Here is a 57,671-nt window from a genome sequence, read left to right as displayed (position 1 = left end):
CGGTGTGTCGGGCGCAATACAGGTGAAGTGCGCCCCCCATTCGCGCATCAACGCTTCATATTCAGCCGAAGAGCGAGGGCTTTGGTGGACCATCAACAGCGTTGGTCCCGCCCCGCAGCGGCGAAAATGCACGCGGCGGCCACTGATATCGACGAAGTGACGACTAATCTGCATTGCGCTTAAGTTGTCCGGACAAATCCTGCTGGACAAGTCCTAATCCTGTCCGCATCATCGACACAAGCAAATAAGGAGGCAAGCCTGCAATGTCCGATCCGATCGGCACCCGGATGATTGAGGACGGCCGGACCGCGCGCGCAATTTTCGATAGTGTCATGGCCAATCCTGCGCGCAAGAAATTCGGGTTCGGCAGCAAGCTGGCAATCGTCAATGTCGATTTCCAGCAGGCCTATACCCGGATCGACAAGTTCGCCACGGCATATGAAACCGACCCGCGCCAAATCGACTATGTGAACATCATCTCCGATCTCGCCCGGGCGCGGGGTATGCCCGTCATTTGGAGTCGGGTGGGGTATAAAGCCGATGCGGGCGATGCCGGCATCTGGGGCACGCGCACCGACACCCCCGATTCGCTGCAGAACATCAACTATGGCAGCGAGCGCCACGCCTATGACGATCGCTGCGTGATCCATCCTGACGATCTGCAATTCACCAAGCGCATGCCGAGCGCGTTCTTCGAAACGCCGCTCGCCAGCTATCTCGTCTGGCACAAGGTGGATACCGTGGTGGTTACCGGAGGGTCGACCAGCGGGTGCGTGCGCGCGACCGCCGTCGATGCGCTCAGTCACGGCTATCGCGCGATCGTGCCGATAGAGACCTGCGCCGACAAACATGAAAGCTATCACTTCGCGAACCTCACCGATCTTCAGCTGAAATATGCCGATGTTGAGCCCGTCCAGACCGTCATTGACTGGTTGGAAGCACGCTAATGCAGGAAGGTGCCGCTGATCCCGGTCTTTACGACTATGTCCGCTATCGGGGCCGCCCGAAAATTGTCTGGCCGGGCGGCAAGACTGTCGCCGTCTGGGTCGCGCCCAATCTGGAATATTACGAGATCGACCCACTGGCGCATCCGCAGCGCAAGGCCTGGGGCAAGCCGCATCCCGATGTTGTCGGCTATAGCCACCGCGACCATAGCAACCGCGTATCGCATTGGCGCATGGCAGAGGCGATGAGCCGCCATGGCTTCCCTGGTTCGGTCAGCCTGTCAGTGGCGCTTTGCCAGCATCACCCTGATGTGGTCGATGATGCGGCGCAGCGGGGCTGGGAGTTCTTCAGCCACGGCATCTACAATACACGCTATGCTTACGGCATGGACGAGGCGCAGGAACGCGCGATCATCGAAGATTCGATCCGCACTGTGCAGGCGGCTACCGGCCAGCGGATCAGGGGCTGGCTCGCGCCCGCGCTGACCCACACACCGCGCACGCTCGATCTGCTCGCCGATTATGGCCTCGATTACACTTGCGACCTGTATCATGACGATCAAGTCCAGGAGGTGAAGGTTGCCAAGGGGCGGCTCGCCTCGATTCCCTACAGCTTGGAGGTCAACGACCATTATGGCTTCTTCGTCTATAATATGAGCCCGCGCGACTATGCCGATACCCTGATCCGCCAGTTCGACCGGCTGGCCGCGGAAGGGGAGGCGTCCGGCACGGTGATGTGCATTCCCCTGCACGCATATTTGATTGGCCAGCCGCACCGCATCGGCGCGTTCGAAGGTGTGCTGGAGCACATCGCCGCCGATGGCCGGGCCTGGATTGCGCGCGCGGGGGAGATTGTCGATGCGTGGCGGGGGCAGCTGTGAAGGGCTATGTAATTCCTTCCCGGGACGGGGAGGGGGACCATGACGCGCAGCGGCATGGTGGAGGGGGCAGGCCGCAAGCGATATGCACGGGGATAGCCCCCTCCACCGCTTCGCAGTCCGCCTCCCCGCAAGCGGGGAGGATTTAGTGACGCTTGATCCCACCTATCTGGACTATCCCAAGCGCCGCCTTGGCTATGACCATGATCTCTTTCCATGGTCGGCGCTGCGGGACCGTTCGCCTGTCACCTGGCCCGACGGCAAATCGGTCGCGCTGTGGTTGTGCGTCAGCCTCGAATGGTTTCCCATCCTGCCCAGCGACACGCCCTTCCGCGCGCCGGGCCATATGCAGACCGCTTATCCCGATTACCGGCATTACACCGCGCGCGATTATGGCAATCGGGTGGGCGTGTACCGGCTGCTCGATGCGTTCGCGAAGGTGGGTGCAGTGGCCTCGTTTGCGACCAATGCGGCGATTGCCGATCGCTATCCCGACCTGATCGCCGATATCGTCGCGGGCGGGCATGAGATCATCGCGCATTCGACCGACATGAACGGCACCATCGCCAGCGGAGTGCCGATCGACGACGAGCGCGCCCTGATCGCCACATCGCTCGATACGCTGGAACGCGTCAGCGGCACGCGCCCGCGCGGTTGGCTGTCGATCGCACGCAGCCAGAGCTGGGACACGCCCGATCTGCTGCGCGAGGCCGGGCTAACCTATGCCTGCGATTGGGTGAATGACGAACTGCCCTATCGGTTCACCAACGGCCTGATCAACCTGCCGCTCAACCACGAACTGAGCGACCGTCAGATCATCACCGTTCAGCAGCAATCGGCGGACAGCTATGCCCAGCAGATGGGCGACGCGTGCGACTGGCTGACGGCGGAGGCGCGGACGCAGGGCGGGCGAATGCTGCCGCTGCACTTGACGCCCTATATCATGGCGCTGCCCTATCGGATCAGCGCGCTGGAGGATTTGCTCGTCAAACTGACGCAGCGCGCTGATGTGTGGACTGCAACTGGCAGCGCGATCGTCGATGCCTGGGCGGCGCAGCAATGATACAGGTCCGCAACCCGCGTACCGGGGAACTCGATTACGCAATCGACCCATTGGACGCCCTTCGCCTTGCTGCGCTGGCCACCGATTTGCGCGACCGACAAGCCCAATGGGCCAGCCGATCCACGACGGAACGAGCCGAGATGCTGCGCGCTCTGGGAGCAACAATCGCCCGCCATGCCGACGCAATTGGCACTGCGCTGACAATTGATACCGGTCGTCGTGCCATCTCACGGATCGAGGTGGAGGGAACGGCGCGGACCTTTGATCGCTGGGCCGGCCTTGCGCCCGATCTCATCGCCCGCTCCACTGGCGAGGCGCGTCCCAGCGCGACGCCGGGGGTCACTGTATCAACCCGGCTCGTGCCCTATCCATTGGTCGGCGTGATCAGCCCATGGAACTTCCCGCTTACGCTCGCGCTGATCGACGCCATCCCCGCGCTCGCGGCGGGATGCGCGGTGATCGTCAAGCCGTCCGAAGTCACGCCGCGCTTCATCCGTCCGCTGATGGCAGCGATTGCCGAGCTGCCGGAGGTGCCGCTGGTGGTGATCGAGGGCGACGGTGCGACTGGCGCCGCGCTGGTGAATGCGGTCGATTATGTCGCCTTTACCGGATCGGTCGCTACCGGGCGAAAGGTGGCGGCAGCAGCCGCGGCGGCGTTCATTCCGGCCAGCCTGGAACTGGGCGGCAAGGACCCAATGATCGTGCTGGCCAGTGCCGATCCGGCCTGGGCGGCGCAGGTGGCTCTCAGGGCGTCGATCGTCAATACCGGGCAGGCCTGTCAGTCGATCGAACGGGTTTATGTTGCGCGGCAGATCGCCGAGCCTTTTCTTTCCGCGCTGGTCGCGGGTGCCCAAGCGGTGCGGCTCAACGCCGAGTATATCGGCAGTGGCGAGATCGGCCCCTTCATCTTTGTAAGACAAGCCGAGATCGTCCAGGCGCAGATCGATGATGCGGTAGCCAAGGGCGCGACTGTGCTGGCGGGCGGCACCGTCGAGATCGTCGGCGGCGGGCATTATCTTCGCCCGACAGTGCTGATCGGCGTCACGCCGGACATGGCGATCATGGCCGAAGAAACCTTCGGCCCGGTCATTCCCGTCACGGTTTTTGATACTATCGATCAGGCCGTGGGGCTCGCCAATGGCGGCGTTTTCGGCCTGTCGGCGGCGGTCCTGGCGAGATCGCCTGAAGAGGCTGAGGCCGTCGCCATCCGCCTCAACGCGGGCGCTATCTCGATCAACGACGGCTCGCTCACCGCGATGGTGTGGGACGCTGAAAAATCGAGCTTCGGCGCCAGCGGGCTCGGCCCGTCGCGGATGGGCGACAGCGGCCTGCTGCGCTTCGTCCGCAAACAGGCGCTGCTTCGCCAGACCGGCACCGCGCTGCCGATTCAGGCCTATGCCGAGGATGCCCGCCGATGACGAGCTTTGCCGACGCCATGCCCAATATGCTGCGCCACGCCGGTGCATGGGAGGGCACCTACACCCATCTTGCGCGCGACGGATCGCTGATCGACCGCCACCGCACTTGGACCCTGTGCGAATTCCCGAGCGATGGGGCGTTCGCCTATATCCAGTCGAACAAGATGACCTGGGACGATGGCCGTGTGGTCGAGCGCTCCTTCGGCGGCGTGTTCCGCGACGGGATGCTCCACTGGGATACCGACCGTTTCATCGGCTATGGCTGGGAAACGCATAGTGGCTCGGTGATGCTGCGGCTCGACCGCAAGGATTCCCCCGGCGACCATTTCGTCGAGATCATCCATTTGTCCGACGACGGCAGCACGCGGGCGCGGACTTGGCAATGGTTCGAGCAGGGCGTGCCAACCCGGCGGACGCTGTGTGATGAGGTGCGGGTGGGGTGAGCGGGAATTTCGTCACCCCCGGGCTTGACCCGGGGTGCCGCTGCCTTTGGACAGCCGTTGAAAAGAAGAAGCGAGACCCCGGCGCGAGGACGGGGCGACGGAGAGCTGGGGCAATTGGGGGACCTACCGCGCCAATTCCACCAACTCATACCAGGTCGCCATATACCCGCCGACACCGCCCTGCACGAACACCGCGTCGTCATCCGCCGTCACCCACATGTCGTAGCGCGGGTGTTCCTTGCCGCCCATGCCGGTGTCGCTTGAATCGATGAAGGCGAAGTGGCGACAGGCGAAGGTGCCGGCGGCGACCGTCACCGTCTCCTCGCCGAAATATTCCAGGTCGATTGTCACCTCGGCGATCATCGGCGGCGTCGCGCCGCGGTGGTCGGGCGAGGGGAGGTAGCAGCGCAATGTGCGCCGGTGTGGGCCCTTGGACACGTCCATGCACCGCGTCATGTAGCCGTCACCGACGATCGGGTGCGTGCCGACCCCATCGATCGCGCCCATGAAATCGACGCGCTGCGACAGCCGCCCGATCGACGGCCCGGCGCTTTCGCATTCGATCACACCGCCGTCCGCGCGGTGCGTCAGGTTGAACCAGCCCGATCCCATGAAGGCATCCCCAACCGTCAGATGGACATGCAGGTTGCGCGGGTGGCCATCGGCGTCGATCGCATAGACGACATCGCGCAGCACGGTGGGCGCAGGTTCCTCGATCTCGCACTGCGCGCGCAGCGTCATCGCGCCATTGCTGTGATGTGTGAAGGCGAACCACTCGCGGCCACGTTCCTGATCCAGCATCTCGGGCTTTTTGGAGGTATAGCGAATGCGGCCACGAACCGTGCGATGCTGTATGGTCATCTTTTCCCCTCCCGCTTGCGGGAGGGGTTAGGGGTGGGCCAGATCTCGAAGACGGGGTTGACAGGCCAGGCCCACCCCCAGCCCCTCCCGCAAGCGGGAGGGGAAAAGTTGGTGCGCATCACAATTCCTTCAACTCGCGGCTGACCTGCTCCACCGGCTTCTCATCGACCGCCATCGCGTCCATCGCCTGCTGCACGCCGCGCATCACGCGGGCGATATAGGCCTTGGTCTCGACGCCGCGCTCATAGGCCGCGTCCTTGTCCGCGACGAAGCCTTCGATATCGGCGCGGCTGATCGTGCCCTTGGCCTCAAGCAGCCGCTCAACGGTGTCCTGCCGCTGTTTCAGCACTGACACCTCGGCGACCAGCGCCATGACGATCGAGAGGATACGGTCGAGAGCCGGGTCTTCGAAATAGTCGGGTCGCTTGCCCTTGGCGCGCTTGCCCGCCAGGCCGATCCAGTCGAGACCCTCGCTCATGCCGTTTTCCACGCGCCATAAGCGTGCCAATAGGCCGCGCGGCCATGATCCTCGCCCTCGCCGTCATTGGCCTTGGGGAAGATGCTCTCGTCGACCACCGCACGCACCCCGGTCTCGAACAGATCGTCCGTCGAGAACCCAGCCTCGACCATGATCGATTTCAGGTCGAGCGCGTGCATCGATGACCAGAAGGGCTCGTTATTGTTGAACGCATCCCAATCACGAATGAACTGTTCGTAGAGCGGCATCGCGTCCGAATATTGCGGCTGCTCCAGGTGGAACATCAGCCCGCCGGGGCTCAGCACGCGGTGCCCCTCGCGGATAATACGCGGCAGCGCAGTGCCGGAAAGCTCGTGCAGATACATCGTCGTCTGCACCCAGTCGAAATGCCCGTCGGGATAGGCGCCGAGGTCTTCCGCATTCATTTGAACGAAGTGGAGGTTGCGCGCGCCCAAAGCCTGCGCGCGGGCATGGCCATAGCGCAGCGAGGGTGCGGCGGTATCGATCGCGATGATCTCGGTCTCCGGAAAGGCGAGCGCGAGCGGCACGATATTGTGGCCGATCGTCGCGCCCATATCGAGGATGCGTTTGGGCGACCAGCCGGGCCGCTCGCGCTTGATCCAGTCGACCAGCGCCATGCCGCCGCCGTCCGACAATGCGCCGAGCCCGCCTGCCGTCGTCGCGAAGATCCCGCAGTCATAATTGGCGCCCGCCGAAACGTCGCCGGGGCGTTCCTCGCCATGATAGCTGCCGGGCATGCAGTGGATGTCGACCGCCTGCTGGTAGCGCGGCACCTGCACCGACGGATCGAGACGGAGCGTGTCGCGCCCCTCATTGAACTGGCGCGCCTTGGCGTCGAGTTCATCCAATTGGCGCAGCACCATTTGGCGGCCATTATGCTGGCGCATTTCCATCGAATTGCGTTTCAGCGCTGACCAGAAGCGATGCCACGGGTCCTTGTTCATCGCGCGGCGGATTTCGAAGCGATCCTCGGGCTCGCGGCCATGCTCCTTGACGAAGGCGGGCAGCACGCGCGTGTCATAAGCGCGCTTGTTGCCGGGGCCGAGCGTGGTCGCCATATATTTGTTGAAGTTCGCGAGGAAATCGAACCGCGCGGCCTCGTCATGGCTGGGCTCGGGGAACACTGCGTGGCGGGCGACCGCAGTATAAGGCGGGGCAACATCGATTTTGTCGGGTTGGGGCTTCATATCAGGCCATCCTTGGAGAGGCGTTCGATAACGGATTCATGCACCCGCAGGAAATGCTCGCGGTCCGGGATGGCGTGGTTGCCATCGGCATCAAGCAAGCCGTTGGCGGGCTGTACCTCGTGGCCTGCATAAATGGGGGCGAACAGTTCGAGCCGCTGCCGCGCGAGCTGGTTGGTCATGCCGGGCTTGCGGCGCTGGGCGCGCAGCGCGGCCAGGTCGATATCGGCGAAGGCGGTGAAGGTCTCGCCCGCATTGGATTCGCTCAGCACCTGGCCCTTGTAATCCACCACCATCGAATTGCCGTCGGCAGAGGCGAGCGGTAGCGCGGTGCCCTCAATCCCCGCTGTGTTGGCGCTGACGACATAAGCGATGTTCTCGAACGCGCGGGCGCGCTTCGCAATGGCTTTCGGCGTGGCGAGCGGGGAGCCGATTTCGGACGAGCTATGCACAAAGATCTCCGCGCCGCGCAGCGCATGGGCGCGAGCGATTTCGGGGTAGAGGATTTCTTCTGAGGCAATCGCCGAAAGATTGCCGATCTCGGACTTCGCCACCGGAAACACGCCATCGAGCCCATAGATATCGAGATATTTTGACCAGACATCATGCGGCGTTGGCGCAAACATCGAATTCAGGCGGCGATAGCGCACCACCACCTCGCCCGAGGGCGACAGGATCACGCTGGCCTGGAAATAGAGCCCGGGAAAATGCGGGTCACGCTCATAGGCATTGACCGCGAGGAACAGGTTCAGGCTCTGCGCGAGCTTGCCCAGCGCGGCATATTCCGGCCCGTCCATGTCAAGCGCTGCTTTCTCGGCAAAGTCGGGAACGGTGATGCGGCCGGGATAGCTGGTGAGCAGATATTCCGGCAGCACGGCGAGCCGTACTGGCGACCCACCATATTGCTGGATGAAGATGGTCGCAGACCGCAATTTGGGGCCGAGCGCTTCGATCATCGCCAGCATCTGCGCGGAAGCCTCGGCCCGATCAGCGCTGCGCTCGACCGACCGCGCGGTGAGCTGCATCGCCACGGCGGCATAGGGGGCAGGGGGCTTCACAATCCCAACACCCCCGGATTCATCCGCCCATCGGGATCAACCACGGCCTTGACCGCCTCCAGTATCGCCCAAGCCCCCGGATCGCTCCGCTCCTTCACCGGATAGGTGCGCCCGATTTGGAAATGAATGCCGTCCATCCGCCCGAAGATCGCGATGATCTCTGCCCGCAATTTCTCAACCAGCGCGCGGCCTTCCGCATTGGCGGGAAAGTCGCGCAGCTTGGCCAGGTGTGCCGCCTCGACGCTGTCCTTGTGCAGCGCTGCCTGCGCATCTGGCCAGTAGAACACCGGCTCGATCAGGAACCCCGTGGTCGCCACGGGCAGGAACATATAGCCCGCCCCGACGCCCAGCCGCTCCATTGCCACGGCATGCGCTTCGAACAGCGCGATCACCGCCTCGATCGTCGCCAGCGCCTTTGAATGGCGGACGATACCGTGCACCGGTACCCAGCGCTCGCCGCTGGGCCCCAGCATCGAATTGACCGGCGGGAAGGGATTGGCGCGCAACACCTTGGGGATCGTGTTCTCGACCTCGCGCCCGCCAGCTTGCGTGACAATTGCACGGATCGCCGCCATATCGGCGTCGGCGCTTGGCTGGTTGCGGCCTTCGGCAATCGTGTGGATCGAAAAGGTGGCGTCGTCGAGGAAGGAGCGTCCCGCCGCGACAACCTTCGCGCCCTCCTTCAACCCCTTCCAGAACCCGCCTTGCGCCTTCATCATCCCGACCAGCGCCTTGGCGTCGGCGCCCAGGCTGTCGCGCTTCATCCGCTGCGCCTGCAGGAAGGGATCGAAGCCGAAGCTTTCGGACGCGAAACCGGCGCGCGCAATCTCGCTCATCGCCGCCGTGAACTGCTCGGGCGTGTCGAAGGCGAAACTGCCATAAGCGAAATGGCTCGCTTCGCGGATCAGCGGCAGCGTGACATGCGCCTTGATCCCCAGCGCCCCGCAATCCGCCGCAAACAGCCCGGTAATGTCGGGCCCGAATGGGCGCAGCACGTCACTGCCGGTGCGCACGATGCTGCCATTCGCCAGCACGACATCGAAGCATAGCGCCGTCGCCGCGATCGATCCGCCCCGCGCGCCCCAGAACAGCCCGTTCTGGCTCATGCCGCCGCCGACACTCGCCCGGATGCCCGACAGCGTGCCCCAGAGCGGCGTGCGCAACCCCAATGGATGGAGCGTTTCATAGAGCTTGGCCCAGGAACAGCCGGCCTCCACCGTCACCGTCATGTCGGCCGGGTCGATCGTCAGGATGCGGTCCATCGCCGCCATATCGACCACCAGCGCCCCCGGCGCATCGGGCAGATAGCCCGAGGTATAGCTCATCCCGCCACCGCGCGGGACGATGGCGAGCCCGGCCTTGGCCGCAGCCTTCACCCCCGCCGCCAGCGTTTCGATATCGCGCGGGCGCAGGATCGCGATCGGGCGGTGGCCGATCGAGAACACATCCTGCCCGTAAAGCTCAAGCGATGCCGGATCGCTGAGCAGCGCGTCACCGCCAACCGCCGCCACGAGCGCGTCGAGCGTGGATATCTCAGCCAGCATGGCCATCCTCCGCGCCCAGTTGTGGATAGCGTCCGAGCGTCAGCAGAAGGGCGCCGCCAATCGCAAACATCGCGACCGCCGCCATCAGCATCAGATCATAGCTGCCCGTCCGATCGCGGACCACGCCATACAAGATCGGCGAAATCGCGCTGCCAATCCCGAATGGCATATAGAGCGCGCCATAGATCGCCCCGTAATTGGCCATCCCGAAATAGCGCGCCGCCAGGAAGGCGATCACGTCGCTCTCCGCCCCCGCCGCAAAGCCAAGCAGGAAACCGCCGGTCATGATGATGGACAGTCCAGCCGTATTCCCTAGCAGCAGATAAGCGGCGATCGCCGGCAGCAGCATCGCTGGAAAAGCAACGCCCGGCGCCCAGAAGCGGTCGAACAGCAAGCCCACCAGCACTCGCCCGGCGAGGATGCCGAGCGCCACCACACCGAGCACGCTGGCGGCATCCCCCGGCGTAAAGCCATGCAGCGCGACGATTTGCGCCATGTGGATGTGCGCCCCGCCATAAGCGAGCGCGATCAGCAGGATCGACAGGATCAGCACCCAGAAACGGTGGCCGCGCATCGCCTGGCGCAAGCTGAGCCCAATCAGCTGACCCTGGGCATCCGTCACACCCGCCGGACGCTCGTCAGCGCGCGGCTCGCGGAACCAGAGCAACGCGACGGGTAGCGCGATCAGCAGCGGGAACAGGGCGACGATCGGAAAGGCCAGCCGCCACCCGCCATAGCCAATCGCCGCGACCGCCACCTTGGGGACGATGATCGCGGCGAGCGAGGTGCCGATCAGCATGATGCCAAGCGCCAGCCCGCGATTCTTGGCGAACCACATGCTCACCGCGCGGCTCCAGGTAACCGGGGTCGATCCAATCCCGATCAGCCCCAGCACTGCCCAGAATGCCCACCAGCCGGGCAAGCTGCCGGGCACGAACCAAAAGGCGGCAAACACGATGATGAACCCGATCAGCGATCCGATCGCTACCGGGCGCACGCCGAACCGGTCGGCCATTGATCCATAAAGCGGCGCCAGCAGGGATGCGATGATGCCGAAGATCGTCACGCCGCCCGCGATCGCGGCGAAATCCCAGCCATATTCGGTGTGGATCGGCCCCATTACCAGCGGCAGGACGTTGAACGGCAACGGCGACGCCCCACAGGCGACGCCCAGCAACGATGCCGTCAGGACGCGCCAGCCCTTTTTGAATTCGCTCATGCGCCATGCTCCCGGCTGAGCTCAGCGAGCTCAAAGGTCGAGTCCATGTATCCGGACACGACGCCGCGAACATAGAGGAAATCGCCGTCAGCGCTCACCCACATGTCATAGGGCGGGTGGGCATTGGTCAGCCCGACAAAGGCGACATGGTGGCAATCAAAGGTTCCGGCCGGCACCGTGATGGTCTCGCGGCCAACATAGTCGAGCCCCGATCCGCTGGTCGTGATCATCGGCCCGGTCGCGCCCAGATGGTGCACCGAATGGAGCAGGTTGCGGCCGAAAAACTGCCGATGGCCGACGCCCTTGTGATAGGGGAAGGTCGACGCCAGCCAGCCATCGCCCTGCACCGCGTGGATGCCGAAGCCGCGGATCGGTCGCTCGATCGGTATCGATTGGCTGACCCTGCCTTCGTCGCGGGTCCAGCTTTCACAGGTCGCTTCGCTATCGGTGAAGCGGAACCAGCCTGTGCCCGTCACCGCACCTTCGCGCATGATGCGGACAAAGGCATCGTGCGGATGAAAATCGGGATGCACTGACAGCACAGAATCGCGCACCACATTCTGGTGGGCACCGTCGCCGCCGGTCAGCGTCATCTCGCAGTGCGCGGCCATTACCCGCAGGCCATCGGCACCGCGCGTGATCGACCAGTCTTCAAATCCCCACAGGGTGTTGGAGCCGGTCTTCCGATACTCGACCCGGCCACGCAGGCGGGGGATTGGCCGAAACGCGGTCATATAATGGCGCGATGATTGCGCTCGATCACGTTGATCAGCACATCGTCCGGGCCATAAAAGCTCATCTCGCGTGATCCTGGAACAAGGCTTGTTGGCGGGCACAAAATTTGCCATTGTGAGGCGTTTAGCCTGTCGACGAGCGGGTCCAGCGAAGGCATGTAAAACACGAGAACGCTCTCTCCGATGTTGACAGATCCGCGCTGTTTCCGAACGCGCGACAATTTGCCGCCGACGACCTGAAACAAGCCAATCATCCCGAATGGTGGACCTTCCACCTTTAATATGCGCGCGATGGTGGTGGCGCCCGCCGGAATGCCCAGCAATTGCCCAACTATCGGCCCGGTAAACTTGCCCGAATAAAATAGCTGATCGAGCCCCAAAAGGTCTCGGTAGAATGATGTCGCTACGTCAATGTCGCTGACGAACAGAGCGGTGCGGACAAGCCGGCTGATATCAAGCCCGCTAGCCGGTGCTTTGGCACCGGCAACGGATGCCGCCGCCAAGGCGGCACCCGTTATTCCGGTTAACACTTCGCGTCTGCCGATCGGGGACGTCAAAAGTTTACGCGCCCGCGAATGGTCCACATACGCGGGGGATTGAGATAGGTCGTATTCGACAAAGCCGATTGCGTGAATGCCTCATCAAAGCAATTGGTGCATTGCACGGACAATTGCCAAAGCTTGTTGGGCGCATTGAGGGCCAGTCCGGCATTCACCACCCATGCCGCTTGGCTAAAAGATCCCAACAGAAGCGCGCCGCTATTGGGGTTGGACGGGAAGGTGCCATTTGGCCCGGTAATTGATCCTGCGCGCAGGGACAGGTTGGCGGTCTGCACCTCCTGATCCGTATGATAACTGGCATTGACGGATGGGGTGAGCGAGTAACGGCCAATTGGGGCATCATAACTACCCCCGACGGCGATGGTAAAATCGGGCGTGCGTACCGGCGTTGCTATCGTGCCTTGCGCGGTGACGATGCCTACCCCGCATGCGGGGGCATTGTTGGCCGGTGTGCCCGCTGGTGCGGTATTTGGCGTTACCGGCACTTGACCGGCGGCTAACTGGCGTCGGCAATCGGCAAGCTGCCCCGCCACTGACTGCACGCCGAACTGGTCGAATGCCGGTGCGCGATTATTGATCGAATAATGATCATTTTGGTATCCGACATTGACGTACAGGTTCAGCCCGCGGGTCGGCACCAGCGTAAATTCCGCCTCAACGCCGGTATTTTTATAATCGGCGAAGTTTCTGGTGACAAAGCTCAGTACCCCGGTTGTCGGATTGATGATGCCCGCAGGGGTCTGAAGGTCGCTGACATCGGCGTGATAAACCGTGATGTTAGCCCTCAGTTTGCGGTTGAAAAATTCGGATTTGATGCCGCCCTCATAGCTCCAGATGGTTTCGGGCGTGAATGGAAGCACACCAGACGGCGCGGTGCCACGCGCATTCCATCCGCCGGATTTGAACCCGCGCGTCGCACTGGCGTATAGCAGGATGTCGTCATTAACCTTGTAGTTGATTGCAAAGCGCGGCGTCGTTTGCCCGGTTCGTAGGCGCAAGGGAATTGCAACGCGTGTTGGCACCGTGGTGCCATTTGCGGGGACGAAGAAATTGGGATCGAACAAGCAGCTCGCCGGTGGCGTTGCCACAGCGCACATTGCCCGCTGATCGATCAGGCTCAGCGTTTTGGTCTCGTCCGTATACCGGACGCCTGCGGTTAGCTTTAGCTTGTCGGTGATGTTCAGATCAGCCTGAACATAACCGGCAAATGCCTCGGTATTATTGTTGAGGACTCGGTCGCCAAGGAGCAATGATCCGCCGAAAACATCAGCAAAATCGGTGCGATTTTCCTCTTTGAGATAGTAGAAACCCGCGACGTAATCGATCCGATTGTCGCCAAGCTTTCCGTTCAGTTTCACTTCCTGGGTGAACTGATCAGACCGTGCATCGGTCAAGATGGTAAAGCCGCCGCGTGCAAAACCGCGAATTGGTGGGTTGGGCACGGCGACCGTCGGCCCCGAGCGCCCATCGAAGAAATCGATAGCAAATTGTTGAGTTTGGTTGACGAAGCCGGTGATCAGGGACAGCGTAGTATCGCGCGCAACGTCAAATTCCAGGTTTGATGTGACCAAATTGGTCGCCGATTTGTTGCCCAGCCCAAAATTGGCCTTACGACCGCGGACGCCCAAGCCAGCAAAATTCGCAGCACCGGGAACCTCGCTTAGGCCGGTCGCCGAAAACCGGCCATTGCAGTTGGCAGGATTTGACGGGTCGCAGTCAAAGTTCAGGATGTTCTCGCCATCGGCCTGAATGAAGGCATAGCTGGCATTCCAGCGTACGTTGGGCGACAGCTCCCCATAAAGGCCTACTCTTGCCCCGAACCCGTCATCGTCGTTTAGCCGTTGGCGGGTGATGTTGTTGATCGTGTAGCCGTCGTCATCTTGCCAATAGCCAGAAACCTTGACCTGAAACGAATCGTTAACGGGGAGATCGACCGACCCACGGAAAAGTTTCCGATTATAGGCACCGTACCCGCCTTCCAGATAGCCGCCAAATTCTTTGCCAGGCTTGCGCAAGATCACGTTGATCGCGCCGCCTGTCGTGTTCCGGCCAAATAGCGTGCCCTGAGGGCCGCGCAGTACCTCAACCCTTTCGACGTCAAACAGGGCGAGGTTGTTGGCGCTTTGACGCGAGAGGAAGACGTCATCGACATAGGTGCCCACTGGCGGATCAAATGTTGCCAGCGATTCGGTATTGCCAAGCCCGCGCAGATAATAAGCGTTGGCTGACCCCAGCCCGGTATTATTCTGCGCAATCAGATTTGGTACCAGTTGGCCTAGGTCGAGCGCGCTGGAAATGCCGGCCGTTCGCAGTTGGTCTGCGGAAAATGCCGAAATGGCAATCGGCACGTCCTGGATATTCTCACTTCTGCGCTGCGCGGTGACGACGATATCGGTAACGCCTATATCCCCGTCTGCGGCGGTTTCAGTGCTGGTCCCCGACGAATCACGGGATGTCTGGGCAATGGCCGGTGCGGCGACCAGGGTTGCCGAAATTGCGGTCGTTAGCGCAAACTTCCATTTCATCGTCTGGTTTCCCTTAAAAGCGTTGGTTGAGACGTCCCTGTGATCTGCTCGTTCGATTGTTATTTGTCCGGACAAATTTTCATGTATCAATCGGCATGTCAAGCCGGGTCGAATTGAAAGGATCGAACTGAAATGGAGGACATGGCGTATCGCAGCCTGGTCTATGCGCACCTGCTGCTGTTCGTTCTGTGGCTGGGCGGTGACGTGGGGGTGTTCGTGCTGGGCCAGCATTTCCGCAAACGGCAAAGTTATTCGCTCGACCAGCGACTCGCGCTGCTGAAGCTGTTGGTCGCGGTCGATATGGGGCCACGCACGGCCTGGGCGCTGATGGTACCCTTGTCGCTTAGCGTGGCGACAGCTGGCGGTTGGATTGCGCTGCCTACCTGGTTGGTCATCGCGGCATGGGGCGCGGGCCTGGCCTGGCTGTTGCTGGTGTGGGATTCGCACATCCATGATCAAACCCCGCGCGCCGCGCGCAATCGGCGGATCGAAGCGTGGATCAAATATGCCATCACCGGTTTCTATCTCTGGCTGGGCGCGGCCTCGCTGTTGACTGGCGCGCCGATCGCCATGCCATGGCTTGCGTGGAAGGCGCTGCTGTTCGGGTTGATCTTTATCGCGGCGATCCTGATCGATCTGGCGTTCAAGCCAGTTGGCCCGCAGCTTGGTCGGTTGATCGCCGAAGGATCGTCAGACGCGACCGAGATTCCCTTGCGCCGGACGATGGACCGTACCCGCATTTTCGTGCTCATGGTCTATGCGCTGCTGTTCATCACGGCCTGGCTTGGCGTCGTTAAGCCAAGTTAAGCAGCGGGCAAATCCACTTTACGACTTGACGTGACAAAGTTGTCCGGACAAATCTGATTCCATGACGGGGCGATCATCTATTGGCGCGGCCATGGGGCTGACAAGCCTGTTGTTTGTCCCCGGCTCAACACCCGCGCGCTTTGCCAAGGCGCTGGGGAGCGACGCTGATTTGATCTGCATCGATCTCGAAGATGCCGTGGCATCGGAGAGCAAAGCGGCGGCAAGGGCAGCGGCGATCGGCGCGATTGGCCCGCGCGTTGCCATCCGCATCAATGGCGTGACTACGGACGATGGCATGGTCGATCTGCACGCGCTGGCCGCCGCACCTGGCTTGCCCGACCTGGTGCTACTCCCCAAGGTGGAATCCGCCGACGAGATCGCGATTGCCCGTCGCCACCTGCCTGATGCCGCCTTCGTGCCCTTGATTGAGACCGCGCGCGGTCTCCGGTTGGCGCATCACATTGGTCAGGCGCCCGGCGTGGTTGCGATGATGTTCGGCGGGGGCGATCTGTCGGGCGAACTGGGTGTCGCGCTGGCTTGGGAGCCGCTGGCGGTGGCGCGCGGCTTGTTCATTCTCGCCTGTGCCGAGGCCGGCGTGCCCGCGATCGACGTGCCCTGGATCGTGCTGGACGATGCGACAGGGCTGGCGGACGAGGCACGGCGTGCGCATGCGATTGGCTTTCAGGCCAAGGCAGCGATCCACCCCGCCCAGCTGGAGGCGATCCACGCGGCGATGCGCCCATCGGCTGACTTGGTCGAGGAAGCGCGTGCAGCGCTGGCGGCCTATGAAGCCGCTGGCGCGCGCGCCATTCGCTATCAAGGCCGGATGCTGGAGGCGCCAATCATTCGCCGCTATGCCCGGATCATCAACATGGCCAAAGCGAGGGAGCTGACATAATGCGTGACGGCGTGACAGAGGTGGCCCCCGGTCGCTTCCGTGAGAATTACGGGCGGTCCTATGAGGATTTCGTCGTCGGCCACATCTATGAACATCGCCCGGGCCGGACGATCACTGATGCCGACAATGTCTGGTTCACGCTGCTGACGATGAACACCCATCCAGCGCATTTCGATTATGAATTCGCCAAGAAAACCGAGTTCGGCAAACCGCTGGTCGCGTCGCCGCTGACGGTCGCGATGATGGTGGGGATGAGCGTCTCGGACGTCAGCCAGAAGGCCGTCGCCAATCTTGGCTGGGACAATATCCGCCTGACCCACCCGCTTTTCCCCGGCGATACGCTCTATGCCGAAAGCGAAGTGCTGGAAAAACGTGAATCGAACTCGCGCCCCGAACAGGGCATCGTCACGGTGAAGACGATCGGCAAGAACCAGCACGGCGATATCGTCTGCACCTTCAGCCGCACAATGCTGATCTGGAAGCGGGGCTTTGGCCCCGTTGATGACTGAGGAACCAAATATGGCAAGCGCCCTGGACATGATCCGCCCCCCGATCGACATCGACGAGGAAGCCGCCCTGCTCGAAGCGATTGATCGCTGGATCGAGCGCGAGGTGCGCCCCGTCGTGATGAAATATGATCATGACGATATCTGGCCGGGCGAACTTGTCGATCAGATGGTCGAAATGGGCCTGTTCGGCGCGACGATTGGCAAGCAATATGGCGGGCTCGGCTTGCCGGCGGTCACCTATGCCAAGATCGTCGCGCAGATTTCGTCCTATTGGATGGCGATTACCGGCATCTTCAATTCGCACCTGATCATGGCGGTCGCGGTCGAAAAATTCGGGACCGAGGCGCAAAAGCAGCTTTGGCTCCCCAAATTCGCCAGCGGCGAAATTCGCGGCGGCCTGGCGCTGACCGAACCAAATGCCGGCACCGACCTGCAGGCGATCCGCACGACGGCAGTGCGCGACGGTGACGATTATGTGATCAACGGCACCAAGACCTGGATCTCGAATGGCATCAAGGGCAGCTGCTTCGCGCTGCTGGTGAAAACCGACCCAAAGGCGGACCCGCGCTACAAGGGGATGAGCCTGTTCATTGCGCCGAAGCAGGAAGGCTTCACCACTGGCAAGAAGTTTGAAAAGCTGGGCTATAAGTCGATTGATTCAGCCGAGCTGATCTTCGACAATTATCGCCTGCCTGCGGCCAACCTGATCGGCGAACGCGAGGGGCAGGGGTTTTTCCAGGCGACCGGCGGGCTTGAGCTTGGCCGCATTAACGTTGCGGCGCGCGGCGTAGGGCTCGCCGAGGGCGCGCTCAGGCTCGCCACCAACTATGCGCAGGTCCGCGAAACCATGGGCAAGCCGATCGCCGAGCACCAGGCGATCCAGCTCAAGATCGGCGAAATGGTCACCCGCGCCCGCGCCGCGCGCCTGCTCACCTTCGATGCGGCAGAAGCCTATGATCGCGGTGAACGCTGCGACATGGAGGCTGGTATGGCGAAGTTCTTTGCCTCCGAAGCAGCGGTTAAGAATGCCGAAGAAGGCATGCGCATCTTCGGTGGCTACGCTTATTCGAAAGAATATGAGATCGAGCGTTATTACCGCGATTCGATGCTGATGTGCATTGGTGAAGGCACCAACGAGATGCAGCGGATCATCATTTCCAAGCAATGGGTGAAGCGGAATCCCGCATGACCAATCCGTTGCGCCTTCCCCTGACCGGCTATCGTATCCTGTCAGCCGAGCAATATGGCGCCGGTCCTTATGGCACGATGTTCCTGGCGCAATTGGGGGCGGAGGTCATCAAGATCGAACCGCCCAAGCAGGGCGACACCGCGCGTGCCGTCGGCCCCCATTTTCTGCGCGAGGGGGAAAGCCTGTATTTCCAGAGCTTCAACCTCAACAAGAAGTCGGTGACCCTCGACCTGACGGCGCCAACGGGGCAAGCGGTGTTCCGGCGGCTCGCGCAAAATGCGCATGCCGTCGCCAACAACATGCGCGGCGACCTGCCCGACAAATTGGGGCTGACCTATGCCGCCTTGGCCGAAATCAACCCGGCGATCGTGTGCGCACATCTGTCCGCTTATGGCCGTGACAATGATCGCGCGAAATGGCCGGGCTATGATTATCTCATGCAGGCCGAGGCGGGCTTCCTAGCGCTGACCGGCGAGCCGGAAGGGCCCCCGGTGCGCTTCGGTCTGTCGATGGTCGATTTTATGACGGGCACGATGATGACGATCGGCCTGCTCGCCGCGCTGATTGAAGCGGCAAGGACCGGCACGGGGCGCGATGTCGATGTTGATCTGCTGTCTGCGGCCGTTCATCAGACCAGCTATCCGGCGGTCTGGTACATGAATGAGGGCGATGTCACGCCGCGTGCCCCGCGCTCTGCCCACCCGTCGGTCACGCCGAGCCAGATGTTTCGTACCGCCGATGGCTGGATTTTCGTGATGGCCCAGCTCCCCAAATTCTGGGCGATCCTGACAGGCAAGATCGACCGCCCTGACCTTGCCAGCGATCCCCGCTTTGCCACGCCTGCCGACCGGCTCGCCAATCGCGAAACGCTGACGACGGTGCTGGATGCGGTGTTCCAGCAACAATCGACGGCCCATTGGCTCGGCGTCTTGCAAGGCCATATGCCAGTATCGGCAGTCAATCCACTCGACGCCGCGCTCGACAATCCGTTTCTTCGCGAAACGGGGATGCTCGACACGGTCGCCCATCCCGACAGACCCGAATTGCGCGTGCTCGCCAATCCAATCCGGCTGGATGGCGAACGCTTGCCCAACCGGGCTGGGCCGCTGCTCGGGGCAGATACCGCGTCAGTGCTGGTCGAGGCGGGCTATAGCGTCGCCGAAATCGCCGATCTGAAAGCTAGCGGCGTCATCTGATGGCCAAGCTTACCGGGATCACCGTCGTCGATCTGACGCAGTTCCTGCCGGGGCCAATGATGACCATGATGCTGGCCGATCAGGGCGCGGAGGTTATCAAGGTCGAGCCGCTGGCGGGCGATCCGGCACGGTTGCAGGCGCCGTTCGAGGCTGGCCAATCGGTGTGGTTCCGAAATCTCAATCGCGGCAAACGCAGTATTGCGCTCGACCTGAAAGGTGACGAGGGCAAGGCCGCGTTGTGGGCGTTGATCGAGCGCGCCGATATTGTGGCAGAGGGCTTCCGCCCGGGCGTGATCGATCGGCTCGGTTTCGGCTATGCAGCGGTCGCGGCCCGCAACCCCCGCGCCGTTTATTGCTCAATCAGCGCCTTTGGTCAGACGGGGCCGCTCGCCCACCACCCCGCGCATGACATGGCCGTTCAGGCCCTGGCCGGCTTCCTCTCGGTCAATGACGGGGCCAATGGCACGCCGGTTGTTCCGGGTGTTCCTTCGGCAGATATGGCGGCGGGGCTGACGGCATTGTCGGCCGTGCTGATGGCGCTGATCGGTCGCGAAAAGACCGGGCGGGGCGACTATATCGACATCGCCATGTATGATGCGATGCTGCCCTGGTGCGCGCATATCGCTGGCGATGCCATCGCCGGGGGGGCGCCACCACGATCGTTGGCACAACGCTCGCTGGGGGGGGGCGGCGTTCTACAATGTCTATCGCACCGCAGACGGTCGCCACATTGCACTTGGCGGGCGCGAGATGAAATTCGTGGCCAATTTGCTGACCGCGCTGGGGCGTAGCGACCTGATCCTGATCGCCGAGGCCCCGGCAGGCGAGCAGGGCGTGCTTATCAGCTTCCTGAAAGAGACGTTCAATCAGCGGACGCGCGATGAATGGGTCGCGTGGTTTGCGGACAAGGACGTCGCCTTCGCGCCCGTCCTTGATTTTGCCGAGGCGCTTACTGCGCCGCAGATCGCCCATCGCGGCTTGCTGGTCGAGCATGACGGCGCGCACCAGATTGCGCCCGCGATCCGCTTTGCCGATGACGATTGGCAAGCGCGCTCCGCCCCCGAACTGGGCGCGCCCTGAGCGATGGCCTCAGCGCTCAACCTCGATATGCATGGCGTAAGCGAAGCGATCGCCGGGGTGGTGGCTGGCGGAAATCTCGATCACCCGACCATTGTCGTCGCGGTAGCAGCGCAAGATCCGCAAGCAAGGCGATCGCCGCGAAATGCCAAGCGCCTGGGCGATTTCCGCGCTGGCGGCCACCGCCTGAATATCCTGCGTCACCTGCGCGATCGTGATTTTGCCGAGCCGTTCGAGCTGCTTGAACAGCGTGGGTTCGCGAATGTCGATGGCATCGGCAATGTTGGCGAGCGCGGGATGGATATAGGCTTCAGTAAAGGCGATTGGCTTATCGACGCCACTGCCCGATCGCACGCCGTGAAACCGCGCCCATTTGCCCGTCGTCTCGCCATCAATCTGTTCGGCCAGCTTGCGCGGCAACGGAACGCTGCCGTCCCGCTTGAACGCCACCTTGGTATCGCGCGCATATTGCAGAATTTCGCCAACGTTCGACAAGGGCTGGTGGAGCGCACCGCCGCGCGCCGCCGCCGGCTGAATGACCGTGCCGGATCCACGTTTGCGCTGGATCAACCCTTCAGTCTGCAAGGTGCGCAGCGCCTCACGCACCGTAAAGCGGCTGACGCCATAGCGCGCGCAGAGCACGCTTTCGGTTGGGAACTGATCAGTCAACGGCAAGTCGCCGCCCAGAATTTGCCCGCGCAGGTCGTCGGCGAGTTCGAGGTAACGGGGCTTGCGCGGTTCAGCGCGGGGCTTGGTGACGGTTTGCACCGACAAGGTGTCTCTCCAGTTGTCCGGACCGAATGTCGTGGTTGAACATAGCCTAATCGGGCAGCTTGCACAGCATTTGCTGCGTCCGGTCAATACGGCCACGCGGGCAAAGGCCCGGCTGCATTTACTTGACTGGATGGGCTGTGTGGCGGGCGCGCGGCGGAGCGAGGTGGCAGTTGCGCTGGGCGGCGTTCAGGGCGGGGCGCTGGTCACATCGGCGTTCCTTGGTAATGTGCTGGAGATGGATGATGTCCACCGGGCGGCCTTGCTCCATCCCGGGCCCGTTATCTGGCCGGCGGCACTGGGCAGACCGTCCGCATCAATCGACGATATGCTCGCCGCTTCAGTGCGCGGCTATGAAGCAATGGTCGCGGTCGGCGCGAGCTTTGATGCGCAGCATTACGCGCAATATCACCCGACGGCGACCGCCGGGGTTATCGCTGCTGCCGCCTGCGAAGCGAGCAGCGCGTCGTCCGATCCTTTGATCATCGCCAACGCCATGGCGCTTGCCGCGTCGGTCAGTGGCGGGCTGTGGCAGACCCGGCACAGCACCAACATGGCCAAGCAATGGCATGTCGCCAACGCTGTCGAGACCGGGCGTTCGGCCGCCAGCTTTGCGCTCAGCGGCATCACCGGCCCGCTTGATATCCTCGAAGGCGTGCAGGGCCTTTACGCTGCGACTTGCCTGAACCCGATGCCGATGGTTTTCAACAACGGCTGGCGAATCGATGAGGTCAGCTTCAAGCCCTGGGGCGCCTGCCGCCATGCGCACCCGGCAATCGATGCCGCGCTGGCGTTGCGCGCGCGCGGCACCCTGGCCGGGCCGATCGATGTCGAGACCTATGCCGATGCGCTGACCTTTTGCGACCGGCCCGATCCGACGACGCCGCATCAGGCCAAATTCTCGCTCCAGCATGCCGTCGCTGTCGTCGCCGCGCGCGGTGTCCCGACCCTCGCCGATTTCGAGCCTGATACGATTGCCTTACTGGCGGACGCCCGGGCGCAGGTGAGGGTGCACGAGAATGCAGCGATCTCTGCGCGCTACCCGGCGCATTTCGGCGCAACGGTGCGTGCGGGCGGCGATGAGGAAGCGTTGATCGACACGCTCGGCGATCCGGAACGGCCGCTGTCGGGTGACGGCGTCATCGCCAAGGCACGCGCGCTCTTCGCCTGGGGGCAGCTGAGCCCAGAGCAAGCCGACCGTGGCGTGACGCTCGCCCTTGAGGGGGACGATCCCAGCGCCATTGTGCGCTGGCTGGACGATATTTTGTGAGCGCCACCGCGGCCCTGCTGGATTTCGTGCGCGCGCACCATGTGCTGCCCCCAGAGACGCGCGCCGATGCGGCCCGATTGCTTGCCGATACATTGGCGGTCGGCGCGGCGGGATCGACCGCACCGGGCGCAGCAGGCGTTCTGGCGGCAGCGATGGGCTGGGGGGCGGGCGAGGACGCCAGACTGATTGGATCTTCGGGACGACTCCCCGCTGCAAGTGCTGCCTTCGTCAATGCGTTTCGGATCCACTGCCTGGAATGGGATGCGGTGCATGAGCCCGCGGTTGTTCATGCCCTGTCTGTCGTCACTGCCGCGCTGGGCGCGAGTATTGATCGGATGGGCGGCTGCGATCCTGAAACGGCGCTGGCCGGACTGGCGGTCGGGGTCGATGTAGCGAGCGGGCTTGGTATCGCCGCGACTTCTCCCCTCAAATTCTTCCGCCCCGCCACTGCCGGGTGCATCGGTGCCGCGATGGCGGTCGCCCGGATCGAGGGAGTTGAGCCGCTGGAAGACGTGCTCGGTCTGGCCAATAGCTTTTGTGCCGGGACAATGCAGGCGCATGTCGAAGGGTCAATCGCCCTGCCGCTGCAGGTGGCCAATGCTGCTCGGTCAGCGATAATGGCCGTCGATCTGGCCAAGGCCGGACTGAGCGGCCCGCATGATGCACTGGAGGGGCCGTTCGGCTATTTCCGGTTGATCGATGACGGCCAATTGGTGACCTATACCCACCAGATTGGCGCGCGGTGGCTGATTTCAGAGGTGTCCACCAAGCCCTATCCTTCGGGCCGCGCCAGCCATGGCGCCCTGGGGGCGATTGCAGCGTCCGGGGTTGCGCCGGACGATATCGCCTGGATCGAGCTGTTCGCGCCACCGCTGATCAAGCGGCTTGTCGGGCGGCCCTTCACTAGCGAGATGACTCCAGCCTATGCGCGGCTGTGCTTGCCCTTGCTGTCGGCGCTGATGCTGACCGATGGTTGCATCGACCCCCGCCGTTTCATGGCCGCGACCTTTGCCGATCCGGCCATCGCCGATCTGGCCGGGCGGATCATCGTGAACGATGATGGTACGCCAGATCCCAATGCGCTGTCGCCACAGCGAATGGTGGTTACGCTGAAGGACGGCACGACGATTGAGCGCACAATCCCGGCGACACTGGGAAGCCCGGACGCGCCGCTGAGCGCAGAGCAGACCGCCGCCAAGCGCGATCTCGCTGCGTTGCTCGCGCCGGGTGCCGATCCCCGCCTATTCGATTCACCGATCGCCTGGTTCACGGAGCCTGCATGACCTTCCCGACGTATTTCGAAGCCTTTGACGCCCGACAGATGCTCGCCGATTACCCGATCGGCGACGCCTTCACTGCGCGCTATACGGGGATGAGCCGCGACGAACTCCGCAGCCTTCAGGAAGCGCAATTCACCCGGCTAATGACGCGCGGCTGGGAAATCCCCTTTTACCAGCGGCTCTGGGGCGCGAAAGGGATCGAGCCGGGCGACATCCGCAGTCTCGACGACATCACCAGGCTCCCCGTCTATGACAAGACCGACCTGATGGCCTCGGTCGCCGCCCAACCACCCTATGGCGATTTCGCCGGGCGTGGGGCGGATCCCGTTATCTTCCACACGACAAGCGGCACCACTGGTCGGCCGCAACCTTTGCTCTTCGGCCCCAAGGGTCGCGAGATCACCAACCTGCTCGTCGGGCGCATGTATCGCTGGCAAGGACTATCGCCGGCCGATGTCGTGCAGTCGGTCTATGGCCACGGCATGATCAATGGTGGCCATTATATCCGCGAGGCTGTTACCCATTTCACCAATTCGCTGTTCCTTTCGGCGGGCACGGGCATTGAGACGCGGAGCGCCAATCAGGTCCAGCTCATGGCCGATTTCGGCGTGACGGTGCTGGTTGGCTTTGTCGATTATATCCGCAAGCTTGCCGAGGTCGCGCGTGACACTGGTCTGCTCGATCAGATGCAGATCCGGATGATCTGTGGCCATCTCGGCACCGAGGATCGCGCCGCGACCGAAGCCGCGTGGGGAGGGGCCAAGGCGTTCGACTGGTACGGCGTCGGCGATACCGGCAGCATCGCCGGGGAGGGGCCCGAGCGCGACGGGCTCTATGTCTGGGAGGATGCGCAATATCTGGAGCTGCTTGATGTGGAGAGCGGCGCGCCGGTAGGCGTCGGCGAAACCGGCGATATGGTCGTCACCTGCCTGTTCAAGGACGACATCGCGCCGTGTATCCGCTTCAACACGCATGACATCACGCATGAGCTGACGGGCACCAACGCGACGGGTATGGCCTTTAAGCGGATCGCCGGGTTCAAGGGCCGCAGCGACAATATGGTCAAGCTGCGCGGCATTAATGTCTTCCCCCACGCGATCGGCTCTATCATCGAGAACCGCGCTGATCTGACCGGCGAATATGTCTGCCGCCTGGTCCGCGATCCCGCCACCCAGCGCGACGACATGCTTGTGATCCTCGAAAGCCGGGGCGGCAGCGACGCCGGCGAACTCGCCAGCCTGCTGCGCCAGGGGTTGGGGGTAGAAGTGGCAATCGCGCTTGAGGCACCCGGCGGCACCGCGACCCTCACCCAGATTGATGTCCGCCAGAAGCCGATCCGGCTGATCGACGAGCGCGGGCTGTGAGGGCGCTTCCCAAAATCCTCCCCGGCACGGGGAGGGGGACCGTCCGAAGGACGGTGGAAGGGGCGGGCCACCAGGCGAAGCCTCTGGGGCGGCCCCCCTCCGTCAGCGCTTCGCGCTGCCACCTCCCCGTGCCGGGGAGGAATTAGATGATCGACTTTGACGATCTGGCGGCCCGCAATGCGCCACTGGGTGCCTTTGTCGATTGGGACAGGGGCGCGACGGGCGGCGAGGGGGCGCTGGCGGGCATCACGATCGGCATCAAATCGAACATCGCCGTCAAAGGGCTCCCCTGGACCGGTGGCATGGGCACCCGGCGCGGCATCATTGCGACCCGCGACGCGGCAGTCGTGGCACAATTGCGCGCGGCCGGCGCGATCATCCTCGGCAGCCTCAACATGCACGAAGCCGCGCTTGGCGCGACCACCGACAACGTGTTTTACGGCCGCACGCATAATCCGCATCGTTATGGCTACACCCCCGGCGGTTCCTCGGGCGGCAGTGGTGTGGCGGTGGCTGCCGGCCTGTGCGACGTTGCGCTCGGCACCGATACGCTGGGATCGGTCCGCATCCCGGCGGCCTATTGCGGCGTGTGGGGGCTGAAGCCGACGCTTGGCGCGGTGAGCGATGACGGGCTCGTCCATCTCGGCACGGCCTTTGATTGCATCGGCCCGCTCGCACGCGACCTCGATTTACTGCAGCGGGTCTGGGCGGTGATGGCCCCCGGCCAGACCGACGAGAGACCCTTCACCCGCCTGCTGACATTGGCGGATATCGATCAAGTGCCGATCCAGCCCGCAGTTGACGCGGGTTATCAGCGCGTGCTGCACGCGATCGGCCTGCCCGCCGACCTCTTTCGGCTCGACGACCCGCTGTCCGCGATCCGCATGGCCGGGCTGATCGAGTCGGTGAACGAGCTGATCGGCGATCTCGGGGAGGCCCGCCACGGTCCGCTGGTGTCAGACGAGCTAAAGTTCGTGATGACAGCCGTCGGCGCGTTGCCGCCCGCGCCCGATGTCATCGCCCGCACCCGCGCCACCCTGGTTGCAGCACTCGGCGACGACGGTGTCCTCGTCATGCCCACCGCGCCGCAATCGGCCTTCCCGCATGGCGCGCGCGCGCCCGTTACCCAGGCGGATTTCACCAGCATTGCCAGCGTCGCCGGGCTGCCCGCGCTGGCCCTCCCGGCGGGTGTCGATGCCGATCATCTGCCGGTCAGCGTTCAGCTCGTCGGCCCAGCCGGCAGCGAAACACGTTTGATCGCGCTCGCTCGCTGGATCGAAGCGACGATCAACGGCTATGCCCCACCCCGATCCTAAAGGAGACGCGCGATGCGAATTATCTGCCTGTTCAACTTGAAGCCTGGTGTCGATTCGGCAAGCTATGAAACCTGGGCCCGCAATGGCGACATCCCCGCCGTCAACGCGCTGGGATCGGTGACCAGCTTCACGGTCCATAAGGCAACCGGCCTGTTCGGGTCGGACGCCAAGCCGCCTTATGATTATGTCGAAGTGATCGACATCACGGGCATAGACAGTTTTGTCGCCGATGTGACGACGCCCGAGTTCCAGGCGCTCGCCGCGCCTTTTCGCGATTTTGCCGATGACCCGATCTTCATCCTGACCGAGGATCTGTGATGCGTTTCGCCGGCAAGACCATCGTCATCACCGGATCGGGCCGCGACAAAGGGCTCGGCCAGGCGATCCTGCAACGCTTCGCCGATGAAGGCGCGAACTGCGTCGTCAGCGATTATGAGATTGGGGATGCCGCGCAGGCGGTGGCGAAGGAACTCAGCGATCGTGGCGCGCCCGTCGCGACCATCGCCTGCGACGTCTCGTCTGCCGCCCAATGCCAGGCGCTGGTGCAGAGTGCGGTCGATGCATTCGGCAGCATCGACATCTTCGTCAACAATGCCGGGATCGGTTTCATGATGAAGCCGTTTCTGGAGGTCGTGCCCGAAGATTGGGACAAGGTCATCGCGGTCAATCTGTCCGGCGCTTTCTACTGCACCCAGGCCGCCGCCAAGGCGATGGTGGCGCAAGGTAAAGGTGGCCGCATCATCAACATCGCGTCGCAAGCCGCCAAGACCGGCTTCCCCCATCTGCCCGCTTATGTGTCCTCCAAGCACGGCATGGTCGGCCTCACCCGCGCCAGTGCCGTCGAACTCGGCGCGCACGGCATCACCGTCAACGCGGTCTGCCCCAATCACGTCACCACCGGGCTTGGGGCCGAACAGAACGCCTATTTCTCCAAACTGCTCGGCTTTGAGAGCGTCGAGGCGTATCTGAAAAATATGGCCGCCAAGAACCCAATGGGCCGCCCCGGCCTCGCCAGTGACACGGCCGGCGCCTGCGCGTGGCTCGCCAGCGACGATGCCTTTTATGTGACCGGCGAGGCGATCAACGTTTCGGGCGGGGAGGAAATGCACTGATGCGCCCCATGCTGAACGAAGAACGCATAGACTGGCCCAACGACGCGAAAATCGCGCTCAGCATTGTCGTCAATGTCGAGGAAGGCAGTGAGATGACGGTCGCGCGCGGCGACCGGGGGATGGAGCCGGTCGATGAGCTCGGCATCCACATCAAGTCGCCGATCCGAAATTACGGCAATGAGAGCAATTACCTTTACGGCATCAAGGCGGGCGCGCCACGCATCGTCAAGCTGCTGCGCGAACACGATATCAAGGCGAGCTGGACCGTCGCCGCGCTCAGCCTCGAAAACCACCCGGAGATTGCCGCTGCCATCCGCGATCTCGGCCATGAACCCGTCAGCCACGGCTATCGCTGGGTCCATCAGTTCAAGATGGACGAAGCGGCTGAACGCGACTTCATCCGCAAGGCGGTGGCCTCGATCGAAGCGACCACGGGCACGCGGCCCTATGGCTGGCTGTCGCGCTATTTCCACACCGACAATACAAGGCGCCTGCTGATCGAGGAGGGGTTCGACTATCATATGGACGATTATTCGGGCGACATACCCTTCTGGGATCGCACCACCGTCCCCGGCAGGCCGATCGCCATTGTGCCCTATCAGCTTGACGACAACGACATGAAGATGTGGACTGATCCCGCCTATACCCCCGCCAACTGGCTCGATTATGCCAAAACGTGCTTCGATCAGCTCTATCGCGAGGGCATGGAGGGCAATCCCAAGATGATGTCGCTCGGCCTGCATCTACGCATCATCGGCCGGCCCGGCCGGATCTGGGCGTTCGAGGCCTTTCTGAAGCATGTCCGGGCGCATGACGGCGTCTGGGTCGCGACTCGACGCGAGATTGCACAGCATCTCGCCAAGGTTGATCGGGCATGAGCACCAACACCCAATCCTCCCCGGCACGGGGAGGGGGACCGCGGCGCGAAGCGACGGGGTGGAGGGGGCGGGCCGCAAGCACAATGCAGGTGGAGACCCCCCTCCACCGCTTCGCGGTCCCCCTCCCCGTACTGGGGAGGATTTGATGCTCCGCCTCGAAACCCAGGGCGCCGTCGCCCATCTGATCATCGACCGCGCGGCTAAGCGCAACGCGATCACGCAGGCGATGTGGGAGCAATTCCCGCCGCTCATCGCGCAGGCAATGACCGACGATGCGGTGCGCGTGATGATCCTGCGTGCGGCAGAGCCCGGCGCCTTTTCCGCCGGGGCCGATATTGCCGAATTCGGTACCGGCGCGACTGATCCTGCCTGGCGCGCCGCCAATCAGGCCGCCATCGCCCGTGCGCAGATCGAACTTACCCTCGCGCCCAAGCCCGTCATTGCCTTTATCGAGGGCGATTGCGTCGGCGGCGGCTGCGGGCTGGCGCTCGCCTGCGACCTGCGCGTCGCGACCGCCAACGCCAGGCTGGGGATCACCCCCGCCAAGCTCGGGCTGGTCTATTCGCTCCACGATACCAAGCTGCTGGTCGACGCCGTCGGCCCGTCACAGGCCAAGCGCATCCTGTTCACCGCCGGGCTGATCGATGCAGATGAGGCGCTGCGGATCGGCCTTATCGACATGCTCGGTGACGATCCGATCCCGCTCGCTGAGACGATCGCCGCCAACTCGCCGCACACCGCGCGCGAGGCCAAGGCGATGGTCCGCCGCATTCTCAACGGCCAGGCACATGATGATGCCACGACCAGCGCGCTGTTCGCCGATGCGTTTATCCAGCCCGATTTCGAAGAAGGGGTCAGCGCCTTCCTCGCCAAGCGAAAGCCGGTGTTTTGATGAGCGATTTCCTCACCCATGGCCGCATCATCGGCGGGCTAGCGACAGTGCCCGATCTCGCCGCCAGCCTGCGCGATTATCACGACCGGCTCGGGCTCTCGGTCGTCGAGCAAGGCGCGCTGTCTGCTGATCTCGCCGCGAGCTGGGGCTGCGCTGCCAATGCCGGCTCGCCCTTCGCCACGCTTGCGCCCGTGAGCGGCGCGCCCTGTTATCTGCGGTTGGTGCAGCAGCCGCTCGATCCAGGCTTCGTGCCGACCCGCACTTATGGCTGGGCTGCGTTTGAGATCACCGTGCAGGACGTATTCGGCTGGCCGGACAAGCTGGTGGGCAGCGGCTTCGATATCATCGGCCTGCCGAGGGAGATCCCCGGTCTCCCCTATTTCGTCGCGATGCAGATGCTGGGGCAGGGCCGTGAGATGATCTATCTCAACGAGGTGCGCGAGAACACGCCGACCTCTGATCTGCCGCCCGCCAAGTCGTCGGTCGATCATCTTTTCATCGTCATCCTAGCCGCGCCCGATCGCGCCGCGACCATGGCTTGGTATGCCGAGCATCTCGGGCTCGAGGAGGGCGGCGGCTATACGATTCCCTACACGATGATCAACAAGGCGTTCGGCCTGCCCGATACCCATATGACCTCGCTCAGCATGGCCCAAAAGGGGCGGCTACCGATCGTTGAGATCGATGATTATCCGAGCATCGCGACGGTGCGGGCGAAGGGGGAGGGGATGCTCCCGCCCGGCAATGCCTTGGTCACGCTTGCGGTGGATTCGCTGGATCGCCCGGGGCTTGATTTCATCACGCCACCGGTCGTTCGATCGAGTGCCTTTTATGCCAACCGCCGCACCGCGACGGTCATCGGCCCGGCCGGCGAATTGCTCGAACTGGTCGAGATCGGTTAGGGGATTAGCAGCGTCGATCCGTGCGTCTCGCGCCCCTCAAGATCGCGATGCGCCTGCGCTGCTTCCTCCAGCGGGTAGCGCTGGCCGATCGTCACCTTCACCTTGCCGCTGGCGATCATCTCCCACAGCCGCGCCGCACCCGCCGCGCGTTCTTCGGGCGTGGCGTAGTAATCGAACAGCGTGGGCCGGGTATTGTAGAGCGAGCCCTTGGTGGCGAGGATACCCAGCGCCACCCCCGTCACTGGCGCATCGGCATTGCCATAGCTGATGATGATCCCACGCCGCCCGGTCGAATCGAGCGAGGCGTTCCAGGTTGCTTGGCCGATGCCGTCATAGGTAACCCGCACGCCCGCGCCACCGGTGATGGCGCGCACCCGCGGCGCAATATCCTCATCGCGGTAGAGGATGATTTCCGCCGCCCCCGCCGCGCGGGCCAGTGCCGCTTTGTCTGCGCTGCCGACGGTGCCGATTACGTTTGCACCAAGCGCCTTGAGCCACTGGACCAGGATCAGCCCGACGCCGCCCGCCGCCGCATGGACGAGTACCCAGTCGCCCGGGTTCACCGTCGCGGCACGTTCAGCAAGGAACTCGGCAGTGCAGCCCTTCAGCAGCGCTGCGGCGGCGGTGTCGAAGTCGATCGTGTCGGGCAATTTAAACAGAGATGCGGCGGGCAGGTTGCGTTCGGTGGCATAGGCGCCGCGCTGCGGGCCGAAGGTCGCCACGCGGTCGCCCAGCGCGAAGCCAGTCACATCCTTGCCTATGGCGGTGATCACACCCGATGCCTCGAGCCCCAACCCACTCGGCAGCGCCAACGGATAGATACCGCGCCGGTGATAGGTGTCGATAAAGTTCAGCCCGACCGCGCGCGTTTCGAAACGCACTTCGCCCGGCCCCGGCGGCGGCAGATCGACATCAATCCACTCGATCACCTCGGGTCCACCCGTTCGGGCAAAAGTCGCTGCGCGTGCCATTAATCCGTCCTCGCCAGTTGTGCGCGATAGGCGCGCGCGATCAGCGGCAGCAGCAATAGCGGCACCAGCCCATAGAGCAACGGCACCGCCCCCACCGCCGCGCGCAGATTGGCCTCGCCAAACACGCGGGTGGAGAGCAGCCCGACCGTCGTCGGCCCCAGCCCAAGCCCGGCAATGCTGATCATCATGTAATAGAGCGACACGATCGTCGCGCGCGAAGCGCCCGGCGTGATGTCGAGCAAAGCGATGATCCCTGCCGCCGTTACCGTGCCAATGGCGACCGAACTGATCGCCAGCATCATGAAGGCGAGCGTCGGCGTCGGCATGAACAGCGGCACGGCGCTCGCCGGCAGCATCACCACAAAACCGATCATCAGCGCGCGGAACGCCGCATCGGGCGTGCCCGATTTACGCCACCGGTCGATGATCGCCCCTGCCGAATAGACCGTCGCCGGTCCGACGATCAGGATGATCAGCCCATTGATTAGCGCATAATCCTTCGCCTCCCAGCCATAGGTCCGGGCGAAGGCGGCGGGGTTGAAGCCTTGCGAATAGGCGATGATCGTCATTACGGCGACCAGGCTCGTCATCCCGCCAAACGCGCCGAAGCGCTTCGCGACCAGCGCGATCGTTGCCCCAAATCCGGCTGCCGCTTTATTTCCCGGTCCGCGCCGCCGCGGTGGTTCGGGTAGCAGCAAAAAGCCGATCGCAATCAGCAACCCTGGCAGGCCGACGGCCATGAAGGCGAATTGCCACGGTCGAAGCGCGCCGAGGAGGGGCAGGGTGATGCCTTCGGAAACCTTGGCCCAGCCCAATACCGCCGCGCCGATCAGCGAGGCGATGCCCGCACCCAAGGAGAGCGCGGCGGAATAGACCCCAATGGGCGTGCCGCGTTTTTCGGGCGGGAAGCTGTCGCTGATCATCGACATGGCGGAAGGACTAAGCGTCGCCTCGCCCACGCCCACGCTCATCCGCGCCACGAACAGCCCGCCAAAGCCGCGCGCTAATCCAGATGCGGCTGTGGCGAGGCTCCACAAGGTGATCCCCGCCGCCACGATCCAGGTCCGCCGTACCCGATCCGCCAGCCAGCCGAGCGGTACGCCGATTGTCGCGTAGAACAGCGCAAAAGCCGGGCCGAGGAGGTAGCCGATCTTCTCGTCGCTGAAGTGCAGGTCGGCCTTGATCGGTTCAATCAGCAGGCCAAGGATATAACGATCGACGAATGAAAAGACATAAGCCAGCGTCAACAGCGTGACCATTGTCCAGGCGGTACGCGTGCTGGGGTAGGAGGCCTCGGTCATGCTGTGCCCAAAATCTTGTAGATGACGATCAGGTTATCGTCGAAATCGACGATGCCAATCTCGCGGCCGATCCGGCCGTCCTTGGTTTTCAGCACTTCTTCGTCATAGACCGTCAACCCCAGCGCGCGGGCGCCCGCCATCACCGCATCGGGATTGTCGATTTCGAGCACGATTGCCGAACGGCGCGGATGCGGTAACGGGGCGATGTCGACGCCCTTCACCTCGGTCAGTGCCATCACGCGTTCCTGCGTCGCGGTCGAGAGCACGCAAAAGCGCATCGCCGCCTCACGCGGAACATCGAACACCGCATAGGAATAGCTGTCCGGGTTGGGCGGCAGCGTGAAGGTCACATCGAACCCCAGCACGCTCTGATAAAAGGTCAGCGCCCGCTCTAGATCGGCCACGACATGGTTGCCACGCTGGAACCGCACGCCGCTCACGAAACCCGCTCACTCACTTCGAAGAAATAGCCATCGAGATCGAAAAAGCTCGCCCCGACCATCGCCTGTTCCTTGCCGTCGAAACCGATGACGGTCCAGTCGCGCGGTTCGCAGTGGATGCGGCTGCCACCCTCTCGCGCGCGCTCAGTGGTCGCGCGGCAATTGCGTGCTGCCGCCACGAAGATCGGCGCGCCAAACGCGATTTGCGTCGGCAGCTCGGCGGGCGTTGCCATCGGCGGGTCGGTCCATTGCAGCAGGCCGATCATGCCGATCAAGTCGTCCGCGCATTTAAGGATGATCAGCCTGGTCTGGTCGCCCTTTTTGCCCGCCGCCAGTTGCGTGCCGGAAAGCGTGAAAGGCGTGTCCATCACGCGCGTCATGCCGAAAACGGCCTCGTACCAGCGCGCCGCCGCTTCGGCATCGCGGACCACCAGCGTTGTGCGTTTGATGATGTCAGGGCCGGTCATTGAATCAGCCATTGATCTTGGCAGCCTCGATCAGCAGCACTTGGCAATCGGCAATGCCCTCGCGCAGCTTTTTCACCTCGGCATAATCGGGAGAGTTCCAAAAGGCTTCCGCCGAAGCCTTGTCGCGCCACTCCGAAATCACCATCGACGCGCCTCCCTCAAAAACTTGGGCGCCGAAATCACCCTCGAGCAAGGTCGCGCCGGGTCCACGCAACACATATTTGCCGCCAAATTGCTCCACCAGCTTGGCGGCCGCCATGCCATAACCGTTGATGAAGGCGTCGCGGTCGGCGATCTTGGCGGTCACGATCATGTAAGCAGGCATGGGCAGCTTCCTTTAGCAACGGACCATTTCGGCCAGCGCGCCTTGTCGGCGAGATATCTCGAGCGATAGGCCTCGTACACCGGCATCACCAATTCGCTATGGACGAAGGGCTGGCGGTGCGGTGCGCGGAAATCCTTGATCGGGATGCGGTGCGTCACTCGCGGCCCCAATGGCGCGGTGGCGATGCCGGACGCCAGCCCAGCCCCTGCCGCCAGCACCATTCGCCGCGAAACCCGATTGGCATCCTCCATACCGCCCCCTCTTCTAAGTGTGTCGCTCACGCAACACATCTCGACTCGTTAGCGTCCGCTAATAATTTGTCTGGACAAATTATGCGGCAAATGAAAGTCTCGCTTCAGAAATTTGTTCGGGGGGGAGTCAATCATGCGACTGATCTTACGTGCCGGCCTGTTGGCGGCGACAATGTTGAGCCCGGCTGCAGCTTTTGCGCAGGCGGCGCCAGCAGAGGAGGAGCAGGCAGCAAATGCACCGCAGGAAATCATCGTTACCGCGCGCAAGACTTCAGAAAAGCTCCAGGATGTGCCGGTCGCCATCACGGCTTTTACCGCCGATGACATCAAAGCAGCCAAGATTGAGCGGCTGGCCGATCTCGCCAAGCTGACGCCCGGCCTGAATTTTACGCCTTTGTTTGGCGCGCAGAACCAGTTGCCGATCATCCGTGGTGCCGCCCAAACCCTTGGCCAGCTCAACGTCGGTGTGTTTCTTGATGGCATTTTTCTGTCAGGCAAGGCTGGCGTCGATCTTGAACTCAACGATCTTGAGCGGATCGAAGTGGTCAAGGGGCCACAATCGGCGCTCTATGGCCGCAACACCTTTGCGGGGGCGATCAACTATGTAACGAAGCGGCCGTCTGCAGTGTTAACGGCCAATGCCGAATTTACCGGCGGTAACAATGGCTTGGTGAAGGGTATTGCAAGCGTCAGCGGCCCGATCAGCGACACGCTGCGTTTCCGTGTTGGTGGCTTTTTTCGCCAGTTCGATGGCTTTTATCGGAGCTCTATTGACGGCGGCAAGGTCGATTTCGCACAGAATTACGGCGCTATCGGCACGCTCGAATGGGCGCCCGATGAGGCGTTTCTCGCTACTTTGCGCTTTACCTATTCAAAGGAAAATAACGGCCAGCCGCCGTCAAGCATCATCCGCACCAACGGGGGGATCGGCCAGCCTGCCGGTGCACCGGCATCGCAGCGGCGGAACCTGTTCTTCTTCGGTGAGGTTCCCGGGATTGCGCGCAATGGCGTAACCGTCAACACGCGCAGCGTGCCGGGTCTGCCCGGCGGCAGCTATGGGGATCGCGAAGAATCGATCCGCGGCAGCCTCGATCTTCAATATGATTTCGGGCCGGTCACGCTGACGTCGATCACGGCCTATGCCAAGCGCAACGCCGAATTCACCTTCGATGGCGACAATACGATCTGTGATCGAACGGGTGGCTGCCCCACCTTTGGCTTCCCGTTCGTCCCCAATCTGCCGATTGGATCAAGCGCTTTCAGCCTGTCGAGCAATGACGGATATTTTCGTGACATCAGCCAGGAAGTTCGGCTGAGCTCATCGGGCAAGCAGACGATCGACTGGCTGGTTGGCTTTTATTATTATGATAATATCAATGTCGGTGTTGAACGTGGCCTGAGCCCCTCCACGACGACAGGCCCAACCGCCTATTCGGCGTTTAATCCCAATTATTCCTTTCCGCGCATCCGATTGACGACGAAGAGTTATTCGGGCTTCGGTTCGGTCAATTGGCACGCGACCGACAAGTTCACGATCACGGGTGAAATTCGCTATGAAAGCGAAACCCAGACCTTCGCGCAGTGCCCGACCTTTTTTGCCAACCCTTCGGCGACCCCGCCGGCGGGAACGGTGGGCTGCGGTGCGGTGCCATCACCGATCGTTACGTCACCGACAAGCCCCTTTACCGGTGCCTTGACGGTATTCCCCAGCCCAGCCGGCACCGCGGCTGCGACGGCGTTCACGGCGACGCAGCAGACCTTCAGTTTTGCGACCCCGCGCGCGATTTTCAGCTATAAGGTTGATCCCTCCGCTCTTGTCTATGCCAGCTATGCCCGGGGCGCGAAGACGGGTGGGTTCAACACCGGTTTGAACGTCTTTCCCGACCAGCGCACTTTTCAGCCCGAAACGACCAACAATTATGAAATTGGCCTGAAATCGCGGTTGTTTGACAACCGGTTGCTGTTCAACGTTGCCGGCTATTATACCGATTGGCAAAATCAGCAGGCGGTGTGCCAAAATCCTGTAACCGCGGGCGGCAATAGCACCAATCGATCCTATTCCTGCAACGTTGCAGCAGCGAATATTTACGGCGTCGAAGTTGAAACCTCCTACCGCTTTAACGATGTCTTATCGGTCTTTGGAAACTATGCTTGGACGCGTGCCCGTTATAGTCGTTTCATCGACGATTCGGGGGCGCAGAATTTGGCGCTGGCGGGTCTGCCAGCGATCAATTTCGACGGCAAATCCTTGCCCTATGTGCCTGACCACAAGTTCCTGATCAGCCCACGCGTCGATGTGCCGACCAAAGGGCCGATCAAGCTGCAGGCACGTGCCGACTTTGTTTACCAGTCAAAGAGCTTTGTCCGTGCCGACAATCTACAGAATTTCGGCGATCGCGCGACCGTTGATTTCCGCGTGACGGCGACCAACGGCGCATGGCGGCTGCAATTCTTTGTCGACAATGCCTTTGATGATGCTTCGCCCTTGGCCGGTGTCCGCTTCTTTGACACCACTAATTTCTTCGTCTCGGCACCGCTGGTCCAAGGCGCAAACCGTCGGCAAATCGGTGTGTCGCTCGGCTATAATTTCTAATCGGCTACCCGCTAGGGCCAACAAAAAGCCCCGCCGGATTCCGGCGGGGCTTTTTTGTGCACGATGTAATCGGCGGCGTTATTTCGCTGGCGCTGCTTTTCTGGCCGCATCAAGCCGCTTCTTGAACACCGTCCAGGTCGTCTCATTCGGGCGGGCATCATCGGTTGGCGGCGGCGCGACATAGGCCGGGTAGCGCGCGGCAATCTCGTCGCGGATGACGGCGGGTAGCTCGGCATAGCTTTTCAGCTTCGCCCCCATCGCGTTGAAAACGATGTTACCGTGCCGACCGCGCATCTTCATCCACGGCATCCAATCCGAAATCCGCACCCAGGAAACGGAAGGATAGGCGGTTGGATATTTCGTATCGAGCAATTCGTCGGCGCGCGCGGCGAAATCGAAAATCTCCATCGCGTGATATTTGTTGCCGACAAAATCCTGGTAGTCGCCGCCAAGCGGGTTTTCATAAAATAGCGGCACTTCAAGCGGCATCTGCACCCATTGGCCCATACGCTGCATGTTAAGGGCATAGGGCTTGCCCTCTGCGCTCATGGGAAAGCTGGGGCGGCCATTCACCGGGTCATTGGCGATGTGCATCACCTCAACCTTTTCTCCGGTCCACGGATTATCCCATTGGCGCACGATCTGGCCGGTCTTGGGATCAGTAAAGAACATCACCTCACGGCTGACCTGGCGAAAACCGGTGCCGCGCTTGGGATCGGTAATCGCGATGCATTGGCGGATATTCATGCCTTCACCGCCGAACAACAGCTTGTCGGGCTCGCCTTCGACCCGCGAATAAATTCGTCCAGACCAATAATAGACTGCTGGTTCACTGTCCTTAACACCGCATTGGGTGCGCTTCATGATCTCGACCGCATCGGTCGGGTTGGCGGGATCAAGCTGTCTGGCGTTGGCTAACGGGCTTACGGCTATAGCGATAATGGCTGCCGCCACTGACATCTTGATTGTCATCATATTCTCCCGCTCCTGTGCTTCGGGTCACTCGTACCGGAAAAAAGCACCAAAGAAAATATGTCCGGACAAATCTGGCCGTGAAGGAGCGCCCGCCTCGATCGCGCGCGGGGAAATGCGGGACTGCGGACTTTTATAAACTGTAATGTCCGGGAGTGGTCGTCGCCCCCAGACCGGAAACCCCCGGTCGCAGCCTGACTAAACAGGGCTGTGACCGGGGCTTACCATCCGTTGATCAGGCGATATCGAACCGATCGAGGTTCATCACCTTGGCCCATGCCGCGACAAAGGCATTGACGAACGCCTTGTCGGCATCACTCGACCCATAGACTTCGGCAACGGCGCGAAGCACCGAGTTCGATCCGAAGATCAGGTCAACGCGGGTGCCCGTCCATTTGACTGCGCCAGTCGCCCGGTCACGCCCTTCGAACAGCTCATTGCTGTCGCCGACTGGTGCCCAGACGGTGTTGATGTCGAGCAGGTTGACGAAGAAGTCATTCGACAGCGTGCCTGGGCGATGCGTCAGCACGCCATGTGCTGCCCCACCGACATTGGCACCCAAAGCGCGCAGACCGCCAATCAGCACCGTCATTTCAGGCGCGGTGAGGCTGAGCAACTGAGCACGATCGATCAGCAATTGTTCTGACGACAACGGATGGCCGTCGCGCAGATAGTTGCGGAAGCCGTCTGCGGTTGGCTCGAGTGGTGCAAAGCTGTGCGCGTCGGTCTGTTCCTGCGTGGCATCGGTACGACCCGGCGTGAATGGCACGGTCACATCATGACCTGCTTTTTTCGCCGCATCTTCAATTGCGGCACCACCGCCGAGCACGATGAGATCTGCCAGCGACACCTTCTTGCCGCCCGCCGCAGCGCCGTTAAATGCTGCCTGGATCGCCTCCAGCTTGACCAGCACATTTGCCAGCTCGGCGGGCTCGTTGACGTCCCAGTCCTTTTGTGGAGCCAGGCGGATACGCGCACCATTGGCGCCACCGCGCATATCGCTGCCCCGGAAAGTCGAGGCCGAAGCCCAGGCTGTCCGCACCAACTGTGCAGGCGTCACGCCGGACGCGAGCAGCGTTGCTTTCAGGCTGGCGATATCTGCGGCATCAATCAGCGCGTGATCAACGGCCGGTACGGGATCTTGCCAGATCAGCTCTTCGGCGGGCACCAGCTTGCCGAGATACCGGTTAATCGGGCCCATGTCGCGATGCGTCAGCTTGTACCACGCCCGGGCGAAGGCATCGGCGAATTCGGCTGGATTCTGGTGGAACCGGCGTGAGATTTTCTCATAAGCTGGGTCCATCCGCATCGCCATGTCGGCAGTGGTCATCATCGGGGCATGGCGGCGCGCGGGATCATGCGCATCGGGCACGGTGCCCTGCGCTTCCGGGTTCTTCGGCGTCCATTGCTGGGCACCGGCCGGGCTCTTGGTGAGTTCCCATTCATTGCCGAACAGCGTATCGAAATAGCTGTTGTCCCAGGCGATTGGCGTCGCCGTCCAAGCGCCTTCGATGCCGCTGGTGATCGTGTCGACGCCCTTGCCGCTGCCCATGCTGTTCTTCCAGCCCAGGCCCATTTCCTCGATCGACGCGCCTTCCGGCTCGGGGCCGACAAACTGGCCTGGATCGCCAGCGCCATGCGCTTTGCCGAAGGTGTGACCGCCAGCGACCAGCGCGACGGTTTCTTCGTCGTTCATGGCCATCCGCGCAAAGGTTTCGCGAATGTCACGACCCGAACCAACCGGATCGGGGTTGCCGTTCGGGCCTTCGGGATTGACGTAGATCAGGCCCATCTGCACCGCGCCGAGCGGATTGGCGAGCTCGCGATCCCCGCTATAGCGCTGATCTTCGAGCCATTTACCTTCGGGGCCCCAGTAAATATCCTCTTCTGGCTCCCACACATCAGCGCGGCCACCGGCAAAGCCGAACGACTTCAGGCCCATCGAATCAAGCGCGACATTGCCGGCCAGAATCATCAGATCGGCCCAGCTCAGCTTGCGACCATATTTCTGCTTGATCGGCCACAGCAGGCGGCGCGCTTTGTCGAGATTGCCATTGTCCGGCCAGCTATTGAGCGGCGCAAAACGCTGCGTGCCAGACCCCGCGCCACCGCGGCCGTCCGCGATGCGGTAGGTGCCGGCGCTGTGCCAGGCCATGCGGATGAAGAACGGGCCGTAATGACCGTAATCAGCGGGCCACCAAGGCTGTGAATCGGTCATCAGCGCGTGCAGATCAGCGACGACGGCGTCGAGATCGAGCGTCTTGAATTCCTCCGCATAGTTAAAGTCCTCACCCATCGGGTCGGACTTGGCTGAATGCTGGTGGAGCATGCCCAGATGGAGCTGATTCGGCCACCAATCGCGATTTGTCATGCCTGAGCGTTTTGCGCCGTCATGGCCGCTGTGCATCACCGGGCACTTGGTTTCGTCGTTCATATGCTCTCCATTTTTTATTGGGCAGGGGCGAAACTTTACGTTCTGGAACGGCCATACCCCGGACCGTAAACAGAGCGAAACGATCAGTTCTTATATCAGTGATCGATTTTACTCGTCACATGATACACCACTTCATTCGTCTTCGCTGGCCAAAGCCCGGGCATCTAGGCCTAGCGCAGGCAAATCTGCTGCGGCAGCCGCAAGTTCCGCATTGGCCACAATCTGGCGATAGGCCGCATCAAGCTTGCGCACGCCCGCATCGGCCGCTGATTCTTCGCGAACATTGACCAGGAAAAAGTCGCTGGCGCCCAAAGTGAAGCGGCGGCTTTCTGCCTCGGCCATGGTGGTTGCACGGTCATGCTCTGCCTCGGCCAGTGTCCGCAGCCGTTCAGTGGCTTTGACATCAATGGCCAATCCATCGATCGCGACGATGATTTGCTCTTCAGTTTGTTGCCGCCGCCGACGAATCGAGTCGATTTCAGCTGTCGTCTGGTCGATCCGGCCCTGGGCGGCGCGGCGTTGCAGCGGCAGCGTGAAGCTCAGCCCCACTTTTGTTTCGGTGCCGGCGCGCGACCGCCCGCCTTCGCCAAGCGGGCCGATATCCTGGGCAACTTCCGCCTTCAGATCCAGCCGGGGCTGCAAAGCGTTGCGATCAAGTTCGAGTCGATTGGTCGCCTGAGCCATCCGCAGATCGATCTGGCGCAGGTCTGGGCGTGCATTCAGCATGGCCCGCGGATCGCCATTCGATCGTGGGATGGCCGGAAAACTTGTCGGCAAGCGCGCCGTTGGCGGCACCATCGGCGCGCCATCGGCGTCGCGCAGAAAGAAGGAAAGCGCGTTGGCAGCCTGCGCTAAATCCTGCTCTGCGCGGGCGACCAATGTTTCCCGGCGCAGGATATTCTGCTCATTTTCCGTCAAGATGATCGCTGGCCGTGCGCCGAGCTGAACCTGGCGCACGAGACCCGCTTGGCGCGCCTGGGCAAGTTTCAGCAGATCCCGGTACACCGCCAGCCTAAGACCCGATGCAACCCACAGATTATAGGCACCGATCGCGCGGCGCTGCACGCCGATTGCCGTCAGCAACCGGTCTGCCTCTGCGATGTCGACATCAATGCGGGCGTTGCCACGCGCAAAGCGGCGATCATCGATCAGTCGATCGCGCATCAGCGACAGGACCGCGCCAATCTTGAGCTCACCGAAATTATTGGTGAAGCGCTCGTCCTCATAGATCGGGAAGCGACCGCTTGAGATCCGGTAGCCGCCATAGAGGCTGCCGCCCCAGTTTTCGATCGGGCGGGTAATCGTCCCGCCCGCGATTTGGCCATCGTAAAAGCCCGTCAGCCGGGATTCGGCCTCTGCCTTGACGACGGTATCGAACGCGCCCTCTGCGCTCAGCACCTTGCCCTCGGCCTGGCGGACCTTGGCGATTGCCTCCAATATCTGCGGCGCGTGGCGGCGCGAAGAGCGCAGCACCTCGGCAAGCGACAGCGGCGCATCCTTTGCCGGGGCCGGGCGCGATACAACCGGTTCGACCGGGCGCGTGAGGTTCTGGGCCGTCGTAGCGCCTGGGAGAGCGGTTGTTACGACGACCCAGGCAGCCACAACGATGCAACTACGCATTTGGTTTCTTTTCCTTCGGCGGAATTGGTGCCGCCTTGGGATCAGCGGGCGGCTGGAACTGCAGCGGGAAGTCATTGAGTTGACGCCAAAGCTCAAAACCGGCTGGCACGGTATCCATCAGCACCCAGCCACGCACCTTGGCCCCAAGCCGGACATAGGGTTCGCGCGGCCATGGTGCGCGATCGGGCGCCGGTTCGACGAGAAGGCGAAACAGGCCATTGTCAGACGCCGAGAGGTCAATCGCCCGCACCCGTCCGTCGAACATGCCCTGCGCGACAGAGGGCCAGCCGCTGAACTGGATCGCGGGCCAACCTTCGAACGCAAGTCGTACGCGGCGACCCGGCGAGATCAACGGCACATCGCGACCATCGACATAGAGTTCGACGATACGCACCGAATCTTCGGGCGCAAAAGTGGCGAGGACATCGCCCTGCTTGACCATGGTGGCGCTGTCGCCGGCATTGATCCGCATGATCCGGCCATCCCGGGGGGCGCGGACGATCTGCGCCGATTGACGGCTGAGATCGACATCGACCTTGTTGATTGCCGCCCGGCTCTGCGCAATCTTGGCGCGGTAGTCGGCGACTTTGATCTGCGCCGATTCATAGTCCCGTCGCGCGGCCAGCCCTTCGCGGAACAGCGATCCCGTGCGGTTGACGTCGAGCATCGCCGTTTGCGCGGCGAGCTCAGCGGCCTGGATCTCGGCAAGCTTCTGCGCACGCTCGGCGCGGAGCCGATCAAGCAGCAGCGGATCGTTGTCGACAATCTGGGCGATGGGATCGCCGCGCTTGACGATGCTGCCATCGGTAACGTCCCAGCGCAGAATGCGTCCGGCGACCAGCGCGGTCACATTCTGCACCCGGTCGCGGGGATCGAGCGCGGTTACGCTGCCGGTGCCGGGAGCCGTCTGGACCCAGGGGATATAGACCAGGCCGACGATCGAGGCGATCATGGCCACAGCCAGCATGATCGCGACCGCCCGCAAGACAGCCGGCGTCTTGAGCCTGCCCAGCGTCTTGAACCGGCTGAGCTGTTCAACGTGCGTTTGCATTGGCTTCCTCAAGTTTGTCGGCATGGCGAAGCGCGTTGAAGATCGCGCGATCGTTTTCAATCCATTGCCGGTCCCGGCCAAGCCAGAGATGGCCATCAAGCCGGGGCGGGTTATTGCGATTGGTGAAATAGATCACCGTTGTCGGCAGCGTGCCGAGTGCATCGAACAGCCGACTGAGTTCGTCCGCGGGCACCATATCGAACAGCGGCGACATGACGAGAATTTTCGGGCGCGAAAGCAACGCCCCGGCGAGCTTAAGCCGCATCATTTCAGGCAGCGAAAGCGGCCAGCCGGTTGACGCGAGCACAGTATCGAGCCCCAGCGGCAGTTTGCCAATCCGACGATCAATGCCGACCAGTTTCAGCGCGTTCATCATCGAACTGGGCTCATCATCGGGCGAACATAGCTCAAGATAGTCGCGGATCGAGCACTCCACGATCGTCGGGCGATCAAGCACGATCACGTCGCTGCGCAGGCGATAGGGATCAAGCGCGTTGATGTCGGCACCACCCAGAGTGACAAAGCCCTTTTCCGGCGTGCGGTGGCGTTTCAGCAGCAGCGCAAAGGCACGCTGCGTATCGGGATCGGCGGCGGCGACCAGCCGGGCGCGATACGGGATGGTGCAATTGATAGTGACATCGTCGATCTGAACGCTGGCAAAGGCCAAATCACCCGCCGCATCATGTGGTTCCGTGACCCGGCCAGGCAATTCCTGCGGAATATCATAGAGCAGCCCGAGTTCTTCGACCGCGGTCACCAGATCATAAAAGACGTCGAGATAGGGGCCAAGCTGCGCAACGCCGTAAAAGATGCTGGACAGGATCAGCTCGGCAGCGACCAACTGGCCGATCGACAACTGCCCCTGAATGACCAGCCATCCGCCAAGCGCGAGCAAGCCGGCGCTGGCCACGGCATAGAGCACCAGATAGGCCACATTCTGGCTGAAGCTGTAATTGAAATGGCGGCGATAGGCGGCGATGTACCGCGCCGTCATCGCTTCAGATTTGTCGATCGCATAATCGATATGGCGGCCCGATTTGTAAAAGCCGTTCGATGCGCCAACGCTCTCCAGCCAGTGCGCGGTATCATATTTGGCATGGCTTAACGTGACGGCTGACGTCATCGCCCCACGGGACCAGATCCGCCAAATGCCCCAGGCGATCAGAATGAAAAGCAGGTTAAAGCCCAGGAAAAACGGGTGGTAGAATGACGTGACGACGAAGCCCACCGCCGATTGCAGCAGGATGGTGAACAGCCCGATCAGCAGCGACGGCACCGATTTTTGCAGGTTCATCACTTCGAAATAGCGATTGAACAGATCGCCTTTGCGATCGTCGCTGAAAAAGGGGTTGCGCGAATGCACCGCGCGGAGCGTGATCTCGGCGACCAGCTGCGCGAAGATGCGCTGGCGGAACACCTCCATCAAATGCACGCGAAAGGCGCTGAGCAGCGCTGACAGCATCAGCAGCGCAAACAAGATGCCGGACAGGGTGAAAAGGGGCGCGGCCAGCGCCGTGTTGGCGACGCTGTTGATCAGCATCTGCACCGAAATCGGCGTGGCAAGCGACAACAGGCTGATGCCGATCCCATAGACGATCGCCAGCGTGAAAAAGGCGCTGTCGGGCCCCAATATCGGGGCCGCCCAGCGAATGACATCGCGCATTCTGACGCTTTTTGGGGCCTCGCCCGCCATGTTCTGCTCCCGAATTGCAACGCGTGTGTGTGGGGGGGTCTAAATACAGCGGCGTTCGATAGGATCAACGCAGCAAAACAATTCAAATCAATTCTAATTTCCTATCGGTTGGATCGATCGCTCAACCTCGCTAACGATTGCTGCCAGCCGTTGATAGGCCGGCGCTCGCCCTGCACTGCGCCGCCAGGCCAGGGCGACCTCCCGGTAAATCGCGCGACCGCGGATCGGGCGGACACGGACATCGTCCTCATCACGAATTTCTGACCGGATATAGAGCGAGGGCAGCAGGGCCAGTCCCATCCCCATGCCGGCCATTTGACGGATCGCGTCAAGGCTGGTCCCTTCATAATCGCGCATGACCTCCGCGCCGACAGCGGTGCTGAGCGCGAGGATCTGTTCGGACATCTTATATTGCGGGGAAAGCGTCAGCAGCCCACGTCCGGCTAGGGCCGCCGGATCGATCGCGGGCTCTGCGGCGAGTGAATCGTCAGCAGCCATGGCGATCAGCAGTTCTTCGCGAAACAGCCGTTGGACGGTGAATTCATGGCCGACAACCGGCAATTGCAGCAGCACGGCATCATGGGTGCCGCCAGCAAGGTCGCGGAGCAGCTCGTCGGGCGATCCTTCGCGGACATGCAGCCGCAAATCGCGGTGATCGCGGTGCAGCCGTGCCACGACATGCGGCATCAGATATGGCCCAAGCGTTGGCGACACGCCAAGCCGGATCGTGCCACGCAGCCCTTCCGGGTCGTCGAGCGCGCTATCTTCAAGCGCCTGAACATCATTCAGCAGATGCTGTGCGCGTTCAACAATGTCGCGACCGCGCGGGGTCAGCGTTGCGACGGTGGTGCCGCGTTCGACCAGCCTGATGCCAAGGCGCTGCTCAAGCAGGGCAATCTGCGCGGAGAGAGAGGGCTGGGTTACGCCGACCCGTTCTGCCGCGCGCCGGAAATGCCCTGTGGCGGCAAGCGCGACCAGATAATGAAGCTGGCGGAGCGTAATTTTGGGAGCGGCCATGCTGGACTGTCTAGCGCGCCGGGGGGGACAGTCCAATCATGCAGAGCGATTGGCTGCCGGTTGCTTTGCAGCGCTGCGTAAGCGTGGCCGTTTGGGTGCAGCGCCGCGTAATAAAACATCCTGATCGTTTTCCGATTTGCTATTTTCGATCAAATTGGCTTTCAATTCCCCGGTATGCCGCCTTCGGGAACCGAATCACTGATGAATGAGCTTGCTTCAACGTTTTCCGTGCCCGTTCCCGCTGCCTCCAGTAATCCGGTACGGTCGGGCGATGATTGGCGCGCGATGCGCGGTGCCTGTCTGGCCGATCCTGGTGCCTTTCACGGCGCGATTGCCGCCAGCGCGATGCACTGGTTTGTCGATCATCTCGGCAGCGCGGGGGCTTGGCTGGCGCGCGGCGAGGATGGCCGCTGGTCGGGCTGGGATGCGGCAACTGCGGCTGCGGTTACTGCCGATTTGCCGGCCGATTTCGCGCCCTGGACCAAGGCATTCGATGCCAGCGAGCCGCCGCATTGGCGCTGGTTCGTCGGCGGGCGGACCAATGCCTGTTTCAGCGAAGTCGACCGCCATGTCCTGAGCGGGCATGGCGATGAGGCGGCGCTGATCTTTGAAGGCGATCGCTGGGACATGTCCGCAGGCGGCGGGCGCGGGGCGCCGGTCGATTGCTTCACCGTGTCGCGCAAGAAATTGCTGCTTGAGACGGCGAAGTGCGCGCTGGCGCTGCAGGCGCTGGGGCTGAAGGCGGGGGACCGCATCGCGCTCAACATGCCGAGCATTGTGCCGCAGATTTACTGGACCGAAGCGGCCAAGCGGCTGGGCATTGTCTATACCGCCGTGTTTGGCGGGTTCAGCGACAAGACGCTGTCGGACCGGATTTGCGATGCGGGCGCGCGGGTGATCGTCACGTCGGATGGCAGCTATCGCAACGCGCAGGTCGCGGCATTCAAGAACGCCTATACCGATCCGGCGCTTGATAATTATGTGCCGGTGACAACGGCGCTGGCGATTTTGTCGGATATCGATCTCGAACTGCCCGAGGCGGATAGCGCGACAATCCTCGCTACGGTCAAGGAAACGCTGGCGGGCGAAGTCTCGGTTGAACGGTCGGACATCATGCGCGGGGTTGGCCGTGCGCTGATCACCTTGGGCAGCGAGGGCCGGATCAGCGCCGCCGATGCCGCGCGCGTGCGGATCGCCATCGCATCGAGCCTCGTTACGTTGCCGCCGCGCGTGGAAACGGTGATTGTGGTGCGCCACACGGCGCAACCCGACATCATCTGGCGCGAGGAACGCGACCGCTGGAGCCATGAGCTGACCGATGCGGCGCTGGAAACCTTGCTCGCCAAGGCGCGCGAGGCTGGCTTCGCGGTAACGTCGCAGGATGAACTGCTGGCATTGCCGGACGCGGATTTCGTACCGGCGATCTGGGCATCGTCTAAGCCGCTGCCGGTCGATGCCGATTATCCGATGTTCTTCATCTACACCTCGGGGTCGACGGGCAAACCCAAGGGTATCGTCCACGCACACGGCTATGCGGCGGGCGTCGCGCATACGATGAAAGTGTCGTTCGATGCGCGGCCGGGCGATACGCTGTTCGTCGTCGCCGATCCGGGTTGGATTACCGGCCAAAGCTATCTGATCTGCGCACCGCTAATGACGCGGGTGACGAGCGTGGTGTCGGAAGGATCGCCGGTCTTCCCGCATGCCGGGCGCTTTGCGTCGATGATCGAGCGGCACGGGGTCACGATCTTCAAGGCGGGGGTGACCTTCCTGAAATCGGTAATGTCCGATCCGTCGAACCTCGCTGATCTTGAGCGCTATGACATGGGGGTCTTGCGCGTCGCGACCTTTTGCGCCGAGCCGACTTCGCCATCGGTGCAGGCCTTCGGGATGCAGCATGTCGTGCCGCAGTACATCAACAGTTACTGGGCGACCGAGCATGGCGGCATTGCCTGGACGCATTTCTACGGCAATCAGGATTTCCCGCTAAAGCCCGACGCGCATGCCTATCCATTGCCCTGGATTATCGGTGATGTCTGGGTTGAGGATGCCGATGCGACCGCAAGCGCAACGCCATTCGCGCGTGACGGCGCCGATGGCGTGCCCTGGCGGCAGGCCGAAATGGGCGAAAAGGGCGAGATCGTCATCGCCGCGCCCTACCCCTATCTGGCGCGCACCATCTGGGGCGATGTCGATAATTTCCGCGTCGAGAATGGTAGCGTTCAAGGCGATTGGCGCGGTGATTCCGGGCGCTGGATTGATGGTTATTGGAAGCGCTGGCGCGGGGTGTGGGCCTATACCCAGGGCGATTTCGCGATCGCGCATGAGGATGGTTCCTTCTCGCTGCATGGGCGCAGCGACGACGTCATCAACGTATCGGGCCACCGGATGGGGACCGAAGAGATTGAGGGCGCAGTGCTCCGCGACAAGGCGCTCGATCCGGATTCGCCGGTCGGCAATGTGCTGGTCGTCGGCGCGCCGCACCGCGAGAAGGGGCTGACGCCGCTTGCCTTTGTCGTGCCGGTCGCGGGACGCAAGTTGACGATCGACGACAAGCGTCGGCTGTTCGAGCTGGTCCGCAGCGAAAAGGGTGCGGTCGCGGTGCCGGCCGACTTTATCGAAGTCTCGCAATTCCCGGAGACGCGCAGCGGCAAATATATGCGCCGGATGGTGCGGGCGCTGGTCGAGGGCGGTGATGTCGGCGACGTGACGACGCTGCGCAACCCGGAGTCGCTCACCGAGCTCAAGACCGCGATCGACGACTGGCAGCGCAAACAGCGTCTGTCGGAGGAGCAATCGCTGTTCGAGCGGAATCGCTATTTCCTTGTCCAGTACAACAATGTCGCGCCGGGCAAGCGGGTGGCGACCGTCACCGTCACCAACCCGCCGGTCAATGCGCTCAATGAACGCGCGATCGACGAGCTGGTGGTCGTGGTCGATCAACTGTCGCGCAAGGATGATGTCATCGCGGTGGTGTTCACCGGGCAGGGCACGGCCTCGTTCGTGGCCGGGGCCGACATCCGCCAGATGCTCGAGGAAATCCATTCGTTCGAAGAAGCGATGGTGCTGCCCAACAATGCACAGCTCGCCTTCCGCAAGATCGAGACGATGGGCAAGCCGTGCATCGCCGCGGTGCAAGGCGTGGCGCTTGGCGGCGGCATGGAATTCGCCCTCGCCTGCCACTACCGGATTGCCGAGCCGACCGCGCGCTTTGGCCAGCCAGAGATCCGCTTGCGGTTGCTGCCGGGCTATGGCGGGACGCAGCGTTTGCCGCGCTTGCTCGCTGACCGGAATGGCGCGACGGGCGTGCGCGATGCGCTTGATCTGATCCTGGGGGGACGCAGCATCGACGCAGCGACCGCGGCGGATATTGGCCTAGTCGATACGTTAGTCGATGGATCGCGCGACGCGCTGGCTGAGGCGCATGCGGCAATACGCGCTTTTGTGAAGGATGGCGCGAATAGCCCGTTGGGTGCGGCATATGCCGCGCGACAAGCGGCTACCAAGGCATGGGAAGAGACATCGTCGGTCGATCTTGATGCGGTGCTGGCGGATGATTTCCTGCAGCGTATCCAGCGGCAGCTCGACTGGGCCGGGCGTGGCACGGCGGGTAAGCGCGCACTCGAAGCAGTGCGGACCGGCCTTGAACAAGGCATGAGCGCGGGGATGGCGCGCGAGGCGGCACTGTTCGCTGAAGCCATTATCGACCCCGAAGGCGGCAAGACCGGCATCCGCCAGTTCATGGACAAGGTGAGCCCGCCGCTCCCCGTCCGCCGCGACGGCGTGTGGTTGGATGAAGAGCACGAACCGCGCGGCAAAGCGCTTGAATCGGAAGGGCAGTTGCTCCCCGTCGGCGCGCCCTTCTACCCTGGCGTCACCCGCATCCCCGAATGGCAATATGCGTTCGGCATTGCCCGTGATGCAGAGACAGGCGCACCACGTTTCGGCCCGCCCGCCAGCCATGAGCGCGAGCTGATCGTCAAGGTGCCAGAGCCCGCGCCCAACGAAGCGTTGCTCTACATGCTGACCAGTGAGGTCAACTTCAACGATATCTGGGCGTTGACCGGCATTCCTGTGTCGCCGTTCGATAGCCATGAAGAGGACGTCCAGATTACCGGCTCCGGCGGCATCGCCCTGGTCGCGGCGCTTGGCAGCGAGACGCGGGCCGAGGGGCGCGTGAAGGTCGGCGATCTGGTCACCGTCTATTCGGGCACCAACGATCTGCTCAGCCCCCAAGTCGGCAATGATCCGATGTATGCGGATTTCTCGATCCAGGGGTACGAGACCGAAACGGGCAGCCACGCGCAGTTCCTGACCGTGCAGGCACCACAGATGCACGGCATTCCGCCCGATCTGACGCTGGAGCAGGCGGGGAGCTATGTGCTCAACCTCGGCACGATCTCGCGCTGCCTGTTCACGACCCTGCAGATTGCGCCGGGGCGAACCTTGTTTGTCGAGGGTGCAGCGACGGGCACGGGTCTCGACGCGTTGCGCAGTTCGGTGCGGACCGGGTTGCAGGTGACCGGGCTGGTATCGTCGCCCGAACGCGCCGCTTTCATTACCGGGCAGCAAGGCGCGGTCGGCGCGATTGATCGCAAGGACCCGCGCTTTGCTGATCTTTTCACGATCGTGCCTGAAGAGGCAGAAGCAGCCCGCGCCTGGGAGGCAGCCGGCGCACCGCTGATCGCCGAATATGAGGCGCTGAACGGCGGCAAGCTTGCCGATTATGTTGTCAGCCATGCCGGTGAGACGGCGTTTCCGCGCAGCTTTCAGCTGCTGGCGGCAGGCGGCACGCTGGCGTTCTACGGCGCGTCGTCGGGCTATCACTTCAGCTTCATGGGCAAGCCCGGCACGGCCAGTCCCGAAGAAATGCTACGCAAGGCAGCGCTTCGCGGCGGCGAGGCAGTGCTGATCTATTACGGCCCGCGCTCGAAGGAATTGCTCGACGAAACAGGCCTTGAGATGATCGAGGCGGCGCGGCGCTTCAATGCGCGCAGCGTCGTTGCGACCACGACCGATGGACAGCGCGAGTTTCTACAGTCGCTGGGGCTTGAGGACGCGATCGAGGGGATCGTCAGCCTCGAATCGATCCGGCGGAAGGAGGGCGCCAACTTCCTATGGCCCGACACGATGCCGCAACTGCCCGATTCCAAGGTGGATATCGAGGTGTTCAAGGCGGCCGTGCGCGATTATCAGGACCGGGTGATGAAGCCGTTCGGCTCGGCGATTGGCAAGATTTTGCGTTCGCCCGACAATCCGCGCGGCAGCCCCGATCTGATCATCGAGCGCGCCGGGCAGGATACGCTCGGCGTCTCGACCTCGCTGGTGAAGCCCTTCACTGGCCGGGTGATCTTTGCCGAAGATATGGCCGGGCAGCGCTTCACTTTCTATGCGCCGCAAGTGTGGACGCGGCAGCGCCAGATATTGATGCCGACCGCGTCGATCCTGGGCACTCATCTGTGCAACGCTTTCGAGGTTGCCCGAATGAACGACATGATTGCGGCGGGCTTGCTGGAAGTGACCGAGCCGCAAGTGGTGCCGTGGGACGGGCTGCCAGAGGCGCATCAGGCAATGTGGGACAACCGCCATTCGGGCGCGACCTATGTGGTGAACCACGCGCTGCCCGAGATGGGCCTGCGCAGCCGCGATGCGTTGCTAGAGGCTTGGGCGGCGGGGGAAGCGCTACCGCCCGATCTTTAGCGGCGTAGCGCCGATTGGCGGGAATGGCGTACCCTGTTGCCGTTCTCTAATAATCAACGATATGATCAGGTTCGCCCTCCCCAGGCTCTGAACACGTCAATAAGCGGCAAATGAATGACCCGCGCGATTACTGGGAGCTGAAATGGCCAAGGCGAAGACCGTATCGACTGCAGCGACTACAACCCCAACCGCCAGCGGCAGGCTGGTGGGCAAGATCGCTGTCGTCACCGGCGCGGCGGGCAATTTGGGTGGCTATATCGTCCGCCATTACCTCGCCGAGGGCGCAACCGTGGTGATGACGGGCCGCACGCCCGCACGCACTGACGCCGCCGCCGAGGCGATCCGCGCGGAGACCGGTGTCGATGCGACGCGGCTGGCGACGGTGGCGCTCGACGGCGGCGATCCGGAATCGGTGCGCGCTGGCATTGCTGATGTGGTGAAGCGCTTTGGCCGGATCGATATCCTCGTCAACAATGCGGGCTCTGCCGGGCCAAAGCAACCGCTTGAACAGTTGCCGATCGACGCCAAGGAACTGGCCGCGCTGCAAAAGGCCGGGTCGACCGATGGCGAGACGGTGGGCGACGCAATCCGCAACATTTTTGGTGTCGCCTGGAACGTGTCGCGCGCTGCCGCTTCGGCAATGGGGGAGGGCGGATCGATCATCAACGTTTCGACGATCTTCTCGCGCACGCCTTATTATGCGCGCACGGCCTATGTCGTGCCAAAGGCAGCGATGAATGCATTTTCGCGCGAATTGTCGCTTGAGCTGGGGCCGCGTGGGATTCGCGTGAACCTCGTCTTCCCCGGCCCAATCGAAAGCGAGCGGATTCGTACCGTGTTCGCGACGATGGATTCAATGCGTGGCGATGAGGCGGGGACTACCGCCAACCAGTTTTTCGACATGATGTCGCTTGAACGCTCGACCGGTGGCAAGGCGAAGGCCAAAACCTTCCCGACACCAGCCGACATCGCCACCACCTGCGTTTTCCTTGGGAGCGACGAGTCCGCCGCCTATAATGGCCATGATTTCGAAGTGACGCACGGCATGACCGTCCGCAAGGAAGAGCGCGCGACCTATTTGTCGCGCCCGACGATGCGGTCGATGGACGGATCGGGGCTCGCGGTGCTGATCGCGGCGGGCGATGGCTGGCAGGAAGCGCTGGAGATCGCCAATATCCAGATTGCCTGCGGCGCGCGGGTGCTGCTGGGGCTGGCGCGGCAGGCGGACGTGGCGATTGCGCAGGCGCGCGCCAAGGCGGAAGGCGCCGACGACCGGCTGACGATCATCCGCTTCAACCGGACCGAGCCCGCCGCGATGGAAGCAGCACTTGATGCCTATACCAAGGAGCACGCGCCGATCACCGGCGCGATCTTCATGCCGGTGCTGGGGCCGGGCGAGTTGGTCGGGGATCTCGTCGATGCGACCGATGAAGATGTCGAGCGCTTCATGGATGCCGAAATGGCGGGGAGCATCGCGCTGGCGCGCACGCTCAGCCGGTACTGGAAGCGCAACGACAATTTGTTGCAAGAACCGCGCTTCGTGTTTTTGACCAATCCAGCCGATGGCAAGGGTGACGTCTATGCACAGATGCTGCGCGCGGCGACCGAGCAACTGATCCGCATCTGGCGCGATGAGTCTGACATCGACGTGGCGCATGGCCGACGGCGGCAGGCGGAATGGGGTAACCAGATCGTCCGCTTCGGCAATGCCGAGGCCGAGAATACCCGCTTCACCGCGGGGCACGCGGCGCGCATTTTGCTGAAAGAGAGCAAGATCCGCGAGATCACGCTCTATGTGCCCGGCAATATCGGCGAGGCGACCGGATCGCGCAAGGCGATGCCGGGGTTCAGCGAGAACATCACTGGGCTGCATCTGGGCAAGGTGGCGCTGATCACCGGTGGCTCTGCCGGGATTGGCGGGCAGGTCGCGCGGTTGCTGGCGCTGGCAGGCGCGAAGGTGATGATGGTCTCGCGGCGGGAGAGCGAACTCGCCGTGGCGCGCGCGCGGATCGTCAGTGAGCTTGAGGATATCGGCTTTGCCGGGGTCGAGCGGCGCGTGCAGACGCTCGCCAATGTCGATGTCAGCGATTTCGACTCTTTGAAGGGCGCGGTCGATGCGACGCTGAAAGCCTTTGGCCGGATTGATTATCTGATCAACAATGCCGGCGTCGCGGGGGCCGAGGACATGGTCGTCGACATGAGTGTCGATGCCTGGAACTACACGCTCGATGCGAACCTGATCTCCAATTACTTCCTGATGCATCATGTCGTGCCGCTGATGAAACGCCAAGGCTCGGGCTATGTCCTCAACGTTTCGTCCTATTTCGGTGGCGAGAAATATCTCGCGGTCGCTTATCCCAACCGCGCCGATTACGCCGTGTCTAAATCGGGGCAGCGCGCGATGGTCGAGGCGATGTCACGCTATCTGGGGCCCGAAGTGCAGTTCAATGCGATCGCGCCTGGCCCAGTCGATGGCGACCGGCTGGCCGGCACCGGCGGCAAGCCTGGCCTGTTCGACCGGCGCGGCAAGCTCATTCTGGAGAATAAGCGCCTCAACGCGATCCATGCGGCATCGGTGAAGGCGCTGCGACGCGGAGTGCGGGTCGAGGCGCTGCTGACGCGGCTGGCGCGCAACGACACGGTGCGGATGTCGCATGATACCAACAACCCGCGCGAAATTCGCGACCTGGCGCTCGCCTGTGCACGCGAAGGCGATGGAATCTGCACCTGGGACCAGTATCTGATGACGCCGCTGATCGCCGCTGCGCTGGTCTCGCGGTTGCGCAAGGGCGGCTATTTCCTCGATGCGCCGGGTTGGGCGGATCGGCCGGATACGCCAGAGTCTAACGCTGGCTGGCTGCTGCGCTCGCCGCCTGAGGGCGCGCCGTTCCTGCCCGCTGACAAGATCGCGATCGAGGCGAAGAAAGTCGGGGGCGGGGTGCTCTCCAAGCTCCATCTCGGCAAGATGCCGACCGAAACCGATGTGGCGCAGGCAACGGTGTTCTTCCTCGCCGACCGCGCGGTTTCGGGCGAGACCTTCATGCCCTCGGGCGGCCTTTCGGTTGAGCGATCGACCACCGAGCGCGAGTTGTTCGGCAGCCCCAAGCAGGAGCGGCTTGACCAGATGCGCGGCAAGACGGTGTGGATCATCGGCGAGCATCTCGTCGATTATATCGCTGAGACCGCGCGTGCCTTCATCAACGAATGCCAGGTCGCGCGGGTGGTGCTGATCACGCGGACGGCCGAAGGGTTCGACACGCTGAAGGCGGTGCTGGACGATGTGCCCGCCACCGCGCTGCAATCGATCGTCTGCGGTGACTCGGTCGAAGGCGCGATGAATGCCGCGCTGCTGCAATGGGGACGGCCGACCACCTTGTTGTCGACGCCGTTCGAGGCGCTGCCGCAAAAGCTGTTCGAGCTAGACGATCCACTTAGCCCAGAGGAATTCCGCGCATTGGTCGCGGGGAATCTCACCAATCATTTCCGCGTGGCGCGCAAGGCCTCGCTCTATGATGATTGTCAGCTGGTGCTCGCCTCGCCTGATGTGCCAATGGGCGACAAGAGCCCGGCTTTTGCGCTGGCGAACTTCATCAAGACGACGCTCCACGCCTTCACCGCGACGCTGGCCGTGGAAAATGAGCGGCTGGTGCATGACGTGCCGGTCAACCAGATCAACCTGACGCGGCGCGTGCAATCGGAAGAACCGCGTAACCTCGACGAGCATCTCGAAGAGGTGAAGCGCTTTGCCCGTGCGGTGCTGCTGGTCGGCGCGCCGCTGCCTGATGCCGAGGATTCACGCTACCGATCGCGCATCTATCGCGGCATGGCGATGACGGTTTAAGGAGTTAGGGTGAGCGACTATCTGCCCTTTGAAAAAGCGATCGAGGCGCTCGATCAAAGTGCGGCGAATTTGCGCCGCACGGGCGAGCGCCTTGATGAGGCTGCGCAGCTGGAGGAGCGGGCGCAGCGCCAGCTTAGCTTTCTCTATAGCAAGCTGACGCCCTGGCAGCGGGCGATGGTGGCGCGGCACCCGGCCCGGCCGCATATCAACCATTATATCGATGGCCTGTTCACTGATTTCATGCCGCTGGGGGGTGATCGCGCCTTTTCTGATGATCCAGCGATGACCGGTGGGCTTGCCAGTTTCCAGGGGCGGCCAGTGGTCGTGCTTGGTCATGCCAAGGGCGACGATACTGCCTCGCGCCTCAAGCACAATTTCGGGATGGCCAAGCCCGAGGGCTATCGCAAGGCGATCAGGCTGATGGATTTGGCGGATAAGTTCGGCCTGCCGGTCATCACCTTGGTCGATACGCCGGGGGCGTTTCCGGGCATGGACGCTGAAGAACGCGGCCAGGCGGAGGCGATTGCGCGCAGCACCGAACGCTGCCTGTCGCTGGGCGTACCCATCGTCGCGATCATAGCCGGGGAAGGCGGATCGGGCGGTGCAGTCGCGCTGGCGGCGGCCAATCGCGTGCTGATGCTCGAACATTCGATCTATTCGGTGATCTCACCAGAGGGCTGCGCGTCAATCCTGTGGCGCAGCGCGGCGCGGGCAGCCGACGCTGCCGAGGCGATGAAGATCACTGCCGGTGAATTGCTCAGCCTTGGGGTGATCGACCGGATCGTTTACGAACCCGCTGGAGGCGCGCACCGCGACCACGCCACGATGATCAAGCGGGTGGGTGTCGCCCTGTCTGCTGAACTTGCCGCCCTTGGGGCGCTGTCTGCAACCGCATTGCGCACCGAGCGGCGCACCAAATATCTGCAGATCGGGCGGTTCGGCGCAGGGATTGGCGATCACCATTAATCGGTGATGGTTTGCGACGGGCATCTTGGCTAAATTGCTGGGGTAACCGGGGGAGAATCGTCATGCGGCAAGGCCTGTTGGTGGTGATGGTGATGCTGGTCGGCTGCACGGCGGGCGGGGGTGCCGACGATAATCAGGCGGCGAGCGATCCGGCGATCAACAGCGCCAATGTCGCGCTTGCCGACCCAGCACCTGCTCCATCGACCACTGCTGTCTCGCCGCTCTTGGTCGCGCTGGTTGGCGATGGCTTGCAATTGGTCGATGGCGACAGCGGCAAGACCTATGCAGTGCCATTTGGTACGGCGCAGGATGAGGCGCTTGAGCGTATCGGCAAGGTCCAGGGCCCGATCGGCGATTCGGGCGATTATGAAGAATGCGGCGCGGGGCCAATTTTCTATGCGGACTTCCCCGGCAAGCTGACATTGCTGTTTCAGGACAAGAAATTTGCCGGCTGGAGCGTTGGCGGTCCGGGCGCCGATGCCAAGCTGACGACATTGGCGGGTATTGGCGTGGGCAGCACGCGCAAGGCGCTGGAAGCTGCCTACACCGCGACAATCGAGGAAAGCACGATCGGCATTGAATTTATGGCGGGCGATATGTCGGGCCTGCTCGAAAGCGCCAAGCCGGCCGCCAAAATCTCGGATCTTTGGGCCGGGGTCACCTGCATCGCGCGCTGAGGCCGACAGACGTCTTTTTGCCGATCACATCATCTTGGATGCACCTGCATGACAATCATCTACGGGATCAAGAATTGCGACACGATGAAAAAGGCGCGCGTCTGGCTTGATACTGCCGGGGTTGCCTATCAGTTTCACGATTACAAAACCGCCGGGGTTGATCCAGCGCGGTTGCGCGACTGGGTGGCGCGCGCCGGTTGGGAAAGGGTGCTCAACCGGGCCGGAACGACCTTCCGCCAGTTGCCCGATGCCGACAAACAGGGAATCGATGCCGACAAGGCGATCACGCTGATGCTGGCCAACCCGTCGATGATCAAGCGACCCGTGCTGGAGTCAGGCGATGCGCTGCTGATCGGCTTCAAACCCGATGATTATCGCACGCAATTCGCCTGATCCCGGGCCTTGGCTGCGGCTGTCGGCTCCCCCATATCGCTGGTCCCCCTACAGGAGCCCCATTTATGCCGACCGCCACCTGGAATGACACCGTCATCGCTCAGTCCGACGCGACCATTGTGATTGAAGGCAACCATTATTTCCCCGCCGATTCGGTGAAGATGGAGTTGCTCGAAGACAGCAGCACGCACAGCCATTGCCCATGGAAGGGTGAAGCCAGCTACAAGACGATCGTGGCGGGTGGGCAGCGCAATGCCGATGCCGTCTGGTATTATCCTGATCCCAAGGAAAAGGCCGCGCAGATCAAGGGCTATTTCGCCTTTTGGAAAGGCGTAAAGGTCGCCTGACCGGGCGCGCTACGTACCCCAGAATTGCGATTCGCCGCGATTGGGCGCAGCGTCCCTTTCATCAAACATGGGGGAGGGAAGACCTGTGCCTTTATCCAAGCAAAAACCACCAACCTGGTTCTGGGTCGTGGCGGTAATGCTGCTGCTATGGGCGGCAGCGGGCGTGTTTGCCTTTTATGCGCATATGACCGTTGACGCGACGGCGCTGGCGGCGATGAGCG

General features: G+C 62.6%; 51 protein-coding genes and 1 pseudogene (2 of these 52 running past the window's edge). 29 read left to right on the top strand and 23 right to left on the bottom strand.

The annotated features are described in order from the left end of the window. On the bottom strand, positions 1–174 hold the 5' portion of the coding sequence (locus B7Y43_RS10300; RefSeq protein ID WP_374131556.1) for an alpha/beta hydrolase. The gene continues 1,197 nt to the left of window position 1, outside the view; the window shows 174 of its 1,371 coding nt (coding positions 1–174); the start codon lies at positions 172–174; the stop codon falls past the left edge of the window. An 89-nt stretch (positions 175–263) separates the two neighbouring features. Between B7Y43_RS10300 and B7Y43_RS10295 the strand changes: the two genes are divergently transcribed. The 5 genes from B7Y43_RS10295 (at position 264) to B7Y43_RS10275 (ending at position 4,746) form a co-directional block, all read left to right on the top strand. Then, entirely contained in the window at positions 264–947 is a 684-nt protein-coding gene (locus tag B7Y43_RS10295) for an isochorismatase family protein (protein ID WP_374131555.1), read from the top strand. Continuing rightward, positions 947–1,825 carry a polysaccharide deacetylase family protein gene (locus tag B7Y43_RS10290; RefSeq protein WP_374131554.1) on the top strand — a complete coding sequence of 293 codons (879 nt, stop codon included), beginning with the start codon at positions 947–949 and terminating at the stop codon, positions 1,823–1,825. The genes B7Y43_RS10295 and B7Y43_RS10290 overlap by 1 nt, the downstream gene beginning before the upstream one ends. A gap of 145 nt (positions 1,826–1,970) precedes the next feature. Beyond that, positions 1,971–2,885, top strand: coding sequence for a polysaccharide deacetylase family protein (locus tag B7Y43_RS10285; RefSeq protein ID WP_374131553.1), 915 nt, complete (start codon positions 1,971–1,973; stop codon positions 2,883–2,885). After that, positions 2,882–4,303, top strand: coding sequence for an aldehyde dehydrogenase family protein (locus B7Y43_RS10280; RefSeq protein ID WP_374131552.1), 1,422 nt, complete (start codon positions 2,882–2,884; stop codon positions 4,301–4,303). The genes B7Y43_RS10285 and B7Y43_RS10280 overlap by 4 nt, the downstream gene beginning before the upstream one ends. Next, positions 4,300–4,746 carry a hypothetical protein gene (locus B7Y43_RS10275; RefSeq protein ID WP_374131551.1) on the top strand — a complete coding sequence of 149 codons (447 nt, stop codon included), beginning with the start codon at positions 4,300–4,302 and terminating at the stop codon, positions 4,744–4,746. The genes B7Y43_RS10280 and B7Y43_RS10275 overlap by 4 nt, the downstream gene beginning before the upstream one ends. A gap of 123 nt (positions 4,747–4,869) precedes the next feature. Here the strand turns inward: B7Y43_RS10275 and B7Y43_RS10270 are convergent, their stop codons facing one another. The 9 genes from B7Y43_RS10270 to B7Y43_RS10230 all read right to left on the bottom strand — a co-directional run bounded on the left by B7Y43_RS10270 (position 4,870) and on the right by B7Y43_RS10230 (position 14,930). Then, a complete protein-coding gene (locus B7Y43_RS10270; protein ID WP_374131550.1) occupies positions 4,870–5,607 on the bottom strand; it encodes a hypothetical protein in 738 nt (245 codons plus the stop codon). 118 nt (positions 5,608–5,725) lie between these two features. Continuing rightward, positions 5,726–6,085, bottom strand: coding sequence for a hypothetical protein (locus B7Y43_RS10265; RefSeq protein ID WP_374131549.1), 360 nt, complete (start codon positions 6,083–6,085; stop codon positions 5,726–5,728). Then, on the bottom strand, positions 6,082–7,293 hold the full coding sequence (locus B7Y43_RS10260) for a class I SAM-dependent methyltransferase (RefSeq protein ID WP_374131548.1): 1,212 nt from the start codon (positions 7,291–7,293) through the stop codon (positions 6,082–6,084). The genes B7Y43_RS10265 and B7Y43_RS10260 overlap by 4 nt, the downstream gene beginning before the upstream one ends. Further along, a complete protein-coding gene (locus B7Y43_RS10255) occupies positions 7,290–8,348 on the bottom strand; it encodes a nitrilase-related carbon-nitrogen hydrolase (RefSeq protein ID WP_374131547.1) in 1,059 nt (352 codons plus the stop codon). The genes B7Y43_RS10260 and B7Y43_RS10255 overlap by 4 nt, the downstream gene beginning before the upstream one ends. Beyond that, positions 8,345–9,898 (bottom strand): FAD-binding oxidoreductase, encoded by a 1,554-nt coding sequence (locus tag B7Y43_RS10250; protein ID WP_374131546.1) that lies wholly within the window; start codon positions 9,896–9,898, stop codon positions 8,345–8,347. The genes B7Y43_RS10255 and B7Y43_RS10250 overlap by 4 nt, the downstream gene beginning before the upstream one ends. Beyond that, positions 9,882–11,111, bottom strand: a complete 1,230-nt coding sequence (locus tag B7Y43_RS10245) for an MFS transporter (protein ID WP_374131545.1) — start codon at positions 11,109–11,111, stop codon at positions 9,882–9,884. The genes B7Y43_RS10250 and B7Y43_RS10245 overlap by 17 nt, the downstream gene beginning before the upstream one ends. Further along, a complete protein-coding gene (locus tag B7Y43_RS10240; protein ID WP_374131544.1) occupies positions 11,108–11,845 on the bottom strand; it encodes a hypothetical protein in 738 nt (245 codons plus the stop codon). The genes B7Y43_RS10245 and B7Y43_RS10240 overlap by 4 nt, the downstream gene beginning before the upstream one ends. Continuing rightward, a complete protein-coding gene (locus B7Y43_RS10235) occupies positions 11,842–12,375 on the bottom strand; it encodes a VOC family protein (protein ID WP_374131543.1) in 534 nt (177 codons plus the stop codon). Before B7Y43_RS10235 ends, B7Y43_RS10240 begins: the two co-directional genes overlap by 4 nt. A 23-nt stretch (positions 12,376–12,398) precedes the next feature. Then, a complete protein-coding gene (locus tag B7Y43_RS10230; protein ID WP_374131542.1) occupies positions 12,399–14,930 on the bottom strand; it encodes a TonB-dependent receptor in 2,532 nt (843 codons plus the stop codon). Positions 14,931–15,062: 132 nt separating this feature from the next. Between B7Y43_RS10230 and B7Y43_RS10225 the strand changes: the two genes are divergently transcribed. The 7 genes and pseudogenes from B7Y43_RS10225 to B7Y43_RS10195 all read left to right on the top strand — a co-directional run bounded on the left by B7Y43_RS10225 (position 15,063) and on the right by B7Y43_RS10195 (position 20,609). Next, the gene (locus B7Y43_RS10225; protein WP_374131541.1) at positions 15,063–15,737 is read left to right on the top strand and encodes a hypothetical protein; all 675 of its coding nucleotides are present in this window, start codon (positions 15,063–15,065) and stop codon (positions 15,735–15,737) included. A 91-nt stretch (positions 15,738–15,828) separates the two neighbouring features. Beyond that, positions 15,829–16,635 (top strand): CoA ester lyase, encoded by an 807-nt coding sequence (locus B7Y43_RS10220; protein ID WP_374131540.1) that lies wholly within the window; start codon positions 15,829–15,831, stop codon positions 16,633–16,635. Beyond that, complete coding sequence (locus tag B7Y43_RS10215) at positions 16,635–17,144, top strand: MaoC family dehydratase (protein ID WP_374131539.1); 510 nt, start codon at positions 16,635–16,637, stop codon at positions 17,142–17,144. Before B7Y43_RS10220 ends, B7Y43_RS10215 begins: the two co-directional genes overlap by 1 nt. Before the next feature lie 10 nt (positions 17,145–17,154). Continuing rightward, the gene (locus B7Y43_RS10210) at positions 17,155–18,333 is read left to right on the top strand and encodes an acyl-CoA dehydrogenase family protein (protein ID WP_374131538.1); all 1,179 of its coding nucleotides are present in this window, start codon (positions 17,155–17,157) and stop codon (positions 18,331–18,333) included. Then, positions 18,330–19,529 carry a CaiB/BaiF CoA-transferase family protein gene (locus tag B7Y43_RS10205; RefSeq protein WP_374131537.1) on the top strand — a complete coding sequence of 400 codons (1,200 nt, stop codon included), beginning with the start codon at positions 18,330–18,332 and terminating at the stop codon, positions 19,527–19,529. Before B7Y43_RS10210 ends, B7Y43_RS10205 begins: the two co-directional genes overlap by 4 nt. Next, positions 19,529–20,131 (top strand): annotated as a pseudogene (locus B7Y43_RS10200) (CaiB/BaiF CoA transferase family protein); the annotation flags it as partial. The gene B7Y43_RS10205 and the pseudogene B7Y43_RS10200, both read left to right, overlap by 1 nt. Continuing rightward, complete coding sequence (locus B7Y43_RS10195) at positions 20,121–20,609, top strand: CoA transferase (protein ID WP_374131536.1); 489 nt, start codon at positions 20,121–20,123, stop codon at positions 20,607–20,609. The pseudogene B7Y43_RS10200 and the gene B7Y43_RS10195, both read left to right, overlap by 11 nt. A 9-nt stretch (positions 20,610–20,618) precedes the next feature. Here the strand turns inward: B7Y43_RS10195 and B7Y43_RS10190 are convergent, their stop codons facing one another. Continuing rightward, a complete protein-coding gene (locus tag B7Y43_RS10190; protein WP_374131571.1) occupies positions 20,619–21,374 on the bottom strand; it encodes a GntR family transcriptional regulator in 756 nt (251 codons plus the stop codon). Between the two features lie 37 nt (positions 21,375–21,411). On the opposite strand from B7Y43_RS10190, the gene B7Y43_RS10185 reads away from it, so the two are divergent. The 9 genes from B7Y43_RS10185 to B7Y43_RS10145 all read left to right on the top strand — a co-directional run bounded on the left by B7Y43_RS10185 (position 21,412) and on the right by B7Y43_RS10145 (position 30,391). Next, the gene (locus B7Y43_RS10185) at positions 21,412–22,647 is read left to right on the top strand and encodes an MmgE/PrpD family protein (protein ID WP_374131535.1); all 1,236 of its coding nucleotides are present in this window, start codon (positions 21,412–21,414) and stop codon (positions 22,645–22,647) included. Continuing rightward, positions 22,644–23,930, top strand: a complete 1,287-nt coding sequence (locus tag B7Y43_RS10180) for an MmgE/PrpD family protein (RefSeq protein ID WP_374131534.1) — start codon at positions 22,644–22,646, stop codon at positions 23,928–23,930. Before B7Y43_RS10185 ends, B7Y43_RS10180 begins: the two co-directional genes overlap by 4 nt. After that, entirely contained in the window at positions 23,927–25,291 is a 1,365-nt protein-coding gene (locus B7Y43_RS10175; protein ID WP_374131533.1) for a phenylacetate--CoA ligase family protein, read from the top strand. The genes B7Y43_RS10180 and B7Y43_RS10175 overlap by 4 nt, the downstream gene beginning before the upstream one ends. A 146-nt stretch (positions 25,292–25,437) precedes the next feature. After that, positions 25,438–26,607: an amidase gene (locus B7Y43_RS10170; protein WP_374131532.1), complete on the top strand. Its 1,170-nt coding sequence runs from the start codon at positions 25,438–25,440 to the stop codon at positions 26,605–26,607. A 12-nt stretch (positions 26,608–26,619) separates the two neighbouring features. Further along, a complete protein-coding gene (locus B7Y43_RS10165) occupies positions 26,620–26,925 on the top strand; it encodes an REDY-like protein HapK (protein ID WP_374131531.1) in 306 nt (101 codons plus the stop codon). Further along, positions 26,925–27,719, top strand: a complete 795-nt coding sequence (locus tag B7Y43_RS10160) for an SDR family NAD(P)-dependent oxidoreductase (RefSeq protein ID WP_374131530.1) — start codon at positions 26,925–26,927, stop codon at positions 27,717–27,719. Before B7Y43_RS10165 ends, B7Y43_RS10160 begins: the two co-directional genes overlap by 1 nt. Continuing rightward, positions 27,719–28,597: a polysaccharide deacetylase family protein gene (locus tag B7Y43_RS10155; protein ID WP_374131529.1), complete on the top strand. Its 879-nt coding sequence runs from the start codon at positions 27,719–27,721 to the stop codon at positions 28,595–28,597. Before B7Y43_RS10160 ends, B7Y43_RS10155 begins: the two co-directional genes overlap by 1 nt. A gap of 142 nt (positions 28,598–28,739) precedes the next feature. After that, a complete protein-coding gene (locus B7Y43_RS10150; protein WP_374131528.1) occupies positions 28,740–29,489 on the top strand; it encodes an enoyl-CoA hydratase/isomerase family protein in 750 nt (249 codons plus the stop codon). Next, entirely contained in the window at positions 29,489–30,391 is a 903-nt protein-coding gene (locus B7Y43_RS10145; protein WP_374131527.1) for a VOC family protein, read from the top strand. The genes B7Y43_RS10150 and B7Y43_RS10145 overlap by 1 nt, the downstream gene beginning before the upstream one ends. Here the strand turns inward: B7Y43_RS10145 and B7Y43_RS10140 are convergent. The 6 genes from B7Y43_RS10140 to B7Y43_RS10115 are packed head-to-tail and all read right to left on the bottom strand — an operon-like array spanning position 30,388 to position 34,146. Continuing rightward, a complete protein-coding gene (locus B7Y43_RS10140) occupies positions 30,388–31,362 on the bottom strand; it encodes a quinone oxidoreductase (protein ID WP_374131526.1) in 975 nt (324 codons plus the stop codon). The genes B7Y43_RS10145 and B7Y43_RS10140 overlap by 4 nt on opposite strands. After that, positions 31,362–32,663 (bottom strand): MFS transporter, encoded by a 1,302-nt coding sequence (locus B7Y43_RS10135; protein WP_374131525.1) that lies wholly within the window; start codon positions 32,661–32,663, stop codon positions 31,362–31,364. The genes B7Y43_RS10140 and B7Y43_RS10135 overlap by 1 nt, the downstream gene beginning before the upstream one ends. Further along, positions 32,660–33,103 carry a VOC family protein gene (locus B7Y43_RS10130; protein ID WP_374131524.1) on the bottom strand — a complete coding sequence of 148 codons (444 nt, stop codon included), beginning with the start codon at positions 33,101–33,103 and terminating at the stop codon, positions 32,660–32,662. The genes B7Y43_RS10135 and B7Y43_RS10130 overlap by 4 nt, the downstream gene beginning before the upstream one ends. Continuing rightward, the gene (locus B7Y43_RS10125) at positions 33,100–33,570 is read right to left on the bottom strand and encodes a VOC family protein (RefSeq protein ID WP_374131523.1); all 471 of its coding nucleotides are present in this window, start codon (positions 33,568–33,570) and stop codon (positions 33,100–33,102) included. The genes B7Y43_RS10130 and B7Y43_RS10125 overlap by 4 nt, the downstream gene beginning before the upstream one ends. 4 nt (positions 33,571–33,574) lie before the next feature. Next, positions 33,575–33,895, bottom strand: a complete 321-nt coding sequence (locus tag B7Y43_RS10120) for a DUF1330 domain-containing protein (protein ID WP_374131522.1) — start codon at positions 33,893–33,895, stop codon at positions 33,575–33,577. Beyond that, positions 33,880–34,146, bottom strand: a complete 267-nt coding sequence (locus tag B7Y43_RS10115) for a hypothetical protein (RefSeq protein ID WP_374131521.1) — start codon at positions 34,144–34,146, stop codon at positions 33,880–33,882. Before B7Y43_RS10115 ends, B7Y43_RS10120 begins: the two co-directional genes overlap by 16 nt. A gap of 133 nt (positions 34,147–34,279) precedes the next feature. On the opposite strand from B7Y43_RS10115, the gene B7Y43_RS10110 reads away from it, so the two are divergent. Then, entirely contained in the window at positions 34,280–36,739 is a 2,460-nt protein-coding gene (locus B7Y43_RS10110) for a TonB-dependent receptor (protein ID WP_374131520.1), read from the top strand. A 78-nt stretch (positions 36,740–36,817) separates the two neighbouring features. Here B7Y43_RS10110 and B7Y43_RS10105 read toward each other — a convergent pair whose 3' ends face one another. The 6 genes from B7Y43_RS10105 to B7Y43_RS10080 form a co-directional block, all read right to left on the bottom strand. Then, complete coding sequence (locus B7Y43_RS10105; RefSeq protein WP_374131519.1) at positions 36,818–37,714, bottom strand: DUF1838 family protein; 897 nt, start codon at positions 37,712–37,714, stop codon at positions 36,818–36,820. A gap of 232 nt (positions 37,715–37,946) precedes the next feature. Further along, the gene (gene katG / locus B7Y43_RS10100) at positions 37,947–40,145 is read right to left on the bottom strand and encodes a catalase/peroxidase (RefSeq protein WP_374131518.1); all 2,199 of its coding nucleotides are present in this window, start codon (positions 40,143–40,145) and stop codon (positions 37,947–37,949) included. Between the two features lie 132 nt (positions 40,146–40,277). Next, positions 40,278–41,765 (bottom strand): TolC family protein, encoded by a 1,488-nt coding sequence (locus B7Y43_RS10095; protein WP_374131517.1) that lies wholly within the window; start codon positions 41,763–41,765, stop codon positions 40,278–40,280. Beyond that, entirely contained in the window at positions 41,758–42,816 is a 1,059-nt protein-coding gene (locus B7Y43_RS10090; protein ID WP_374131516.1) for an efflux RND transporter periplasmic adaptor subunit, read from the bottom strand. The genes B7Y43_RS10095 and B7Y43_RS10090 overlap by 8 nt, the downstream gene beginning before the upstream one ends. Next, positions 42,800–44,479 (bottom strand): ABC transporter ATP-binding protein, encoded by a 1,680-nt coding sequence (locus B7Y43_RS10085; protein WP_374131515.1) that lies wholly within the window; start codon positions 44,477–44,479, stop codon positions 42,800–42,802. The genes B7Y43_RS10090 and B7Y43_RS10085 overlap by 17 nt, the downstream gene beginning before the upstream one ends. 123 nt (positions 44,480–44,602) lie before the next feature. Then, positions 44,603–45,526, bottom strand: a complete 924-nt coding sequence (locus tag B7Y43_RS10080; RefSeq protein WP_374131514.1) for a hydrogen peroxide-inducible genes activator — start codon at positions 45,524–45,526, stop codon at positions 44,603–44,605. A gap of 201 nt (positions 45,527–45,727) precedes the next feature. Here B7Y43_RS10080 and B7Y43_RS10075 point away from each other — a divergent pair, with 201 nt between their 5' ends. The 7 genes from B7Y43_RS10075 to B7Y43_RS10045 all read left to right on the top strand — a co-directional run. Further along, positions 45,728–51,226, top strand: coding sequence for an AMP-binding protein (locus tag B7Y43_RS10075; protein WP_374131513.1), 5,499 nt, complete (start codon positions 45,728–45,730; stop codon positions 51,224–51,226). 142 nt (positions 51,227–51,368) lie between these two features. Then, positions 51,369–55,067, top strand: a complete 3,699-nt coding sequence (locus B7Y43_RS10070; RefSeq protein WP_374131512.1) for an SDR family NAD(P)-dependent oxidoreductase — start codon at positions 51,369–51,371, stop codon at positions 55,065–55,067. A 9-nt stretch (positions 55,068–55,076) separates the two neighbouring features. Further along, the gene (locus tag B7Y43_RS10065; protein ID WP_374131511.1) at positions 55,077–56,033 is read left to right on the top strand and encodes an acetyl-CoA carboxylase carboxyltransferase subunit alpha; all 957 of its coding nucleotides are present in this window, start codon (positions 55,077–55,079) and stop codon (positions 56,031–56,033) included. Between the two features lie 62 nt (positions 56,034–56,095). After that, on the top strand, positions 56,096–56,710 hold the full coding sequence (locus B7Y43_RS10060) for a hypothetical protein (RefSeq protein WP_374131510.1): 615 nt from the start codon (positions 56,096–56,098) through the stop codon (positions 56,708–56,710). Between the two features lie 48 nt (positions 56,711–56,758). Beyond that, positions 56,759–57,103 (top strand): arsenate reductase, encoded by a 345-nt coding sequence (locus B7Y43_RS10055; protein WP_374131509.1) that lies wholly within the window; start codon positions 56,759–56,761, stop codon positions 57,101–57,103. Between the two features lie 65 nt (positions 57,104–57,168). Beyond that, the gene (locus tag B7Y43_RS10050; RefSeq protein ID WP_374131508.1) at positions 57,169–57,450 is read left to right on the top strand and encodes a DUF427 domain-containing protein; all 282 of its coding nucleotides are present in this window, start codon (positions 57,169–57,171) and stop codon (positions 57,448–57,450) included. An 85-nt stretch (positions 57,451–57,535) separates the two neighbouring features. Continuing rightward, a protein-coding gene (locus B7Y43_RS10045) for a hypothetical protein (RefSeq protein WP_374131507.1) crosses the window boundary here: on the top strand, positions 57,536–57,671 show its start. It continues 302 nt past the right edge of the window; only the first 136 of its 438 coding nucleotides appear in the window; it begins with the start codon at positions 57,536–57,538; its stop codon lies off the right edge, out of view.

This window comes from Sphingomonas sp. 28-62-20 (assembly GCF_002281505.1).
Note: the sequence above shows the minus strand (reverse complement) of the source record. Positions and strands in the feature narration are given on the sequence as shown.

Coding starts and splice junctions, on each gene's coding strand:
- B7Y43_RS10295 (WP_374131555.1), top strand. CDS start 264: ATGTCCGATCCGATCGGCACCCGGATGATTGAGGACGGCCGGACCGCG.
- B7Y43_RS10290 (WP_374131554.1), top strand. CDS start 947: ATGCAGGAAGGTGCCGCTGATCCCGGTCTTTACGACTATGTCCGCTAT.
- B7Y43_RS10280 (WP_374131552.1), top strand. CDS start 2,882: ATGATACAGGTCCGCAACCCGCGTACCGGGGAACTCGATTACGCAATC.
- B7Y43_RS10275 (WP_374131551.1), top strand. CDS start 4,300: ATGACGAGCTTTGCCGACGCCATGCCCAATATGCTGCGCCACGCCGGT.
- B7Y43_RS10270 (WP_374131550.1), bottom strand. CDS start 5,607: ATGACCATACAGCATCGCACGGTTCGTGGCCGCATTCGCTATACCTCC.
- B7Y43_RS10265 (WP_374131549.1), bottom strand. CDS start 6,085: ATGAGCGAGGGTCTCGACTGGATCGGCCTGGCGGGCAAGCGCGCCAAG.
- B7Y43_RS10260 (WP_374131548.1), bottom strand. CDS start 7,293: ATGAAGCCCCAACCCGACAAAATCGATGTTGCCCCGCCTTATACTGCG.
- B7Y43_RS10250 (WP_374131546.1), bottom strand. CDS start 9,898: ATGGCCATGCTGGCTGAGATATCCACGCTCGACGCGCTCGTGGCGGCG.
- B7Y43_RS10245 (WP_374131545.1), bottom strand. CDS start 11,111: ATGAGCGAATTCAAAAAGGGCTGGCGCGTCCTGACGGCATCGTTGCTG.
- B7Y43_RS10240 (WP_374131544.1), bottom strand. CDS start 11,845: ATGACCGCGTTTCGGCCAATCCCCCGCCTGCGTGGCCGGGTCGAGTAT.
- B7Y43_RS10230 (WP_374131542.1), bottom strand. CDS start 14,930: ATGAAATGGAAGTTTGCGCTAACGACCGCAATTTCGGCAACCCTGGTC.
- B7Y43_RS10225 (WP_374131541.1), top strand. CDS start 15,063: ATGGAGGACATGGCGTATCGCAGCCTGGTCTATGCGCACCTGCTGCTG.
- B7Y43_RS10220 (WP_374131540.1), top strand. CDS start 15,829: ATGGGGCTGACAAGCCTGTTGTTTGTCCCCGGCTCAACACCCGCGCGC.
- B7Y43_RS10215 (WP_374131539.1), top strand. CDS start 16,635: ATGCGTGACGGCGTGACAGAGGTGGCCCCCGGTCGCTTCCGTGAGAAT.
- B7Y43_RS10210 (WP_374131538.1), top strand. CDS start 17,155: ATGGCAAGCGCCCTGGACATGATCCGCCCCCCGATCGACATCGACGAG.
- B7Y43_RS10205 (WP_374131537.1), top strand. CDS start 18,330: ATGACCAATCCGTTGCGCCTTCCCCTGACCGGCTATCGTATCCTGTCA.
- B7Y43_RS10195 (WP_374131536.1), top strand. CDS start 20,121: ATGATGCGATGCTGCCCTGGTGCGCGCATATCGCTGGCGATGCCATCG.
- B7Y43_RS10175 (WP_374131533.1), top strand. CDS start 23,927: ATGACCTTCCCGACGTATTTCGAAGCCTTTGACGCCCGACAGATGCTC.
- B7Y43_RS10170 (WP_374131532.1), top strand. CDS start 25,438: ATGATCGACTTTGACGATCTGGCGGCCCGCAATGCGCCACTGGGTGCC.
- B7Y43_RS10165 (WP_374131531.1), top strand. CDS start 26,620: ATGCGAATTATCTGCCTGTTCAACTTGAAGCCTGGTGTCGATTCGGCA.
- B7Y43_RS10160 (WP_374131530.1), top strand. CDS start 26,925: ATGCGTTTCGCCGGCAAGACCATCGTCATCACCGGATCGGGCCGCGAC.
- B7Y43_RS10155 (WP_374131529.1), top strand. CDS start 27,719: ATGCGCCCCATGCTGAACGAAGAACGCATAGACTGGCCCAACGACGCG.
- B7Y43_RS10145 (WP_374131527.1), top strand. CDS start 29,489: ATGAGCGATTTCCTCACCCATGGCCGCATCATCGGCGGGCTAGCGACA.
- B7Y43_RS10140 (WP_374131526.1), bottom strand. CDS start 31,362: ATGGCACGCGCAGCGACTTTTGCCCGAACGGGTGGACCCGAGGTGATC.
- B7Y43_RS10135 (WP_374131525.1), bottom strand. CDS start 32,663: ATGACCGAGGCCTCCTACCCCAGCACGCGTACCGCCTGGACAATGGTC.
- B7Y43_RS10125 (WP_374131523.1), bottom strand. CDS start 33,570: ATGACCGGCCCTGACATCATCAAACGCACAACGCTGGTGGTCCGCGAT.
- B7Y43_RS10120 (WP_374131522.1), bottom strand. CDS start 33,895: ATGCCTGCTTACATGATCGTGACCGCCAAGATCGCCGACCGCGACGCC.
- B7Y43_RS10115 (WP_374131521.1), bottom strand. CDS start 34,146: ATGGAGGATGCCAATCGGGTTTCGCGGCGAATGGTGCTGGCGGCAGGG.
- B7Y43_RS10110 (WP_374131520.1), top strand. CDS start 34,280: ATGCGACTGATCTTACGTGCCGGCCTGTTGGCGGCGACAATGTTGAGC.
- B7Y43_RS10105 (WP_374131519.1), bottom strand. CDS start 37,714: ATGATGACAATCAAGATGTCAGTGGCGGCAGCCATTATCGCTATAGCC.
- katG (WP_374131518.1), bottom strand. CDS start 40,145: ATGAACGACGAAACCAAGTGCCCGGTGATGCACAGCGGCCATGACGGC.
- B7Y43_RS10095 (WP_374131517.1), bottom strand. CDS start 41,765: ATGCGTAGTTGCATCGTTGTGGCTGCCTGGGTCGTCGTAACAACCGCT.
- B7Y43_RS10090 (WP_374131516.1), bottom strand. CDS start 42,816: ATGCAAACGCACGTTGAACAGCTCAGCCGGTTCAAGACGCTGGGCAGG.
- B7Y43_RS10085 (WP_374131515.1), bottom strand. CDS start 44,479: ATGCGCGATGTCATTCGCTGGGCGGCCCCGATATTGGGGCCCGACAGC.
- B7Y43_RS10080 (WP_374131514.1), bottom strand. CDS start 45,526: ATGGCCGCTCCCAAAATTACGCTCCGCCAGCTTCATTATCTGGTCGCG.
- B7Y43_RS10075 (WP_374131513.1), top strand. CDS start 45,728: ATGAATGAGCTTGCTTCAACGTTTTCCGTGCCCGTTCCCGCTGCCTCC.
- B7Y43_RS10070 (WP_374131512.1), top strand. CDS start 51,369: ATGGCCAAGGCGAAGACCGTATCGACTGCAGCGACTACAACCCCAACC.
- B7Y43_RS10060 (WP_374131510.1), top strand. CDS start 56,096: ATGCGGCAAGGCCTGTTGGTGGTGATGGTGATGCTGGTCGGCTGCACG.
- B7Y43_RS10055 (WP_374131509.1), top strand. CDS start 56,759: ATGACAATCATCTACGGGATCAAGAATTGCGACACGATGAAAAAGGCG.
- B7Y43_RS10050 (WP_374131508.1), top strand. CDS start 57,169: ATGCCGACCGCCACCTGGAATGACACCGTCATCGCTCAGTCCGACGCG.